At 55.1% G+C, this 55,630-nt stretch carries 54 protein-coding genes, 2 tRNA genes and 3 rRNA genes (2 of these 59 cut by a window edge); 40 read left to right on the plus strand and 19 right to left on the minus strand.

The window, feature by feature from the left end; genetic code table 11:
• Positions 1 to 546 carry the 5' portion of a hypothetical protein gene (locus MKFW12EY_RS03550; protein WP_054760203.1) on the minus strand. Its footprint begins 102 nt before the window's first position, so the window shows 546 of its 648 coding nt (coding positions 1–546); it begins with the start codon at positions 544 to 546; the stop codon falls past the left edge of the window.
• A gap of 731 nt (positions 547 to 1,277) precedes the next feature.
• Here MKFW12EY_RS03550 and MKFW12EY_RS03555 point away from each other — a divergent pair.
• Together MKFW12EY_RS03555 and MKFW12EY_RS03560 are read left to right on the plus strand one after the other, a co-directional pair.
• Positions 1,278 to 1,787: a hypothetical protein gene (locus tag MKFW12EY_RS03555; protein WP_082409718.1), complete on the plus strand. Its 510-nt coding sequence runs from the start codon at positions 1,278 to 1,280 to the stop codon at positions 1,785 to 1,787.
• Between the two features lie 118 nt (positions 1,788 to 1,905).
• Positions 1,906 to 2,748 (plus strand): NAD-dependent epimerase/dehydratase family protein, encoded by an 843-nt coding sequence (locus MKFW12EY_RS03560; RefSeq protein WP_054760205.1) that lies wholly within the window; start codon positions 1,906 to 1,908, stop codon positions 2,746 to 2,748.
• Here MKFW12EY_RS03560 and MKFW12EY_RS03565 read toward each other — a convergent pair.
• The gene (locus MKFW12EY_RS03565; RefSeq protein WP_054760207.1) at positions 2,736 to 4,247 is read right to left on the minus strand and encodes a B12-binding domain-containing radical SAM protein; all 1,512 of its coding nucleotides are present in this window, start codon (positions 4,245 to 4,247) and stop codon (positions 2,736 to 2,738) included. The two genes, MKFW12EY_RS03560 and MKFW12EY_RS03565, sit on opposite strands and share 13 nt — an antisense overlap.
• Positions 4,248 to 4,446: 199 nt before the next feature.
• Between MKFW12EY_RS03565 and MKFW12EY_RS03570 the strand changes: the two genes are divergently transcribed.
• The 4 genes from MKFW12EY_RS03570 (at position 4,447) to MKFW12EY_RS03585 (ending at position 7,723) form a co-directional block, all read left to right on the plus strand.
• Positions 4,447 to 5,169, plus strand: coding sequence for a DUF445 domain-containing protein (locus MKFW12EY_RS03570; RefSeq protein WP_082409719.1), 723 nt, complete (start codon positions 4,447 to 4,449; stop codon positions 5,167 to 5,169).
• Positions 5,170 to 5,171: 2 nt separating this feature from the next.
• Complete coding sequence (locus MKFW12EY_RS03575) at positions 5,172 to 5,948, plus strand: alpha/beta fold hydrolase (protein WP_054760209.1); 777 nt, start codon at positions 5,172 to 5,174, stop codon at positions 5,946 to 5,948.
• 102 nt (positions 5,949 to 6,050) lie between these two features.
• The gene (locus tag MKFW12EY_RS03580) at positions 6,051 to 6,452 is read left to right on the plus strand and encodes a hypothetical protein (protein ID WP_054760211.1); all 402 of its coding nucleotides are present in this window, start codon (positions 6,051 to 6,053) and stop codon (positions 6,450 to 6,452) included.
• Positions 6,453 to 6,493: 41 nt separating this feature from the next.
• Complete coding sequence (locus tag MKFW12EY_RS03585) at positions 6,494 to 7,723, plus strand: pyrophosphate--fructose-6-phosphate 1-phosphotransferase (RefSeq protein ID WP_054760213.1); 1,230 nt, start codon at positions 6,494 to 6,496, stop codon at positions 7,721 to 7,723.
• A gap of 73 nt (positions 7,724 to 7,796) precedes the next feature.
• On the opposite strand, the gene MKFW12EY_RS03590 is transcribed toward MKFW12EY_RS03585, so the two are convergent.
• Complete coding sequence (locus MKFW12EY_RS03590; protein WP_054760216.1) at positions 7,797 to 8,264, minus strand: nuclear transport factor 2 family protein; 468 nt, start codon at positions 8,262 to 8,264, stop codon at positions 7,797 to 7,799.
• Positions 8,265 to 8,355: 91 nt separating this feature from the next.
• Here MKFW12EY_RS03590 and MKFW12EY_RS03595 point away from each other — a divergent pair, with 91 nt between their 5' ends.
• Positions 8,356 to 8,973, plus strand: a complete 618-nt coding sequence (locus MKFW12EY_RS03595; protein ID WP_054760218.1) for a TetR/AcrR family transcriptional regulator — start codon at positions 8,356 to 8,358, stop codon at positions 8,971 to 8,973.
• Here the strand turns inward: MKFW12EY_RS03595 and MKFW12EY_RS03600 are convergent.
• On the minus strand, positions 8,941 to 11,634 hold the full coding sequence (locus tag MKFW12EY_RS03600; protein WP_221054022.1) for a cation-transporting P-type ATPase: 2,694 nt from the start codon (positions 11,632 to 11,634) through the stop codon (positions 8,941 to 8,943). The two genes, MKFW12EY_RS03595 and MKFW12EY_RS03600, sit on opposite strands and share 33 nt — an antisense overlap.
• A 190-nt stretch (positions 11,635 to 11,824) precedes the next feature.
• On the opposite strand from MKFW12EY_RS03600, the gene MKFW12EY_RS03605 reads away from it, so the two are divergent.
• The gene (locus MKFW12EY_RS03605; RefSeq protein WP_064020521.1) at positions 11,825 to 12,031 is read left to right on the plus strand and encodes a hypothetical protein; all 207 of its coding nucleotides are present in this window, start codon (positions 11,825 to 11,827) and stop codon (positions 12,029 to 12,031) included.
• A gap of 43 nt (positions 12,032 to 12,074) precedes the next feature.
• On the opposite strand, the gene MKFW12EY_RS03610 is transcribed toward MKFW12EY_RS03605, so the two are convergent.
• Positions 12,075 to 12,836 carry a HesA/MoeB/ThiF family protein gene (locus MKFW12EY_RS03610; protein WP_082409720.1) on the minus strand — a complete coding sequence of 254 codons (762 nt, stop codon included), beginning with the start codon at positions 12,834 to 12,836 and terminating at the stop codon, positions 12,075 to 12,077.
• 202 nt (positions 12,837 to 13,038) lie between these two features.
• On the opposite strand from MKFW12EY_RS03610, the gene groES reads away from it, so the two are divergent.
• The 3 genes from groES (at position 13,039) to MKFW12EY_RS03625 (ending at position 15,956) form a co-directional block, all read left to right on the plus strand.
• Positions 13,039 to 13,326, plus strand: coding sequence for a co-chaperone GroES (gene groES, locus MKFW12EY_RS03615; protein WP_054760220.1), 288 nt, complete (start codon positions 13,039 to 13,041; stop codon positions 13,324 to 13,326).
• 56 nt (positions 13,327 to 13,382) lie between these two features.
• Entirely contained in the window at positions 13,383 to 15,023 is a 1,641-nt protein-coding gene (gene groL, locus MKFW12EY_RS03620; protein WP_054760222.1) for a chaperonin GroEL, read from the plus strand.
• 159 nt (positions 15,024 to 15,182) lie between these two features.
• Positions 15,183 to 15,956 carry a response regulator gene (locus MKFW12EY_RS03625; protein WP_054760223.1) on the plus strand — a complete coding sequence of 258 codons (774 nt, stop codon included), beginning with the start codon at positions 15,183 to 15,185 and terminating at the stop codon, positions 15,954 to 15,956.
• A gap of 20 nt (positions 15,957 to 15,976) precedes the next feature.
• Here MKFW12EY_RS03625 and MKFW12EY_RS03630 read toward each other — a convergent pair whose 3' ends face one another.
• The 10 genes from MKFW12EY_RS03630 to MKFW12EY_RS03675 all read right to left on the minus strand — a co-directional run bounded on the left by MKFW12EY_RS03630 (position 15,977) and on the right by MKFW12EY_RS03675 (position 26,744).
• Positions 15,977 to 18,916, minus strand: a complete 2,940-nt coding sequence (locus tag MKFW12EY_RS03630; RefSeq protein WP_157199258.1) for a motility hub landmark protein FimV — start codon at positions 18,914 to 18,916, stop codon at positions 15,977 to 15,979.
• A gap of 65 nt (positions 18,917 to 18,981) precedes the next feature.
• Complete coding sequence (locus tag MKFW12EY_RS03635; protein WP_054760228.1) at positions 18,982 to 20,004, minus strand: aspartate-semialdehyde dehydrogenase; 1,023 nt, start codon at positions 20,002 to 20,004, stop codon at positions 18,982 to 18,984.
• A 6-nt stretch (positions 20,005 to 20,010) separates the two neighbouring features.
• A complete protein-coding gene (gene leuB, locus MKFW12EY_RS03640; RefSeq protein ID WP_221054023.1) occupies positions 20,011 to 21,090 on the minus strand; it encodes a 3-isopropylmalate dehydrogenase in 1,080 nt (359 codons plus the stop codon).
• 22 nt (positions 21,091 to 21,112) lie between these two features.
• Positions 21,113 to 21,751, minus strand: a complete 639-nt coding sequence (leuD, locus tag MKFW12EY_RS03645; protein WP_221054024.1) for a 3-isopropylmalate dehydratase small subunit — start codon at positions 21,749 to 21,751, stop codon at positions 21,113 to 21,115.
• 3 nt (positions 21,752 to 21,754) lie between these two features.
• Positions 21,755 to 23,161, minus strand: coding sequence for a 3-isopropylmalate dehydratase large subunit (gene leuC, locus MKFW12EY_RS03650; RefSeq protein WP_054760230.1), 1,407 nt, complete (start codon positions 23,159 to 23,161; stop codon positions 21,755 to 21,757).
• A gap of 75 nt (positions 23,162 to 23,236) precedes the next feature.
• Complete coding sequence (gene adk / locus MKFW12EY_RS03655) at positions 23,237 to 23,875, minus strand: adenylate kinase (RefSeq protein ID WP_054760233.1); 639 nt, start codon at positions 23,873 to 23,875, stop codon at positions 23,237 to 23,239.
• A gap of 194 nt (positions 23,876 to 24,069) precedes the next feature.
• Positions 24,070 to 24,861: a 16S rRNA (adenine(1518)-N(6)/adenine(1519)-N(6))-dimethyltransferase RsmA gene (gene rsmA / locus MKFW12EY_RS03660; protein WP_054760235.1), complete on the minus strand. Its 792-nt coding sequence runs from the start codon at positions 24,859 to 24,861 to the stop codon at positions 24,070 to 24,072.
• A gap of 68 nt (positions 24,862 to 24,929) precedes the next feature.
• Positions 24,930 to 25,133 carry an AAA family ATPase gene (locus tag MKFW12EY_RS03665; protein ID WP_082409721.1) on the minus strand — a complete coding sequence of 68 codons (204 nt, stop codon included), beginning with the start codon at positions 25,131 to 25,133 and terminating at the stop codon, positions 24,930 to 24,932.
• Positions 25,134 to 25,168: 35 nt separating this feature from the next.
• On the minus strand, positions 25,169 to 26,149 hold the full coding sequence (gene pdxA, locus MKFW12EY_RS03670; RefSeq protein WP_054760236.1) for a 4-hydroxythreonine-4-phosphate dehydrogenase PdxA: 981 nt from the start codon (positions 26,147 to 26,149) through the stop codon (positions 25,169 to 25,171).
• 67 nt (positions 26,150 to 26,216) lie between these two features.
• The gene (locus MKFW12EY_RS03675; RefSeq protein ID WP_375142689.1) at positions 26,217 to 26,744 is read right to left on the minus strand and encodes a MarR family winged helix-turn-helix transcriptional regulator; all 528 of its coding nucleotides are present in this window, start codon (positions 26,742 to 26,744) and stop codon (positions 26,217 to 26,219) included.
• A 250-nt stretch (positions 26,745 to 26,994) separates the two neighbouring features.
• Between MKFW12EY_RS03675 and MKFW12EY_RS03680 the strand changes: the two genes are divergently transcribed.
• The 9 genes from MKFW12EY_RS03680 to nirJ all read left to right on the plus strand — a co-directional run bounded on the left by MKFW12EY_RS03680 (position 26,995) and on the right by nirJ (position 33,514).
• Complete coding sequence (locus MKFW12EY_RS03680) at positions 26,995 to 28,575, plus strand: nitrite reductase (protein WP_054760238.1); 1,581 nt, start codon at positions 26,995 to 26,997, stop codon at positions 28,573 to 28,575.
• Entirely contained in the window at positions 28,572 to 28,880 is a 309-nt protein-coding gene (locus tag MKFW12EY_RS03685; protein WP_054760240.1) for a c-type cytochrome, read from the plus strand. The genes MKFW12EY_RS03680 and MKFW12EY_RS03685 overlap by 4 nt, the downstream gene beginning before the upstream one ends.
• 3 nt (positions 28,881 to 28,883) lie before the next feature.
• Positions 28,884 to 29,183 (plus strand): c-type cytochrome, encoded by a 300-nt coding sequence (locus tag MKFW12EY_RS03690; RefSeq protein WP_221054025.1) that lies wholly within the window; start codon positions 28,884 to 28,886, stop codon positions 29,181 to 29,183.
• 86 nt (positions 29,184 to 29,269) lie between these two features.
• Complete coding sequence (locus MKFW12EY_RS03695) at positions 29,270 to 30,442, plus strand: cytochrome D1 domain-containing protein (RefSeq protein ID WP_054760242.1); 1,173 nt, start codon at positions 29,270 to 29,272, stop codon at positions 30,440 to 30,442.
• A 2-nt stretch (positions 30,443 to 30,444) separates the two neighbouring features.
• Positions 30,445 to 30,909 carry an Lrp/AsnC family transcriptional regulator gene (locus MKFW12EY_RS03700; protein WP_054760244.1) on the plus strand — a complete coding sequence of 155 codons (465 nt, stop codon included), beginning with the start codon at positions 30,445 to 30,447 and terminating at the stop codon, positions 30,907 to 30,909.
• Positions 30,902 to 31,444 carry a siroheme decarboxylase subunit beta gene (ahbB, locus tag MKFW12EY_RS03705; protein WP_221054026.1) on the plus strand — a complete coding sequence of 181 codons (543 nt, stop codon included), beginning with the start codon at positions 30,902 to 30,904 and terminating at the stop codon, positions 31,442 to 31,444. The genes MKFW12EY_RS03700 and ahbB (MKFW12EY_RS03705) overlap by 8 nt, the downstream gene beginning before the upstream one ends.
• Positions 31,445 to 31,449: 5 nt before the next feature.
• The gene (locus MKFW12EY_RS03710; protein WP_054760246.1) at positions 31,450 to 31,893 is read left to right on the plus strand and encodes an Lrp/AsnC family transcriptional regulator; all 444 of its coding nucleotides are present in this window, start codon (positions 31,450 to 31,452) and stop codon (positions 31,891 to 31,893) included.
• Positions 31,893 to 32,372 (plus strand): siroheme decarboxylase subunit beta, encoded by a 480-nt coding sequence (gene ahbB, locus MKFW12EY_RS03715; RefSeq protein WP_221054027.1) that lies wholly within the window; start codon positions 31,893 to 31,895, stop codon positions 32,370 to 32,372. Before MKFW12EY_RS03710 ends, ahbB (MKFW12EY_RS03715) begins: the two co-directional genes overlap by 1 nt.
• A 2-nt stretch (positions 32,373 to 32,374) precedes the next feature.
• Positions 32,375 to 33,514 carry a heme d1 biosynthesis radical SAM protein NirJ gene (gene nirJ / locus MKFW12EY_RS03720; RefSeq protein WP_054760249.1) on the plus strand — a complete coding sequence of 380 codons (1,140 nt, stop codon included), beginning with the start codon at positions 32,375 to 32,377 and terminating at the stop codon, positions 33,512 to 33,514.
• Positions 33,515 to 33,548: 34 nt separating this feature from the next.
• Here nirJ and MKFW12EY_RS03725 read toward each other — a convergent pair whose 3' ends face one another.
• On the minus strand, positions 33,549 to 34,034 hold the full coding sequence (locus MKFW12EY_RS03725; RefSeq protein WP_221054028.1) for a SixA phosphatase family protein: 486 nt from the start codon (positions 34,032 to 34,034) through the stop codon (positions 33,549 to 33,551).
• A 164-nt stretch (positions 34,035 to 34,198) separates the two neighbouring features.
• Between MKFW12EY_RS03725 and erpA the strand changes: the two genes are divergently transcribed.
• Positions 34,199 to 34,531: an iron-sulfur cluster insertion protein ErpA gene (gene erpA / locus MKFW12EY_RS03730; RefSeq protein WP_054760250.1), complete on the plus strand. Its 333-nt coding sequence runs from the start codon at positions 34,199 to 34,201 to the stop codon at positions 34,529 to 34,531.
• Here the strand turns inward: erpA and MKFW12EY_RS03735 are convergent.
• Positions 34,523 to 35,638 carry an anhydro-N-acetylmuramic acid kinase gene (locus MKFW12EY_RS03735; RefSeq protein WP_221054029.1) on the minus strand — a complete coding sequence of 372 codons (1,116 nt, stop codon included), beginning with the start codon at positions 35,636 to 35,638 and terminating at the stop codon, positions 34,523 to 34,525. The genes erpA and MKFW12EY_RS03735 overlap by 9 nt on opposite strands.
• 4 nt (positions 35,639 to 35,642) lie before the next feature.
• On the minus strand, positions 35,643 to 36,938 hold the full coding sequence (locus tag MKFW12EY_RS03740; RefSeq protein ID WP_054760253.1) for a peptidoglycan DD-metalloendopeptidase family protein: 1,296 nt from the start codon (positions 36,936 to 36,938) through the stop codon (positions 35,643 to 35,645).
• A gap of 148 nt (positions 36,939 to 37,086) precedes the next feature.
• Between MKFW12EY_RS03740 and tyrS the strand changes: the two genes are divergently transcribed.
• The 6 genes from tyrS to rrf all read left to right on the plus strand — a co-directional run bounded on the left by tyrS (position 37,087) and on the right by rrf (position 44,094).
• A complete protein-coding gene (gene tyrS / locus MKFW12EY_RS03745) occupies positions 37,087 to 38,277 on the plus strand; it encodes a tyrosine--tRNA ligase (RefSeq protein ID WP_425334039.1) in 1,191 nt (396 codons plus the stop codon).
• A gap of 412 nt (positions 38,278 to 38,689) precedes the next feature.
• Positions 38,690 to 40,225, plus strand: a 16S ribosomal RNA gene (locus MKFW12EY_RS03750).
• 60 nt (positions 40,226 to 40,285) lie between these two features.
• Positions 40,286 to 40,362, plus strand: a tRNA-Ile gene (locus MKFW12EY_RS03755).
• A 111-nt stretch (positions 40,363 to 40,473) separates the two neighbouring features.
• A tRNA-Ala gene (locus MKFW12EY_RS03760) sits at positions 40,474 to 40,549 on the plus strand.
• A gap of 341 nt (positions 40,550 to 40,890) precedes the next feature.
• Positions 40,891 to 43,784 (plus strand): 23S ribosomal RNA (locus MKFW12EY_RS03765).
• Positions 43,785 to 43,978: 194 nt separating this feature from the next.
• Positions 43,979 to 44,094, plus strand: a 5S ribosomal RNA gene (rrf, locus tag MKFW12EY_RS03770).
• The 16S, 23S and 5S rRNA genes sit together here with 2 tRNA genes alongside, the layout of an rRNA operon.
• 308 nt (positions 44,095 to 44,402) lie before the next feature.
• Here rrf and MKFW12EY_RS03775 read toward each other — a convergent pair.
• Positions 44,403 to 44,849 (minus strand): peroxiredoxin family protein, encoded by a 447-nt coding sequence (locus MKFW12EY_RS03775; protein ID WP_245006428.1) that lies wholly within the window; start codon positions 44,847 to 44,849, stop codon positions 44,403 to 44,405.
• A 135-nt stretch (positions 44,850 to 44,984) separates the two neighbouring features.
• Between MKFW12EY_RS03775 and serA the strand changes: the two genes are divergently transcribed.
• The 13 genes from serA to ybgF form a co-directional block, all read left to right on the plus strand.
• Positions 44,985 to 46,568, plus strand: a complete 1,584-nt coding sequence (serA, locus tag MKFW12EY_RS03780) for a phosphoglycerate dehydrogenase (protein ID WP_221054032.1) — start codon at positions 44,985 to 44,987, stop codon at positions 46,566 to 46,568.
• Positions 46,565 to 47,206 carry an HAD-IB family phosphatase gene (locus MKFW12EY_RS03785; RefSeq protein WP_054763223.1) on the plus strand — a complete coding sequence of 214 codons (642 nt, stop codon included), beginning with the start codon at positions 46,565 to 46,567 and terminating at the stop codon, positions 47,204 to 47,206. The genes serA and MKFW12EY_RS03785 overlap by 4 nt, the downstream gene beginning before the upstream one ends.
• A 68-nt stretch (positions 47,207 to 47,274) precedes the next feature.
• The gene (locus MKFW12EY_RS03790) at positions 47,275 to 48,024 is read left to right on the plus strand and encodes a YebC/PmpR family DNA-binding transcriptional regulator (RefSeq protein ID WP_054763222.1); all 750 of its coding nucleotides are present in this window, start codon (positions 47,275 to 47,277) and stop codon (positions 48,022 to 48,024) included.
• Positions 48,025 to 48,050: 26 nt separating this feature from the next.
• Complete coding sequence (gene ruvC / locus MKFW12EY_RS03795; protein ID WP_054763221.1) at positions 48,051 to 48,548, plus strand: crossover junction endodeoxyribonuclease RuvC; 498 nt, start codon at positions 48,051 to 48,053, stop codon at positions 48,546 to 48,548.
• Positions 48,545 to 49,147 carry a Holliday junction branch migration protein RuvA gene (gene ruvA / locus MKFW12EY_RS03800; protein ID WP_054763220.1) on the plus strand — a complete coding sequence of 201 codons (603 nt, stop codon included), beginning with the start codon at positions 48,545 to 48,547 and terminating at the stop codon, positions 49,145 to 49,147. Before ruvC ends, ruvA begins: the two co-directional genes overlap by 4 nt.
• On the plus strand, positions 49,147 to 50,181 hold the full coding sequence (ruvB, locus tag MKFW12EY_RS03805; RefSeq protein WP_172680349.1) for a Holliday junction branch migration DNA helicase RuvB: 1,035 nt from the start codon (positions 49,147 to 49,149) through the stop codon (positions 50,179 to 50,181). Before ruvA ends, ruvB begins: the two co-directional genes overlap by 1 nt.
• A complete protein-coding gene (ybgC, locus tag MKFW12EY_RS03810) occupies positions 50,178 to 50,594 on the plus strand; it encodes a tol-pal system-associated acyl-CoA thioesterase (protein WP_054763218.1) in 417 nt (138 codons plus the stop codon). Before ruvB ends, ybgC begins: the two co-directional genes overlap by 4 nt.
• The gene (gene tolQ / locus MKFW12EY_RS03815; protein WP_064020548.1) at positions 50,594 to 51,271 is read left to right on the plus strand and encodes a protein TolQ; all 678 of its coding nucleotides are present in this window, start codon (positions 50,594 to 50,596) and stop codon (positions 51,269 to 51,271) included. The genes ybgC and tolQ overlap by 1 nt, the downstream gene beginning before the upstream one ends.
• A gap of 44 nt (positions 51,272 to 51,315) precedes the next feature.
• Positions 51,316 to 51,726, plus strand: a complete 411-nt coding sequence (tolR, locus tag MKFW12EY_RS03820) for a protein TolR (RefSeq protein WP_231879366.1) — start codon at positions 51,316 to 51,318, stop codon at positions 51,724 to 51,726.
• Between the two features lie 10 nt (positions 51,727 to 51,736).
• Entirely contained in the window at positions 51,737 to 53,266 is a 1,530-nt protein-coding gene (gene tolA / locus MKFW12EY_RS03825) for a cell envelope integrity protein TolA (RefSeq protein WP_221054033.1), read from the plus strand.
• 17 nt (positions 53,267 to 53,283) lie between these two features.
• Entirely contained in the window at positions 53,284 to 54,567 is a 1,284-nt protein-coding gene (gene tolB / locus MKFW12EY_RS03830) for a Tol-Pal system beta propeller repeat protein TolB (protein WP_054763214.1), read from the plus strand.
• A gap of 63 nt (positions 54,568 to 54,630) precedes the next feature.
• Entirely contained in the window at positions 54,631 to 55,194 is a 564-nt protein-coding gene (gene pal, locus MKFW12EY_RS03835) for a peptidoglycan-associated lipoprotein Pal (RefSeq protein WP_054763213.1), read from the plus strand.
• Positions 55,194 to 55,630: the 5' portion of a tol-pal system protein YbgF gene (ybgF, locus tag MKFW12EY_RS03840; RefSeq protein ID WP_221054034.1), read on the plus strand. The gene runs 412 nt beyond the window's last position; 437 of the gene's 849 nt are visible here — the first part of the coding sequence; it begins with the start codon at positions 55,194 to 55,196; its stop codon lies off the right edge, out of view. The genes pal and ybgF overlap by 1 nt, the downstream gene beginning before the upstream one ends.

Raw genomic sequence — 55,630 nt, forward strand, 5'->3', positions numbered from 1 at the left:
CGGCGATACGCTGATGCTGCCGGTATAGGTGCCGCCGTTGGATTGGCCTTTGATCGCGAGTTGGTAACTGCCTGCGCCTAATACGGGAATGTTATTCAACGAAATCAAATTATAAGTGGTCAACAATTCCTGATAAAACGGTGTCGAGTTTGGGAAAGGCAAGGTCACCAATTCCGGAGTCGAGGCTACTGCGAAAGAGGTCAGAGAGCCGGTGGCAATCACCGTTGAAGTCGAGTCGAGCAACTCCACGCTGGCATTCGAAATGCCGCTGGTGCTGGTGACGAAGCCGGCGCTGAAATCGGTTGTCAGACTGACTAAGGTTTGAACGTTTTGAAAACTCACGGCGCCGGATAGGTTGTAGGCGTCGTAAACATTGTCGATCACAAAGTTATAGATATTTTCGAAAGCCCCGGTGCTTACGGTATCGTTGATCACGGTCGCCGAAGCCGGGGTTAATAAGGTGGAGGCTGCCGCCTGAGGTGCATGGCTTGCGCCGGCTAATGCCAGGCAAGCCGTTAGTAGATAAGCTGTTTTGGTTTGTTTCATATTCAATTCCCGTGAAGTTAAGCCTGTACCAAGGTTACGGAACAATTATTCGGTCGACATCAGACAAAAGTACAGTCGCGGTGGTAGCGGTTTGTAATAGGCGGGCCACACGCGAATCTGACCGATCCGGCGCTTGGGGGGACAAATTCGCCGCCAAGTTTTAACGCCCGAGTTGCCCGCCGGTGCGGCGGGCTTGTTTTCTACTGGCCGTTCGTGCAGCGAATCGGTAGCTATGCAACATGGTCGCCGGCCTGCTTCTCTTTTGCCTGCACAAAATTATACACGTCGAATAATTGTGGATTTGTAAGCCTATGAACTTTAATCGAATCTTAATTTGTTACTAATCAACGGGCCGGCGAATAGGGATAGAATTTCAATCATGGTTTTTGTAGTGGATTGTCCAAGCAAACCGCTCTGGGAGTAGAGAAAGAGACGGTGGATCAGGTTCGAATACGCGCTTGTTTAGGCGGCTGGCTCTGTTCGGAATAATATCAGGGCGCGATGGCCGGGAGCGGTATGTGTGTTGTCGGGTTATTTTGGGTGTTAGATTCGACAAAGATATAGCCAGGCGGAATTCGGATGCTTGCAAGCGCTGAGTCCGTCGGGGCGGGTTTTGATCCGCCTAGCTGCAAGAACTCTATGTGCACCTGTCTTCGGCGTTTTTGGGGGCGGGGCCGGAGTAAGTTGGCCGAGGACGGCCGTTTGTTAACGTTAATGTACGGAGAAAACCAATGAAAATGATTTCATTCTTTAGGCTTTGGCTTGCCGTTTGCCTGTTTGCAGTTTCGACTGTAAGCTCGGCCGGCATCATCTGGGAATCGACGGATGGGAATGTAAATTTCTTATCTGTAAGTCCCTTGTCACCGTTTCCTAGCAGCGATGAATTCGGTATTTTCGCAGCAGATGCGGATTTATCTAGTTCTAGCGTTAGCGCTCTATATACGTTCACCGGTATAGGTAGCTATGCGGTAACGGAACCATTTAAACTGGGATTGCGTGTTGGTAGCAGTTGGGTGAGTGAGTTCGCGAATATTAGCTTGTCCGGGGGAGGCTATTTGCTTGGTTTCGCTAAACCAGGTGTTAGTAATACGCTGAGTTTGCTTTACGGTTTTGATATAACTCCAGCCTCCAACCAAGACCCAGGTTCAATTGTACCGTTACCTGCATCAATCTGGTTTATGACCAGTGCTTTGCTGGGATTCCTGTACGTAGGGCGTAACAAATCCAATCTGGCAGCTTGATGTTTCTCCGGATCAAACAATGCTGTTTGATCCGGAATTTTTCAGGGGAAACCCGATACTTCTTTGTAACGAGCAATATCAGCGATAATTCCGGCTTTAATCTGTCAAAGGTTAGTCAGTGGCAAACATTTTGGTAATTGGGTGCGGCAATATCGGTTTTCGCTTGGCCTCAGCATTGACTGGCGACGGCCATTGCGTGACCGCCTTAAAACGCACGCCGCTGGCCGTTCCGGCCCCTTTTGCTCTGGTTCTGGGCGATATCGCGCAACCGAGCACTTTTAGCGCACTACCCGCAAACTACGACCTTGTAGTACTCGTGTTGTCGGCGTCCGGTCGCAATGCCGAACAATATCGAGCGCTTTACCAAGCCGGGTTGAACAATGTCTTCAATCATTTTGCCGCCGCCGGCGTTGCGCCGCCCTGCCTTATGGTGTCTTCCACCAGCGTTTACGGCCAAAACGGCGGAGAATGGGTCGACGAAGACAGCCCCACGCAACCCGCCAGCGCAACAGCAGAGTGGCTGGTAAAAGCTGAGCAGCGCTTGTGGCAGGCCGGTCCGCACAATTGCGTCGTCAGATTTTCCGGCATTTATGGGCCCGGACGCGATTGGCTGTTGCGGCGGGCCGCCGCCGGTGAGGTAATCCAGCGCGATCCGCCCAGCTTTACCAACCGCATTCATCAAGACGATTGCCTGGCGGTGCTGTTGTTTCTGATCGGCAAAATGCTGGGCGGAACTGAACTGGACAAGTGCTATCTGGCCAGCGACAACGATCCGGCGCCGTTGTGGGACGTCATGGTCTGGATCGCTGCCCAATTCGGTTATCCGCCGCCAAAGGCTTTGCCGCCGGCGATTGGCGTCGCGCAAAACAAGCGCTGCAGTAACGCTCGGCTCAATGCCTTGGGTTATCGCTGGCGCTATCCGAGTTACAGGGACGGTTACCTACCGCCTTATTCGGCCTGAAGGGATTGTTTTTGCCGCTTGTTGGCAGCGCTGCGTTTGGGCGATGCCGGCGCTGCCGAGGCCGCCAGAAATTGTGGAACGGCCTTTTCGCCGCTAAGCCTGAGGTCTTGGTGCAGGCTGGCAAGTGCGCTAGCTTGGTCTATCGCTAAGCTCTCGGCCATGGCCTGGTAAACCAACTCGAACAAGCGCTTCAACGATATTTGCCAAGTACTGCCGCTTAACGCGTAAAGGCTTTCGCTGAGCTGCATGAACCGGGCAAACGGGCGGTCGGCTAAGATCAGCGGCAAGGTATGGGCGAAGCGGCCGGAATTGCCGATCAAATCCCAGAAGCGGGCAAAGCGGTTAATCCTTTGCATCTCTGCGAAACTGAGCGTGCTACTGCTGAGCAAGGCGTAAGGCGGATTCGGATCGTAGCGTAAATCGAACGCTCGAGTGTGGCGGTTGATCGGAGCGCCGCGCAGGCGTTTCAGGATACCGACCTGTATTTCCTGCGGCTGCAAAGCGACCAACGCGTCGAAACTGTTGCCGAAACCTGCCAGCGTGTCGCCCGGCAGACCGGCGATCAGATCGGCGTGAATGTGGGCTTGGGAATGCTGCCGGAGCCAAGCCAGATTGGCTTTGGTTTTTTCGTTATCCTGCCTGCGGCTGATCCGTTGCTGGATTGCCGGATCGAAGCTTTGTACGCCGATTTCGAATTGCAACACACCTGGCGGAAAGCGGGCGATCGCGGTTTTCAACCGATCCGGCAAATTGTCCGGAATCACTTCGAAGTGCAAATACAGATCGCTGCTGAGCCGTTCCAGAAAAAACTCCAGAATCGCCACGCTGGTGTCAGTCTTCAAATTGAACGTACGGTCGATGAATTTAAAATTGCGGGCGCCGCGCCGATGCAATTCGGCCATGCTGGTTAAAAACGCATCCAGAGCGAAAGGTTTTGCGGTGAGGTCTAGCGAGGACAGGCAGAACTCGCATTTGAACGGGCAGCCGCGCGAGGCCTCGACGTAAACGATACGCTGGCGAATGTCGGTATCGCTGTAATAAGGGTAGGGCGATGCCAAATCCGCTAACGGTACAGTCTGACCGACGACGATTTTGGCCGGCGGCTGTATGCCGACCAGCAGTTGGCGGCATAAATCCGGGAAGCTGATTTCGCCGTAACCGGTGACGATGAAATCCGCCAACTTGGTCCACGGCGCTAGGTCGGGCGGATGGCTGACTTCCGGACCGCCCAGTACTACGACGATTTGCGGCGCGACCTGTTTCAAAATCGCCACAATCGCACCGATTTCGGCTGCATTCCAGATATAGACGCCAAAGCCGATTATGCGCGGTTGCAATTCCAGCAATTTCTCGACGATTTCCAGCGGGCGTTGCTGAATGCCGAATTCGACTAATGCGGTGTGTTGCTGTAATTCGCCCATATTGGCGTAAAGGTAGCGCAGGCCGAATGCGCTATGGATGTAACGGGCATTCAGGGTGGTGATGACGATATCGGACATGTTTAGTCGAGTTTATTGGCCTATAGCTGGGGCGGGATGCGAGCATAGCATCGATTGTTAAGCGCGATAAACCGTCACCGGTTGTGGGTAGTCGGCTTGAAATATGGCGAATTAGCGGCCATTTACAGCGGGGCGGCTAAGCCGGCCTGATAAAATGCGTCCAGCGCCATTGTCCGAAATTCGAATCCTTTGTATCTCCATGAAAAAAATACTGAATCAAAGTTTTTTAACCAATTTTATTTCGCTGCTGGTGATCGGCGTCGGTTACCTGAGCCCTTATTATGCCGAGACGTTGAAAGCCATCGGTTTTTTCGCATTTTCCGGCGCGATTACCAACTGGCTGGCAATCCATATGCTGTTCGAGAAAGTGCCGTTTTTGTACGGTTCCGGCATCATTCCGGCCCGGTTCGAAGAGTTTAAAGCCTCGATCAAGGCTTTGATGATGGAGCAATTCTTCACCGTGGAAAATATCGAGCAATTTATCGAAACCGAAGAGCGGCAAGGCGGCAGGATTCTGAACGTCGAGCCGCTGTTGGGTGCGGTCGATTACGACAAAGTTTACGACGGTTTGGTCAGCTCGATCATGGCGTCCTCGTTCGGCGGAATGTTGCTGATGATGGGCGGCGAGCAGGCCTTGCTGCCGCTGAAGGAACCGTTTTGCGAAAAAATGCAGCACACGCTGCGGGACATGGTCGATTCGGATACTTTCAAGTCAGCGCTGCAAAACGGCCTGAACGCGCACAAAATCGGCGAAGACCTGACCGGCAAAATCGAAGCGGTGATCGACAAGCGCCTCGGCGAGTTGACGCCACAGTTGGTGAAGGAAATGGTGCAATCCATCATCAAGAAGCATCTGGGTTGGCTGGTGGTTTGGGGCGGAGTATTCGGCGGCTTGCTGGGCGCATTGTTCGGGTTTGCCTGAGTATGGCCAGCGTCGAATTGGTTTACGAAAGCCACGGCGAACCGGGCGGCATTCCGCTGATCATCGTGCATGGCTTCTTGGCGGCGGCGCGCAATTGGCGCACTGTCGCCAAGCGCTTGGCCGCCAATCGCCACGTCTACGTGCTGGATATGCGTAACCACGGCAGCTCGCCGCAAGCCGAGAGTCTGGACTACCCGAGCATGGCCGGCGATTTGATTGCCTTTATGGATCGGCACGGCATCGCCGCCGCCGATTTGCTCGGTCATAGTATGGGCGGCAAGGCGGTGATGTGGTTGGCTTTGCAATATCCTCAACGCGTCGCCAATCTGATTGTTGCCGATATCGCCCCGGTGAATTACCAGCACAGCTTCGATGCGCTGATAGACGCGTTGGGCAGTCTGCCGGTGGGCAGTATCGGCAACCGCAAACAAGCTGAGGCAGCCTTGGCCGACGCGATTCCTGATTTGGCCTACCGCCAGTTTCTGCTGCAAAACCTGTTGCTAAAGGATGGCCAATATTATTGGCGGATCGATCTGGATGTCATGCGGCGCAACGCCCATCATATCGTCGGCTTTCCCGACGCCGAGACCGCCACGTTCGCCGGGCCGGCCTTGTTTATCGGCGGCGAGCGCTCGAAGTATATCGATGCGCAGGCCGTGTACCAGACATTTCCTGCGGCCAGGATCAGTACTATCCCGGATACGGGGCACTGGCTTTACGTCGAGGCGCCCGAAGCGTTTTGCCTCTTGGTAGAGGACTGGTTGTCGGTTAACAGCTAACCGTTTGATTTTGTGGGTTTAGAACCTTGGTACACTAGCCGGGTTCGGGATAGCCGCTATCATCCGCAATGCTTTGGAGCGATAGCATTGCGGAGTATCTCTATGTCCAACTCTACCTGTCGGCAGTCGCCGAACCGAAAAAACCAGCGGCTGGCGCTTTCATTGGACGATTTCATCGCCTCGCAGCAGGATGCGGCACTGAGCGATTATTTGGCGTTGTCCTTTAGCAGCGAAGGCGAATTTACCAAGATCAGCGTAACCACGGTAGGCCCGGAGCCGATCACTTATTCGGCAATGGTTTCGGCAGTCGCGATCCCGGATTGGCGGACCTTGGTGTTCGTTGCGCAGCCGTTTAAAGTGGGCGAGTTGAGCGATTTCAGTTCGCTTCCCGAGAAACGAAAAGCTTGTGTTAGAATCGCGCGGCTTGCGCCGTTTCGGCTGGCGCTGCGCTCCAAAGGCGGACAGCGCAGGCGCAGAGGCGGCTCTAACGCCGATGGCGCGTAATTCGAGCCATCCCTTTTCTTAACTATTTATGCGAAACGCTCATGAGTAAACCAAAAAAAGTCGCAATTCTTACCGCTGGCGGTTTGGCGCCATGTCTGAACTCTGCTATCGGCAGCTTGATTGAACGTTACACGGAAATCGATCCGAGCATCGAAATCATATGCTACCGTGGCGGTTACAAGGGGCTGTTGCTGGGAGATTCTTACCCGGTCACCGCGGAAGTGCGTCAAAAAGCCGGTTTGCTGCAACGTTTCGGCGGTTCTGTAATCGGTAATAGCCGGGTCAAGCTGACCAACGTCAAGGACTGCGTCAAACGAGGTCTGGTCAAAGAAGGCGAAGATCCGCAAAAAGTAGCGGCCGACCAACTGATCAAAGACGGTGTTGATATTCTGCACACCATCGGCGGCGACGACACCAATACCGCAGCGGCTGATCTGGCGGCGTTTTTGGCCAAGAACAATTATGGCTTGACCGTAATCGGCCTGCCGAAAACCGTCGATAACGACGTATTCCCGATCAAACAATCGCTGGGCGCCTGGACCGCCGCCGAACAAGGTGCGCGTTACTTCATGAACGTCGTCGCCGAGAATAACGCCAACCCGCGCATGCTGATCGTCCACGAAGTGATGGGCCGTAACTGCGGCTGGCTGACGGCTGCCACCGCGCAGGAATACCGCAAATTGCTGGATAAAGCCGACTGGCTGCCGGAATTGGGCTTGAGTCGCGAATCTTACGAAGTTCACGCCGTATTCGTCCCGGAAATGGCGATCGATCTGGAAGCCGAAGCCAAGCGTCTGCGCGAAGTCATGGACAAAGTCGATTGCGTAAACATCTTCGTCTCCGAAGGTGCCGGCGTCGAGTCCATCGTCGCCGAAATGCAAGCCAAAGGCCAGGAAGTGCCGCGCGACGCCTTCGGCCACATCAAACTGGATGCGGTTAACCCCGGCAAATGGTTCGGCGAGCAGTTCTCGCAAATGGTCGGCGCCGAAAAAACCCTGGTGCAAAAATCCGGTTACTTCGCCCGCGCCGCAGCGTCCAACGTCGACGACATGCGCTTGATCAAATCCTGTGCCGACTTGGCGGTCGAGTGCGCCTTCCGCCGCGAATCCGGCGTGATCGGCCACGACGAAGACAACGGTAACGTGTTGCGTGCGATTGAATTTCCGCGCATCAAAGGCGGCAAACCGTTCAATATCGATACCGACTGGTTCAACAAAATGTTGGGCGAAATCGGCCAGCCTAAAGGCGGCAAAGTCGACGTCAGCCACTAAACGCTAGTCGGTTGGCTGGAAAAGGGGCGGATTTTTTCCGCCCCTTTTTGTTTCCAGCGGATTTCGTGGCAGCTTACAAACCCAATTCGGTCAAACCGGCGTGATCATCCGGCCTGCGCCCCAGCGGCCAGTGAAACAGGCGCTCGCTGTCTTTGATCGGTAAATCGTTGATGCTGGCAAAGCGGCGCTGCATCAAACCGAACTCGTTAAACTCCCAATTTTCGTTACCGTAACTGCGAAACCAGTTGCCGGCGTCGTCGTGCCATTCGTAAGCGAAACGCACCGCGATGCGGTTTTCGGTAAACGCCCATAATTCCTTGATCAAGCGGTAATCCAGTTCCTTGGCCCATTTGCGTTGCAAAAACTCCTTGATCTGTTGCCGTCCTAGCGGAAACTCGGCGCGGTTGCGCCAGCGGCTGTCTTCGGTATAAACCTGCACCACCCGGTCCGGATCGCGGCTGTTCCAGGCGTCCTCGGCCATGCGCACTTTTTGCGCGGCGGTTTCGGCGGTAAACGGGGGAAGAGGTGGTTTGGTATCCATAGTGCGCTCCCGGAAGAAGAGGGTTATGTAGACAGAGTTGTCTACTGGGTTTATCGTAGCGATTGTAGACAGAGTTGTCTACAATCGGCTTATGGCTTTCGAATCCTCGACAACCGTTTCCGATTTGCCCGCGCGGGAGCGGATTTTACTGGCGGCGCACGACCTGTTTTACCGGGAGGGCATTCGCGCGACCGGAGTCGATAAAGTCATCGCCGCGGCGGGCGTGACCAAGGTCACTTTCTATCGCCACTTTCCGAGCAAGCACGATTTGATTCGGGCTTTTCTGGAATATCGGCATGGAATCTGGATGGCGTGGTTCGCCGACGCGATCCTGCGCCACGGCGGCGTTCCCGGCGGCGGGCTATTGCCGTTGGTCGCGGTAATGGAGGAATGGTTTCGTAAGCCGATTTACCGCGGTTGCGCGTTTATCAACAGCGTTGCCGAATTGGGCGGCGCCTTGCCGGATGTCTTGGCGATTTGCCATAGCCACAAGCAGGACATGGTCATGGCGGTGCGGGAGTTGCTGGCCGACATGCCCGGTCGCGACGGATTGGCGCAAGCCGCTGCCGTTGCGATAGACGGTGCCATCGTCCGCGCCCAGACCGAAGCTCCGGACGCGGAAGTTAAGGAGTCGTTACGCAGTCTGGCGTTGGTGTTGTCGGCGTTGCAGGCGGCGTCAGCCGCGGCGCCCGAAACGGCGCAGCAATAATTTTTCCAAGCCGACGACGGCATAAATCACCAGGCTCACCGCCAAAATCAATAACCATTCGTCCTGGCCGATCGCCGCGCTGCCGAATAAATTCTGCATGGGCGGCCAATAGGTGAACAACATCTGCAAGGCGATCATGGCGCTGACGCCGACCAATACCCAGGGATTGGAAAACACCCCGACTTTAAACATCGAATAACGTAGCGATCGGCAGTTGAACAGATAAAACAGCTCGCCGAAGACGAACACGTTTACCGATACCGTGCGGGCTTTGGCCAGGGTTTCTTGGTGCATCAGCTCCCATTCGAACAAGCCGAAAGCGCCGGCCAGCAACAGCACGCCGACCAGGCAGATCCGCAGCAGCAAGTGTCTGGTCAGGATCGGTTGCTCCGGATTGCGCGGCTGGCGCTGCATCAGGCCCGGCTCCTTGGGCTCGAACGCCAGCATCAATCCCAATAGCACGGCCGTGGTCATGTTGATCCACAAAATCTGCAGCGGTGTGATCGGCAATGCCACGTTGGCAAATACCGCCGCGGTGATCACCAGACCCTCGCCCAGATTGGTCGGCAGAGTCCAGGCGATGAACTTCACCAGATTGTCGAATACGCCGCGGCCTTCTTCGACGGCGGCCTCGATCGTCGCGAAATGGTCGTCGGTCAGCACCATGGCCGCCGCTTCCTTGGCGACTTCGGTACCGCCCTGGCCCATTGCCACGCCGATGTTGGCTTGGCGCAAGGCCGGCGCGTCGTTGACGCCGTCGCCGGTCATCGCCACGACGTGGCCTTTGGCTTGTAAGGCGCGGACCAGCAGCAGTTTTTGTTCGGGAGCGATGCGGGCGTAAACGCTGCAATGTTCGACCTGCTGCAGGTAATCGGTTTCGGTGTAATTTTCCAGCTCGCTGCCGGTGATAGCCTTATCGCTGTGGCGCATGCCGAGTTGTTTGGCGATGGCCAAAGCCGTGACCGGGTGGTCGCCGGTGATCATTTTCACGGCGATGCCGGCCCGGTAGCAGGCGGCTATCGCCCGTGCCGCTTCCGGCCGTGGCGGGTCTATCATCGCTTGCAGGCCGAGGAATGTCAGGCCGCTGCTGACTTCGCTATGGGCGACGGCATCGTCGCCGTGGCCGGTACGGGCGAAGGCCAGGACGCGCAAGCCTTGTGCGGCAAGTATTTCCGCCTGGCGTTGCAATTGGCGCTTGTCGAGCGGAATCGGTTGCAAGTCGGCGGAAAAAGCGCTGTCGCAACGTTCGAGCAAGCTTTCCAGCGAGCCTTTTAAGTAGACGTGGCGTTCGTCCAATGCCAAGTTGTGGTGCAGCGTGGCCATATATTGGTATTGCGATTCGAACGGGATAGCGTCCAATCTCGGGTGGCCGTTGCTGACGCTGGCATGGTGTAAACCGGCTTTATGGGCGGAGACCAGCAAAGCCGCCTCGGTCGGGTCGCCTTCGATCCGCCAGCTATCGATATCGGCGATCAAGCGGGCGTCGTTGCACAGTAGGCCGGCTTTCAGGCATTCGAGCAGAGCGGGTTTTTGGTGCGGGTCGACCGGTTGGCCGGCTGCGAGAAATTCGCCGTCCGGCGTATAGCCGCTGCCGCTGATAGCAAACTGTTCGCCCCCGGCATAGACGAATTGCACCGTCATCTGGTTTTGGGTCAGCGTGCCGGTTTTGTCGGAACAAATGACCGTGGTGCTGCCCAAGGTTTCGACGGCGGGCAGTTTGCGGATGATGGCGTTACGCTTGGCCATGCGCGAAACGCCGATGGCCAGTGTGATGGTCAGCGCGGCCGGCAAGCCTTCCGGAATCGCGCCGACGGCCAAGGCTACCGAGGCCATGAACATATCCAACGCGCTTTCGCCGCGCCAGACGCCGACGGCAAATGTCAGCGCCGCGCAGGCGACGATGACCCACAGCAGTAGCTGGCTGAATTGGCTCATTTTCCGCGTCAACGGCGTTTCCAGCGGTTCGGCCGCTGCGATCAAACGGTTGATGCGGCCGATTTCGGTGTTGTCGCCGGTGCCGACCACAACGGCCAAGGCGCTGCCGTAACTGACCAACGTCGACGAATAGGCCATATTGGTGCGGTCGGCCAACAAGGTCGCGGCGGCTAGGGTTTGGGCCTGTTTTTCGGCCGGCACGGACTCGCCGGTTAAAGCGGCCTCGTCTATTTTCAGTTCTCGGGTTTGCAGTAAGCGCAAATCCGCCGGCACCTTGTCGCCGGATTGCAGATAAACCAAATCTCCGGGTACCAAGTCGGCGGCGGCGATGGTCCGGCGCTGGCCGTCGCGCAACACATTGGCGCTGAGGTTCAGCGTTTGCGCCAGCGCATTGATCGCTTTCAGAGCGTTGGCTTCCTGGACGAAGCCGATGATGGCGTTAACCAGTACCACGCCGAAAATAACGCTGCTGTCGGCCCATTCTTCCAGGAATGCGGTGGTCGCGGCCGAAAACAGCAGAATGTAAATCAGCGGTTGGTGGAATTGAGCGAGCAGTAAGCGTAAAGGACCTTTGCCGCGCGGCGGCGTCAGGCGGTTGGGGCCGGTGTCTGCCAGCCGGGACTCGGCTGCTTGGCCGGACAGGCCGGCGCCGAGTTGCACATCGAACTGCGACAGTAACTGTTCCGGCGGCAGATTATGCCAAAGGGTTTGCGGATTCTGCTTCATGGTCTAAGAATAACGGTTGTGGCGGTAGGATAGGTGTGCGGTTTTTCGGCGCCGATTCGGGCCGGCATGCGCTTCGGGTTGACAATCGTCATCTTCTGCTTGTTCCTTGTTGGCTATAGGGTTATAGTCCGTAACCGAGGCTTGGGGCCTTATTCTAAATTAAAATAAAAACAAATAGTTGGAGGTAGATATGGGCGGAGTTATCGAATTGGTGGTGTTGATGCTGGTTATTGCCATCTTCGCGTTTGCACCGTTGGGGTATTTTATATACATGTATACAATGAAAAACGGCGAGCCGTTCGGCGATATCGAGCCGCACGGCGACAGCGAATCGGCTGTGTTGAACGCAGTCGCTAAGGCGATCAACACGGTCAAAGGCAAGCTTGGCAAAAGCTGAGCAGCCGTACTGTTCGGCAAAAGCCGGGGCTATCCCGGCTTTTTTATGTTCGTTTGCCGGTTATATCGCCGCAAGTCGGGCAGGCCGGATTTTTCTTCAAGCGCAGCGTTCGCCATTCCATGGCCAGGCCGTCCAGCATCAATAATCGTCCGGTTAAGGGCTCGCCGATCCCGGTAATCAATTTAATGGTCTCCAGCGCCTGCATGCTGCCGACGATACCGGTAATCGGCGCGACCACGCCGTTGCGGGCACAATTTTGCAATTCTTCGCCGTCGCTTTGGTAAAGGCAGTTGTAGCATGGGCTTTGGTTGCGGCCGGGAGTGAACACGCTGATTTGGCCCTCGAAACGGATCGCCGCCCCGGATACCAGCGGCGTCTGCCGTTGTACGCAGGCTTGGTTAATGGCGAAACGGGTGGTGAAATTGTCGCTGCAATCCAGTACCACGTCGGCTATTTCGACTTGTTCCAACAGTTCTGCGCCGGTTAGCCGCCGCTTGCGCGCCACCACTGTTACCTGCGGATTGATTTTTTCCAGCGTCTGCCGGGTTGAAATCACTTTATCCAACCCTATATCGGAGGTGGCATGGGCGATCTGCCGTTGCAAATTGCTCAGATCCACCTGGTCGTCGTCGTACAGCGTAATGCTGCCGACACCAGCGGCGGCGAGATACATCGAGGCCGGCGAACCCAAGCCGCCGGCGCCGACGATTAGGATTTTGGCCTCGATCAGCTTTTTTTGGCCGGCAATGTCGATTTGCGGCAGCATGATCTGGCGGCTGTAGCGGAGTAGTTGTTCGTCGTTCATAGCGTAGACGGTGGTAGGGGAGCCGCAGATGATGCCAAAGAGCTTGACAGAGTGCAAAACCTGGATATTATTAGCACTCGTTATTGGAGAGTGCTAATAAATTGCAAGTTGTTCAAAAACCGGGTTGCTCGACTCTGATCGCCAGGGTTTTTAAACCGCTTTTCAGTTTTAACCTTTAACTTTATTAATCTAGGAGACATTGATGAAAATTCGTCCGTTACATGACCGTGTAGTCGTAAAACGCGTTGAGGAAGAGACCAAAACCGCCGGCGGTATCGTGCTGCCCGGTTCCGCCGCGGAAAAGCCGAGCGAAGGCGAAGTGCTGGCGGTGGGCTCAGGTAAACCGTTAGACAACGGCCAAGTACGTCCTATGGCAGTCAAAGTCGGTGACAAAGTACTGTTCGGTAAATATTCCGGCACCGAAGTTAAAGTCGATGGCGAGCAATACATCGTCATGCGCGAAGAAGACATCATGGGCATTTTGGGCTAATCCCTATTAACCTCATTTATCTTTTTCAATCTCTTTAAATATTTAGGAATTAAAAAATGGCAGCAAAAGACGTGAAATTCGGTGGCGACGCCCGTGCTTTGATGGTAGCCGGTGTCAACATTCTGGCTAACGCGGTTAAGGTCACTCTGGGTCCGAAAGGCCGCAATGCCGTGCTGGACAAAAGTTTCGGCGCACCGACCATCACCAAAGACGGTGTGTCTGTTGCAAAAGAAATCGAATTGAAAGACAAATTCGAAAACATGGGCGCGCAAATGGTTAAAGAAGTCGCGTCCAAAACCTCCGACGTGGCCGGCGACGGTACCACCACCGCAACGGTACTGGCGCAAGCCATCGTCAACGAAGGCCTGAAATCAGTTGCCGCCGGCATGAATCCGATGGACCTGAAACGCGGTATCGACAGCGCCGTAACCGCTGCGGTTGCTGCGATTGAAAAACAAGCGATTCCCTGCAGCGACAGCAAAGCCATCGCCCAAGTAGGCACCATCTCTGCCAACTCCGACGAATCCGTTGGCGCGATCATCGCCGAAGCGATGGAAAAAGTCGGTAAAGAAGGCGTCATCACCGTCGAAGAAGGTACTGGTCTGAACAACGAACTGGACGTCGTCGAAGGCATGCAGTTCGACCGCGGCTATCTGTCTCCGTATTTCATCAACAAACAAGAAAGCATGAGCGTCGAACTGGACGATCCTTTCGTATTGTTGTACGACAAAAAAATCTCCAACATCCGTGAAATGTTGCCGATTCTGGAAGGCGTGGCCAAATCCGGCCGTTCATTGCTGATCATCGCCGAAGACGTCGAAGGCGAAGCGCTGGCGACTCTGGTGGTCAACAACATGCGCGGTATTGTGAAAGTGGCTGCGGTTAAAGCCCCTGGCTTTGGCGACCGTCGCAAAGCGATGTTAGAAGATATCGCGATCCTGACTGGCGGCGTCGTGATTTCCGAAGAAGTCGGTTTGTCTTTGGAAAAAGCCGACATTTCGCAACTGGGTACTGCGAAACGCGTCCAAATCAACAAAGAAAACACCACCATCATCGACGGTGCCGGCGACGAAGGCCAAATCAAAGGCCGCGTGGCGCAAATTCGCGCCCAAGCCGAAGAAGCGACTTCCGACTACGACCGCGAAAAACTGCAAGAACGTCTGGCCAAACTGGCTGGCGGTGTAGCAGTGATCAAAGTCGGCGCCGCAACCGAAGTGGAAATGAAAGAGAAGAAAGCTCGCGTCGAAGATGCGCTGCACTCGACCCGCGCTGCGGTTGAAGAAGGCGTGGTTGCCGGTGGCGGTACCGCGTTGATCCGCGCCCTGTCTGCGTTGGAAGGCCTGAAAGGCATCAACCACGACCAAGACGTCGGCATCAGCATCCTGCGCCGCGCGATGGAAGAGCCTTTGCGTCAAATCGTTGCCAACGCCGGCGACGAAGCGTCCGTGGTGTTGAACGAAGTCAAAAAAGGCAGCGGTAACTTCGGTTACAACGCCGCGACCGGCGAATACGGCGACATGATCGCGATGGGTATTTTGGACCCGGCGAAAGTGACCCGTTCTGCGTTGCAAAACGCTGCTTCCGTGGCTGGTCTGATGATCACCACCGAAGTGATGATCGCCGACGCACCGGCCGACAACAAAGCCCCGGCAATGCCTGACATGGGCGGCATGGGCGGCATGGGCGGCATGATGTAATTCATCTGGTCGGCTTGAGCCAGAAAACCCCGGTCTCCGTAAGGAACCGGGGTTTTTTATTGGTTGCAGCCTTGCGGTTGAATTGAGTTTCGGGATTGCCGAAATTAAACTGAAATTTACAACACGGTTGCGCCGGTTGGTGCAACAACGGGGTAAGTCATGGCTGATACAGGCTACGAGATATTGATCGCCGACGACAACGAGACCAATCTTTGGCTACTGCGCGAGCAATTGTCGCAGTGGACGGAAGGCGTGGTTTTGGCAAGCGATGGCCGGGAGGCCTGGAATTTATTGGACCAACACCGCTTTGGCCTGGTGTTTCTGGATATGAATATGCCGTTTCTAAGCGGCTTGGATTTGATCGGCCGGTTACGGGCCAGTGCGGGCCCGAACTGCCGGACTCCGGTCGTTGCGGTAACCGCCCATGCCCAGGAAAGCCAACGGATTCAAGCCTTGGCTGCCGGATTCAATGATTATCTGGTCAAGCCGATTCGTCTGGCGCGGTTGCAGGAAATTGTAGCCCGCTGGCGGGTGGAGCCGGCGGGCGGCGCCGAGTATTACGCACAACAGCTTTTACGCAAAACTCAGGAAAACCGGCAACTCAGCCAAAGTTTGGCCGGTAAATTATTTGCCGAATTGCCAGCCCATCTGGCCGAGATAGAAGGATTTTTAGGCGATTCGGCAACTCGGCAGGCTTGGGAAGTCGTGCATAAACTGCACGGTACGTTCTGTTTTTTCGATTTTGGGGATTGTTTGGCAGTGACCGAAAGTCTGGAGCAAGCGTTGTTGACCAATCAGCTCGAACAGGCGGGGAGGCATTTCGAGGCGTTGAAACAGAAGTCGGCTTGGCTGTTGCGTCACCAAGCGGCAGTCCTGCACTCTTTGGCGACCAAAGCGGCGGACGCTAATCCCCCGCCGTCCGCTAGAGGCTAGGCCGGCGGGAAAATTTCCGATTATTTCAATTCGTCCAACAGCGCTTGGGCGGCCTGTTGTTGTTGTTTGGAGCCTTTGGCGAGTACGTCTTCGGCAATGGTTTTGGCGGCATCGATGTCGCCCATATCGATATAGGCTTTAGCCAGGTCGATTTTGGTTTCGTATTCGTCCATGTCGGTCAGGTCGGATACGCCGACTTCGAATTTGTCGTCGCTGCTTGAACTGATAATTGGCGCGTCGAAATCGAATTCGAAATTGAAATCGTCGACCGTGTCCGGCGTTGCTTTATCGGACGCTGCGTCGGTTTTCGCATTCAGATTATCGAAGTCGGAGAAGTCGAAAGTTTCCAGTTTCAATTCCGATTCCAGATTCAACGGCGAATCGGTTTTGTTCGAGGCGCTTGCCAAATCGGGAGTCGCCAAATCCACGTCGAAGTTAAAATCGAAGCTATCGATCTCGGCCGGTTTTTCCGCCGGCGCCTCTGTTTGGGTTTCGGTGGTACCGAAGTCGGCGAAATCGAAGCTTTCGATGTCCGCCGCGGTTTGGTCCGCGACCGTCGCCTCTTTACCGGAAGCCGCCGGTTTTGGCGGTTCCAAGTCGAAATTAAAGTCGAAGCTTTCGATCGTATTGTCTGCAATGGCCGGGCTTTCGGCGGTTGCGGAACCGGTCTCGTCGGCAGGGCTGGAGAATTCGATGGTTTCCAGAGCGATATCGTCGCTGGCGGCAACGGTCTTAGCTTTCTCGTCTGCGGCCGGCGCTGCAAAATCCAGGTTGAAGTCGAACGATTCGAAGTCGCTGCTTTCAATTACGGCCGATTCTTTGCTATCGGCGTCAGACGGCTTGTCGCCGGATAGGCCGTCTGAAATCGGGGTTTTGCTTGTTACGCCGCTGTCGAAGTCGCCCAAATCGAAGTCCAGGCCGTTATCGTCAAGTCCCGGATTTTTATCGAGATCCAGGTCCAGATCCGCCAATTCGTCATCCAATAATGCGAATACCGAATCGTCTTCCAGAGCGGCGCTATCGGTTTCGCCCAGGGAGGCTGTTGCGGAGGATTCGAACGATTCGGTGGCCATTGCCGGGGCAGCGGCATCGGTGCCGAACAGCGGCGCATCCGGCGCGATCTCCTTGGCCATGTCGGCAATTTTTTTCCAGAACGGCTTGTCGGCTTTTTTGCCGGCATCTGCGAGTTCTTGGGCGTAGGCGCAGAAAGCATCCTTGTTTTCGCTGGCGTAGAAAATTTCCAGCAACTTCAGCTTGCATTCGTCGCGATGCGGTTGTTCCTGTATCGCGTGGCGGATCAGTTCTTCCGCCTGTTGGTAGCGGCCGTATGCCAGGTAAACGTCGGCTTCCGAAATCGGATCGACTTCGTTTTGGTCGGTATCGAACGCGTCGAAATCGCTCGGCGTGAAATCGCTGATAAAAGAGCTTTCCCCGACCGTGCCGACGTCGTACTCGGACGTGTTGCTGATGTCCATGATCGGCACCGAGAGGCTGCTTTCGGAATCCGGCATCTGGATTTGGCTGGCCGAGGCGAACATGCTCTCGGTGTTGATGCGTTCGTCGATATGGCGTTTACGCCACAGCAACCAGCCTAGTAAGCCGAGGATGCCGCAGCCCAATCCGCCAACTACCCAATAATAGGCGTCGGAGGAAAACAGACCTTCCTCTTCGGGGACTGGCACGGGAGCGGGAGGCGGCGCAACTTTTACCACCGGTTTCGGTGCGGGCGCCGGTGCCGGTTGCACGGCCGGTTGTTCCGCTACCGGCGCGGTTGGCGGCGGAGTTTGTGCCTGAGGCTGAGCCGGGCTGGGTTCGGTAGCCGGCGGTGGCGTTACCGGCGGCGTTGCCTGAGTAGGCGCCGGCGTGGTTTGGGTCTGTGCCGGAGCCGGAGCCTGTTTGTTGTTTTGTAGCGTGGCAAGCTGTTGGTCTTTCAACGCCAGCAACTGTTGCATCATGTTCAGTTGCTGTTCCAGCTTCTCGATGCGGGCCTGCAATTCCAGATCCTTGCCTTCGCCGGATGCCTCGGCAGCGCTTTCCGTGGTCGCGGTGGCGGCAGTCGAATGCGCACCGGATTTGGCTTTTCCGCCGACCACTGTATTCTCGGCAAGTTTCGCTTCCGACGGTGCGACCAGTTCCAGCGGTTTGGCCGGTTTTTCGGTGGCGGCCGGCTCGGCTTTCGCTGCTTTGCTTGCGGGTTTGGATTCCGGCCGTACCGGCTGCGGAGCGGATGCCAGGCTCGGAACTTTTAATAGGGCGCCTTCTTTTAGCGAGTTGATGTTGCCGTTATTGAACGCATCGGGATTGGCTTTATGCAATGCATTCAGCATCTGTTGCGTCGGCACATTGCGTTCCTGGCCGAGCTGAGTAGCGATGCTCCACAGCGTGTCGGTTTTTTGCACCGGGCCGAATTCGCCGTCTGTGGCGATTGGCTGGCTAACGCTGTCGCCGGGTTCCGCTCTAACCGCTCGCCGCGGTGCCGGCCGGGTTTTCTTGGCCGGACGTGGCGGCTCGATTGCCTCTGCGGAGTAATCCGGCGCTTGGACCACCGGAATCGTGGCTTGGTTATAAGCCGTCGGCGGATCGATCAGCAGCGTGAATTCGCGGGTCATGCTGCCTTGCGGCCAAGAGACTTCCAACAAAAAATCCAGAAACGGTTCGGTCAGAACCTCGCGGGACGTGATTTTGACGACGATCGAGCCGTTGGCTTGCACCACCGGCTCGAATTTGACTTTCGACAGGAAATAGTTCCAGACCACGCCGGCCTGGTCGAATTTTTCCGGCGGCGCCAGGCGCACCGAAACATCGGCAGGGTTTTCGCTCGGGTCGACGGTTAGCTTGATTTCGGCATTAAGATGTTGGTTCAGCGCGGAATGCAATTGTATTTCGCCGATGCCGAGCGGCAGGGCGTTAACCGGTGCTAGTAGCGAGACAACCGCTAAAGCTTTAGTTAAATTGCTCACATTGCTTTCCTTCACTGGTGACACCTCGGTGCTATGACCTCACAAAAAACAGAGCTAAGCTTAGACTAGATGTAGCTTTTTACCAGGACTTCGGCGATCTGCACACTGTTAAGCGCCGCACCCTTTCTGACGTTGTCGCTGACCACCCACAAGTCTATTCCGCTCGGATGCGAGATGTCTTCGCGGATCCTGCCGACGAACACATCGTCGTGGCCGGAGGATTCGGTGACTGCCGTCGGGTAGCCGCCGTTCTCGCGTTCGTCCAGCAAGGTGACGCCGGGCGCCTGGCTCAGCAATTCGCGGACGCGTTCCACCGATATTTTCTGTTTGGTCTCGATATGCACCGCTTCGGAATGGCCGAAAAATACCGGTACCCGCACCGCGGTGGGGTTGACTTGTATATCGGCATCGCCCAGGATTTTTCGAGTTTCCCACACCATTTTCATCTCTTCCTTGGTGTAACCGTTATCCATGAATACGTCGATTTGCGGCAACACGTTGAAGGCGATTTGCTTAGGATAAACGCTGGGCGAAACCGGTTTGGCATTCAACAGATTGGCGGTTTGCGTCGCCAATTCCTCGATCGCTTCCTTGCCGGTGCCGGATACGGCCTGGTAGGTAGCGACATTGATGCGGCTTATACCGGCCGCGTCGTAAATCGGCTTTAACGCCACCAGCATTTGTATCGTCGAGCAATTCGGGTTGGCGATGATGCCGCGGTTTTTGTAATCAGCGACTTTTTCCGGGTTGACTTCCGGCACCACCAGCGGGATGTCGTCGTCGTAGCGGAATTGCGAGGTATTGTCGATCACGACGCAACCGGCTGCGGCGGCTTTGGGTGCATATTCGGCCGAGACCGAAGCGCCTGGCGAGAACAAGCCGATCTGCACCTTGGAAAAGTCGAACGTGGCCAAGTCCTCGACGACCAACGATTCGCCTTTGAACGGAATCCGCTTTCCGGCCGAACGCTCGCTGGCCAGGGCATAAACTTTGCCGACCGGGAAATTGCGCTCTTCCAAAATTGAAATCATGGTTTCGCCGACCGCGCCGGTGGCGCCGACGACCGCTACATCGTAGGTTTTAGACATCGTGGTTTATCCTTGTAAAGCTTTGAGAACGGCGTTGCCCATTTCGGCCGTGCTGACTTGGGTCGTGCCGGCGGAGTAGATATCGGCGGTGCGCACATTGGCATCCAGCGCGCTATTGACCGCCGCTTCGATGCGTTCGGCCGCTTCGGGTTGGTTGAAGGTGTACCTCAGCATCATCGCCACCGACAAAATCGTGGCCAGCGGGTTGGCGATGCCTTGGCCGGCAATATCCGGCGCCGAACCGTGGATCGGTTCGTACATGCCCTTGGCGTTGGCGTCCAGCGAAGCCGACGGCAGCATGCCGATGGAACCGGTCAGCATCGCCGCGATATCGGATAAAACGTCGCCGAACATGTTGGTGGTGACGATGACGTCGAACTGTTTCGGCGCCCGCACCAATTGCATCGCCGCATTGTCGACGTACATGTGGCTCAGTTGTACGTCGGGGTAGTCTTTGCCGACCTCGGCCATCACGTTGCGCCATAATTCGGTGACTTCGAGCACGTTGGCCTTGTCTACCGAACACAGTTTCTTACGGCGCTTTTGGGCGATGCGGAATGCCGAATGGGCAATGCGGCGAATTTCCGATTCGCTGTAAATCTCCGTATTCAGGCCGACTTTTTCGCCGGATTCGGCAACGTGGATACCGCGCGGTTGGCCGAAGTAGATGCCTCCGGTCAATTCGCGGACGATCATCAGGTCCAGGCCGGCAACCACTTCCGGTTTCAGCGTCGAGGCGTGCACCAATTGCGGGTACAAAATCGCCGGCCGCAAGTTGGAAAACAGATTCAGCTCCGAACGGATGCCGAGCAAGCCGCGTTCCGGCCTGATCGCGTGGGCCAACGGTTCCCATTTCGGGCCGCCGACCGCACCGAGCAGCACTGCGTCGGCGTTCTTGCACAGGTTCAAGGTTTGTTGCGGCAGCGGCGTGCCGAAGGCGTCGTAAGCGGCGCCGCCGACCAGTGCAGTCTCGAAGTTCAGGCCGAGGCTCATGTCGGCGTTGATAAAGTTCAACACCTTCAGCGCTTCGGCGACGATTTCCGGGCCTATGCCGTCACCCGGTAACACGGCGATTTTTTTCGGCATCAATCGACCTTATTACCGTGGCTCAAGCTTCTCTGAATAGCCAGGGCGCGCGTTTGGCGCGTTCCGCTTCGTAGGCCTTGATTTTGTCGGCGTGTTGCAAGGTCAGCGCGATGTCGTCCAGGCCGTTCAGCAAGCGGTAGCGGCGGTTTTCGTCGACGTTAAAGCCGATAGACTCGCCGCTCGGCGTCGTGATGGTTTGCGCTTGCAGATCGATGGTCAATTGGTAACCGTCGCCGAGCTCCTTGAACAAGCGGTCTACCGTTTCCGCGGGCAACACGATAGGCAAAATGCCGTTTTTGAAGCAATTGTTGAAGAAGATGTCGGCGAAACTCGGTGCAATAATGGCGCGGAAACCGTAGTCTTCCAAGGCCCACGGCGCGTGTTCGCGCGACGAGCCGCAACCGAAGTTTTCCCGGGTCAACAAGATTTGCGCCCCTTGGTACTGCGGTTGGTTCAGCACGAAGTCTTTATTCAACGGCCGGTTGCTGCAATCCATTTCCGGCTCTCCGCGGTCCAGATAACGCCATTCGTCGAACAGGTAGGGGCCGAAGCCGGCGCGGCGGATCGATTTCAAGAACTGTTTCGGAATAATGGCATCGGTATCGACGTTGGCTCGATCCAGCGGTGCAACCAAAGCGGTCAAAGTGGTAAAAGCCTGCATCGTTTAAGCCTCCTCGGCGACATTGACAAAGTGGCCGGCAATCGCCGCTGCGGCGGCCATCGCTGGGCTGACCAAATGGGTGCGGCCGCCGTAGCCTTGGCGGCCTTCGAAGTTACGGTTGGAGGTCGACGCGCAATGCTCGCCGGCGTCGAGCCTGTCGGCGTTCATCGCCAGGCACATTGAGCAACCCGGTTCGCGCCATTCGAAATCGGCCGCGATGAAGATTTTGTCCAGACCTTCGGCTTCGGCTTGCTGTTTGATCAGGCCGGAACCGGGTACCACCAACACTTGCTTGACCGAGGCGGCTTTTTTGCGGCCTTTGATCGCTGCGGCAGCGGCGCGCAAGTCTTCGATGCGCGAGTTGGTGCAGGAGCCGATAAATACTTTGTCCAGCTTGATGTCGGTGATTCTTTGGCCGGCCTGCAAGCCCATGTAGGTCAAGGCGCGCTCGATACTTTGTTTTTTGACCGGATCGGCTTCTTGCGCCGGGTCGGGAATGCTGGCATCGACCGGCAATACCATTTCCGGCGAGGTGCCCCAGCTTACTTGCGGTTTGATCGCGGCAGCGTCGAATTCGATGACTTTGTCGAACTTGGCGTCGGCGTCGGAATGCAGTTTTTCCCAGTAACGCACGGCCATGTTCCAGTCTTCGCCTTTCGGCGAATAGGGGCGGTCGCGGTAGAACTCGATGGTTTTTTCGTCGCAGGCGATCAAGCCGGCACGGGCACCGGCTTCGATAGCCATGTTGCAGACCGTCATCCGGCCTTCCATGCTCAGCGCACGAATTGCGTCGCCGCCGAATTCGATGGTGTAACCGGTGCCGCCGGCGGTGCCGATCCGGCCGATGATCGCCAGCACAATGTCTTTGGCGGTGACGCCGGGGCCGGTTTTGCCGTTGACCTTGATCAACATGTTTTTGGCTTTCTTTTGTACCAGAGTCTGCGTTGCCAGCGCGTGTTCGACTTCCGAGGTGCCGATACCGAACGCCAACGCGGCAGATGCGCCGTGAGTCGAGGTGTGCGAGTCGCCGCAGACCACGGTCATGCCGGGCAGGGTGGCTCCTTGTTCCGGACCGACCACGTGGACGATGCCTTGGCGAATGTCGGCCATGTCGAATTCGGTAATGCCGAATTCGGCGCAATTGTTTTCCAAGGTCTGGACTTGCAACCGCGAAACCGGGTCGGCGATGCCTTGGGCGCGGCCCGATGTCGGCACGTTATGGTCGGCCACCGCCAGGTTACGTGCCACGCGCCAGGGTTTGCGGCCCGAGATGCGCATGCCGTCGAAGGCTTGCGGCGAAGTCACTTCGTGCAATAACTGGCGGTCAATGTAAATCAGGCACGAGCCGTCGTCTTCGGTGTGGACGACGTGGTCGTCCCACAATTTGTCGTATAAGGTTTTACCTGCCATCTTAATTTCTCTCTGCTGTGGTACGCATTTATGCCGTTTCGGCTATGCGTGCCGTAATCTAAAAGGTACGCGTTATTAAGCCAATGCCGCGAATAGCTTGTCGGTAATGTCCTGCACCGAGCCGACGCCGGCAATCGACGCGAATTTGGCTGTTTGGCCGGCGGCCGAATAAAAGCCCACCAGCGGTTTGGTTTGCTCGTGGTAGACGCTCAGGCGCTTGCGCACGGTTTCTTCCCGGTCGTCGTCGCGTTGGATTAAAGGCTCGCCGGTAACGTCGTCGATACCGTCCTGTTTCGGCGGATTGAACACGACGTGGTAACTGCGGCCGGAAGCCGGATGCACGCGGCGGCCGCTCATGCGTTTGATGATTTCCTCGTCATCGACGGCAATTTCGACGACGTAATCCAGTTCGACGCCCATTTTTGCCAAGCCTTCGGCTTGGGCGATGGTGCGCGGAAAACCGTCCAGCAAAAAGCCGTTTTTGCAGTCGTCTTGCGCAATGCGCTCCTTGATCAAGCCCAGAATAATCTCGTCGGAGACCAGACCGCCGCTATCCATGACTTTCTTGGCTTCGATGCCCAGCGGAGTGCCTTCGCGGACTGCGGCGCGCAACATGTCGCCGGTGGAAATTTGCGGGATGCCGTATTTCTCGGTGATGAACTGGGCTTGGGTGCCTTTACCGGAACCTGGGCTGCCTAACAGGATAATGCGCATATCGATAACTCCGAGCGTGAAAAAGGCATTCCGCCTCTGATATGGTGAATCGGTCCGGGATCTAAGCCAAACTTTGGCGCCGTCGCCGGAAAAAGCCCGACATTTTAGCGCAATTGCCATGCAAACGCCCAAAACTTCCAGAGCAGTTGGTTTTCGGCGGGCAGGTTCGAATGGCTGGCGTAGCCGGCGACAGTTCAGGTCGGTTCGGGCGGTGTCAGGTGTTGGCTGAGCAGCGCGAACTCGGCCAAGGATATGGCTTCCGCGCGCAGATTGGCGTCGATGCCCAATTCGGCAAACGTCGGTTCGCCGATCAGATTTTTCAACGAATTGCGGATGGTCTTGCGCCGTTGCGAGAAAGCTTGGCTGACTAACTGGTTAAAGCCGTCCATATCGGCGACGGCGACCGGCGGCTCGGCATACGGCGCCAGCCGGATAATGGCCGACATTACGGCGGGTATCGGATCGAAGCTTTCCGGCGGTACGTCGAACAACCATTCCGCCTCGCAGTAATACTGCATCATCACGCTGAGCCGACCGTACTTTTTACTGCCCGGCTCCGCGCAAATCCGATCCACCACTTCTTTTTGCAGCATGAAATGCATGTCTTCGACGCAGTTGCAGTCTTCCAGCAAATGAAACATCAGCGGCGTCGAGATGTTGTAGGGCAGATTGCCAATCACCCGCAATTTTTCGCCGGCTGCAGCCAAACCGCTGAAATCGAAATTCAACGCGTCCGCGCTGTGGATGGTCAGGTTGGCGTTGCCCTTGAATTGCTGTTGCAGCCGCGCCACCAAATCCCGGTCCAATTCGACCACGTCCAGTTTTACGCCGCTGTCCAGCAATGGCTTAGTCAGCGCCCCCAGGCCGGGGCCGATCTCGACCCAGTGCTCGCCCGGCTGCGGATGGGCGTAATCCAAAATGTCGTGGATGATTCGGTAATCTTGCAGAAAGTTTTGGCCGAAGCGTTTGCGGGCGGTGTGGGTCATGAAAAGTTAATGTGGAGTTGTGGAATATGGATTCAACGAATTAATTTAGGCCGCTGATGTTTTGCAATTTATCCAATAGTCGTTTGGCGGCCATCTTCTTCCCGTATCGAGCCTGCAATACCTCGGGGTGTAGATTGCAATAAACCAATAGCTTCAATTAAGTTGGATTTTCCACTGCCGTTGTGGCCGATCAAAATATTAAGCGGTTTTAAATCGATGGTTTCGTCTTGAAATGACAGGGGGTTTTTCAGTCGAATTTTTTCCAAAAACATTTGTGCGCTCGTAAAGTTGGGTGTTTCTTAGTTGTCTACCAATCGATCATATCCAACGCCGTTCGTAGCGCAAATTGCAAACTGCCGAGGTCGGCTTTGCCGGTGCCGGCCAGTTCCAGCGCGGTGCCGTGGTCGACCGAGGTGCGCACGATGGGCAGGCCTAGCGTGACGTTGACGGCTTGGCCGAAGCCTTTGTATTTCAAGACCGGCAGACCCTGGTCGTGGTACATGGCCAGCACGGCGTCGGCATGGTCCAAGTACTTGGGGGTAAACAAAGTGTCGGCCGGCAGTGGACCGTACAAATGGATGCCCTCGCTGCGCAGGCGCTCCAGAGTGGGTTCGATGATTCTGATCTCTTCGTGGCCGAGGTGGCCGTTTTCGCCGGCGTGGGGATTCAGGCCGCACACCAGGATTCGCGGCGAGGCGATGCGGAAACGTTGGCGCAAATCGCTGTCCAGTACTCTGACGACTCGGCTTAAAGACTCGTTCGTAATCGCGGCGCTGACCTGGGTCAACGGCAGGTGGGTAGTGGCCAGAGCTACCCGCAGGCCCGGCGTCGCCAGCATCATGACCGGATCGGCGCCGCACAGTTCGGCGATGAACTCGGTATGGCCGCTGAAGCGGAAGCCGGCATCGTTGATCGCTGCTTTATGCACCGGCCCGGTCACCATCGCCGAGAAGGTGCCGCTCAGGCAGCCCAGCGTCGCTTGGCGGATGGTTTCCAGCACGTAGTGGCTGTTGTCGGGATTGAGTCGGCCGCAAACTGCCGGCGCGCCTAGTTTTAGCGGCAATACCGTCAGCGTGCCCGGCTGGTGTTGGATGGCGGGTGGTTGTTCGATTTCGAACAGTTCGATGGTTAGCGGTAGGCCGAGCTTTTCTGCACGCTGTACCAACAGTTCCGGATCGGCCACGGCGACGGGCCGGCACGGGAGTTGGTGTTGTACCAGTTGTACGGTTAAATCCGGGCCGATGCCGGCCGGTTCGCCCGGGGTTAAAGCTATTCTGGGTATCGTCATAGTGGTTTCCCCCGAATCGGGCGCATCAGGCCGGGCGGTGGCCGCTCAACGGGCTTAGGCCCGAAGATCAGACCGGATTGTGTTCCTGGCAGATTTTTTGGCTGTCTTCGATGCTGAGTTTTTCTTGGGTCAGCAGGCAAAAAAAGCCGCCGTCTTTTTCGCTGAAATTTCGGCAGGTCTTGCAGACTCCGAACGATTGCGACTGGTTGGCTTTTTGTAACGCAGTCAAGGCTTGTTGGAACACGTTGGTGTCTGAAGGCGGCGCCTCGCTATGCTGCAAAATTGCCGTGGCGCTGGTGAACAGGTCGGAGGGGCGGGCTTGTTTCAGGATTTCCACGCCGTCCGGCAGCAAATGCAGATGTACTACACGTTTATCGTTAGTATCCGGCGTTTTGCCGATGTAGCCTTTTTTTTCCAAAATGATCAGCGATTGCGAAACGGTACCGCGCGTCATGCCCAGGTAATTGGCAACCGCGGCCGGCGTGTTGCTATATTTGTTACAGCGCGATAGGTAGTTCAGTACTTGGAAATGTACCGGTTGCATGCCCAGTTCGGTGCATTTTTTCCGTTCTTCCGAGCGGATTAACGTGGTCATGCACTCAATAAGTTCATAAATATCAGTCTGTTGCATAAATTGAATTCTGTTCGAGGCGCATAAGGTTGACAAGGACGCCTATCAAGCGGTAAATTGATAGCGAATCGAAACTTTAATTTATAACATTCGGCCTGGAGTCAACAAGTTGTAATTTTACCATGGGAATCCGCGGCACTGCCCGTTGTGGTCTTTTATGGTTTAATGCACCAAGTTGGCTCTTTTTTTAACTTGCGGATGGCGGGGAATTTAGATGAAAAAAACAACGATAAGACTGCGTAAAAATTTACTGGCGAGTTCCATCATCATGCTCTTGTCGTCCGGAGTGGCGCTGGCCAAGAGCGACGATATGCACCAAATCTATCAAGACAACTGCGCGAGCTGCCACGGCTCCGATCACGGCGGGTATTTGGCGCCGGCGCTGAACGCGGACACTTTGAAGGGCCGCAGCCCGACCGCGTTGCGCACCATCGTCATGGCCGGCAGTTTCGATACGCTGATGCCTCCTTTCTACGGCAGATTGAGCGACGACGAGATTCGCGGGGTGATCAAGCACTTGCAGTCAACCCCGAAACAACCGAATCCGGCCTGGACCATAGACGACATGAAAAATTCGTTGAAAGTCTACGTCAAAGACGAGAGCACCTTGCCTAGCAAACCGACTTTCCAGATCGACGATAAATTCGAAAATCTGATCGGCGTAGCTGCGCGCGGCAAATATGGCCGCGGCGAAGGTTCCAAAGCCATTTTCATTAACAGCGCGACCCATCAGAAAGTCGGCGAGGTTGCGACCGGCACTGCTGCGCACATTATCGACTTCAACCCGGCCAATCCGCGTTGGGCTTACGTCAAAACCGACACCGCCGAGATTTTCAAAGTCGATTTGTACTCGATGAAAGCGGTACGCAGTATCAAAACCGGCTGGAACGGCCCCGGCATGGGCGTATCGCGCGACGGCAAATACATCATGGCTGGCTCCTTCGTGCCGCATAACGCCGTGATCTTGGATGCCGATACCCTGGAACCGTTGAAAACCTTTGAATTGGAAGGTATCGATCCCGACGGTAAACATGTCTCATCCGATTCCGGCATGATCATCGGTACGCCGTATGCCGATGTCTTTGCGATCGCGTTGGAAAACGCCGGCCAAGTCTGGATTGTCGATTACAAAAAAGACGGCTTCCCGGTCACCAAAATCGAAAAAGTCGGCCGCCACTTGCACGATGCCTTCCTGACCCACGGTGGCAAAAAACTGATGGTGGCATCCTATGACGACAGCATCGTCGCCGCCATCGATCTGGAAGAGCGCAAACTGATCAAACAATTGCCGGCCGGTTGCGTGCCGCACGTCGGCGGCGGATCGGCGGTGAAAGTCGATGGCCGTACCTTGGGCTTCGGCACCAACTTCGGCGACTGCGACAAGATGGTCGTCAGCGTTTGGGACTTGGACAAAATGGAAGTGGTCAAGCAAGTGCCGGTTTCCGGCGGCACCGAGTCGCCTGCCGCTCATGCCAATGCGCCTTACGTCGCGGTGGACATCATCAGCAAGGACAGACGCGCCCGTACCGTGCAGTTGATCGACAAAAAATCGCTCGAAGTGGTTAAAACCCTGGATGTCGGCGGCCACGCCTACTTCCCGGAATACAGTGCCGACGGCAAATTCCTGTACATCTCCGCCGGCTACAATGGCGACGAAGTCGTGGTCTACGATTCCAACAGTCTGCAAAAAGTAGCTTCGATCCCGATGGAAAGCCCGGCCGGGATTTTCTCCAGAGGTCGTGTCAAGTACATGACTCGCGGTTTGTCGCCTGACGAGATGGAGCAACACAAATGAAAATAGCCCGTTACAGTGCAATGGTGTTGGCCGGCATGTTCGCCGCCAATGCCCAGGCGGTTAGCTTATATGTCGGCCAGTACAAAGCCGGTGTGGTGTGTGCGCAATGCCACGGTATCCGCATGCCGAGCGCGGACGCGCCGTTTCCGCCGTTAGGCGGACGCGATCCGGAATATTTGAAAACCGCGATCAAGCAATACCGCGATAAGACTCGCAAGTCGGACATCATGAACGCGATAGCCGGTTCGTTGACCGATAGCGAGATTGCCGATATTGCCGCTTATTACGGCAGCGTCAAGCCTTAAGCGATGCGGCTCGCCTGGATACTCGGCGTGTTTTGTTTCGGCGTCTGCGCCGACGAGCCGGGTGCTGCTCGCCAGCAGGAACTGGAGAATATGCTGAAGCACGACTGCGGTTCCTGCCACGGTTTGCCGCCGAAAGGCGGATTGGGGCCTTCGTTGATGCCGGACGCCTTGGCCGGCAAAAACGATGCGTTGTTGTTCGATGCGATTCGTAACGGCCGGGCCGGCACCGCAATGCCGTCTTGGCGCCCGTTTTTGAACGATGCCGAGATCAGATGGATGGTTAGTCGTCTGCGTCAACGCTGAAGCCGGCATCGCTTTCGGTTTTGCGCGACCGGACTCCGCCCTTTTGCGGATTTGTTGGAACGGAAAAATTTCGGAACAGGGTCTTCATGAAACTTTTGGCTGCCGCACTGTTGTCTACGCTCGCAATCGCCGGCTCGGCATGCGCCGATTTGCGCGCTACCGGGGACTTGGGCGTCGTAATCGAGCGTGAGGCGGGTACGATTCAAATCGTCAACACTACTAAGCCGGCCATGCTGAGCCGCATCGAAGGTCTGGGCGATTTGTCGCACGCCTCGGTAGTATTCTCCCGCGACCAGCGCTACGCCTATGTGTTCGGCCGTGACGGCGGACTGACCAAAATCGATCTGCTGCAGGACAAAATCGACAAACGGATCGTGCAGGCCGGTAACAGTATCGGCGGCGCGATTTCGCAAGACGGCAAGGTCATCGCCGTGTCCAATTACACCCCGGGCGGCGTCAAACTGTTCGACGCGGTGACGCTGGAAGCCTTGGCCGAGATTCCCGCGGTATACGGCGACGAAAACAAATTATCCAAAGTCGTCGGCTTGGTCGATGCGCCGGGCCAGCGCTTTGTCTGCAGCCTGTTCGATGCCAACGAAATCTGGCTAATCGACGCCAAAAATCCGCGCCAACCCGGCGTTAAGAAATTCAAGGATGTCGGCAAGCAACCTTACGATGCATTGTTGAGTCCCGATGGCCATTATTACGCCGCAGGTTTGTTCGGCGAAAAAGGCTTGGCTCTGCTGGACTTGTGGCAACCGGAGCAAGGCGTGCAGCATATTCTGGACGACTACGGTAAGGAAGACGAGCAATTGCCGGTCTACAAAATGCCGCATCTGGAAGGCTGGACCATGGTTGGCGACTGGCTGTTCGTACCGGCGGTCGGCCGGCACGAAGTGTTGGTCGTCGACAAGCACGACTGGTCTCTGCTGAAGCGGATTCCGCTGGCGGGCCAACCGGTGTTCGTCAGCGCTCGCCCCGACGGCCGGCAAGTTTGGGTGAATTTCGCTTTTCCGGATAACCAGACGCTGCAGGTTATCGATGTCAAGGATTTGAATGTCGTCAAGACTCTGCAACCTGGCAAAGCCGTGCTGCATATGGAATTCAGCCCACGCGGCGAAGCGGTATGGCTGGCGATACGCGACGACGACCGGGTCGCCGTTTACGATACCGAGACTTTCGCTGAGATTTCGCGGCTGCCGGCGCAGAAGCCCAGCGGCATATTTTTTACCGACCGTGCCAATCGGATAGGTTGGTAACCATGTTGGCGCAGTTGCAAACCTTGCACAAACACTTGTTGAACGATTATCAGCAGGACTTCCCGCTGAGTCCGACCCCGTATCGCGATATCGCCGAGCAACTCGGCGTCAGCGAGGATGAAGTGTTGCATGCCTTCGAGGAGTTATCCGCCCAACGCATGATCAGCCGGATCGGCCCGGTGATCGCGCCGAACAGCATCGGCAGTAGCGCTTTGGTGGCGATGGCGGTGCCGGAGCACGATTTGGCGCGTGTCGCCGAACTGGTCAGTGCCTATCCGGAAGTCAATCATAACTATGAGCGGGAAAACCGGTTCAATCTGTGGTTCGTCGCGGTCGCCGACGACGAGCCGCAGCTAAACGCGGTGATTGCCGAGATCGAAACTCGCAGCGGTTATACGGCGATGACATTGCCGATGCTGGCGGATTACTTCATCAACCTGGGCTTCGAGATGAATCTACATGATTGAGACCACCGACCAGCATTTGATTAACGCAGTGCAGGCCGGGCTACCGATCGCGGCGCGGCCCTATGCCGTGATCGGCGAACGTTTGGGGCTGACCGAGCAGGAAGTGATCGAGCGTCTGGCCCGGTTGCGGGCGCAGGGTCTGATCAAGCGCTGGGGGGTGGTGGTCAAGCATCGCCAACTCGGCTATCGCGCCAACGCGATGATCGTGATGGACGTGCCGGACGAACGGGTTAGCGATGTCGGCGCCTTACTAAGCCAGCAGGCTTGCGTCAATTTGTGTTATCAACGCCCGCGCCAGGGCGAGGTCTGGCCGTACAACCTGTACTGCATGATTCACGGTAAAAGCCGCGAAGTGGTATTGGAACAGTGGGCTGAGTTGCGCCATGGTTGCGCGCTGACCGGGTATGCCTACGAAGTATTGTTCAGCCGGCGTTGCTTCAAGCAGCGCGGCGCGTTGTATTCGCTGCGTGGCGCTTTACCGGTGCAGCCCGGCGGCGGACAGGGTCAGCCGACATTCGAAATTCATTCGAGCTGACCGCTATGGATCCCTCCGATAAAGCCATTGTTAACCGGCTGCAGCAAGGCTTCCCCATCTGCGACTCGCCTTTTCGTTACGTCGCCGAAGAGCTGGGTATAGCCGAATCCGAATTGTTGGCCCGGTTGCAAACCATGCTGGCCGAAGGCGTGCTGTCGCGTTTCGGGCCGATGTACCATGCCGAACAAATGGGTGGGGCGCTGACGCTGGCAGCGTTGAAAGTACCTGACGATCGGTTCGACGAAGTGGCGGAAATCGTCAACGCCTTTCCGGAAGTCGCTCACAACTATGCGCGTAACCATGTTTTGAATATGTGGTTTGTATTGGCCACCGAGAAGCCGGAACAGGTATCTGCGGTAATCGGCCGGATTGAGGACGCGACCGGTTTGGCCGTCTACAACATGCCGAAAATCAGCGAATACTATGTCGGCTTGCAATTGGAAGCGTGATGAATATTGATGCGGTCGACCGTCAAATTATCCAAGCTACCCAGGCCGGTTTGCCGTTGGTGGCGCAGCCCTATCAGGCGGTCGCCGAGGAGTTGGGCTTACCTGTCGAAGATGTTATGCAGCGGCTGGCACGGATGCAGCGAGACGGGATCATCCGCCGCATCGCCGCGGTGCCCAACCACTACAAACTGGGCTACCGTTACAACGGCATGACGGTTTGGGATGTTGCCGATCGCTACGTCGATAGTCTGGGGCCGCAAGTGGCCGAATTGCCATTCGTCAGCCATTGTTACCAACGGCCGCGGCATTTGCCGGACTGGCCCTACAATCTGTTCGCGATGGTGCATGGCAAGACCGAACAAGACGCCGAGCGGCAGGTGGCGGCCATCGCCGAGTTATTGGGCGAGCGGGCCCGCAGCCATGAAGTGCTTTACAGCACTAAAATTCTGAAAAAGACCGGCCTGCGCATCGGAGGATAACCATGTTCCGTCTCAGCCAATACATGCGCGAAGTGCTGGCGCCGACGCCGTTGCAGCCGGCGCGCAAACCGTCCGGGCCGGTCGTGATCTGGAATCTGATCCGGCGTTGTAATCTGACCTGCAAGCATTGCTATACCACTTCCGCCGATATCGATTTCCCCGGCGAACTGACGACACCGGAAATCTACGCAGTAATGGACGACTTGAAAGCGTTCAAGGTGCCGGTGTTAATTCTGTCCGGCGGCGAGCCGCTGCTGCATCCCGATATTTTTGCCATATCGCAACGCGCTCGCGATATGGGGTTTTACGTAGCATTGTCCAGCAACGGCACATTGATCAACTCCAGCAACATCGAGCAAATTGCAGCGATAGATTACCAATACATCGGTGTCAGCCTGGACGGCATGCGCGAGGCGCACGATAAATTTAGGCAGAAACAAGGCTCTTTCGATGCCTCGCTGGCCGGCATCCGTCTATGCCGCGACCACGGCATCAAGGCCGGAGTGCGTTTTACGTTGACGCAAGATAACGCCCACGATTTCGGCGCGTTGTTGCAGTTGATGGATGACGAGGATATCGACAAGTTTTATTTGTCGCATCTGAATTACGGCGGCCGCGGTAACAAGAACCGTAAGGATGACGCGGAGTTTCAATTGACCCGCAACGTGATGGATGCCTTGTTCGAGAAATCGCTGGGCTGGGAGCAGCAAGGTCTGCATCGGGAGGTCGTCACCGGCAATAACGATGCCGATGCCGTGTATTTCCTGAACTGGGTCAAGCGGCGTTTTCCGGAGCGGGCCGAACATATCCGGGCCAAACTGCAGCAATGGGGCGGCAATGCCTCCGGCGTCAATGTGGCCAATATCGATAACTTGGGCAATGTCCATCCCGATACCTTCTGGTGGCATTACGGCTTGGGTAACGTGCGGAAGCGACCGTTCTCCGAGATTTGGCAGGATACCTCGGACCCGTTGATGGCCGGCCTGAAAGCTTCGCCGCGGCCGTTGCAGGGGCGTTGCGGCAGTTGCGGTTACCAGTCTATCTGCAATGGCAACACCCGGGTCCGGGCGCAGCAATTGACTGGCGATTTTTGGGCGGAAGATCCGGGTTGCTATTTGGTTGACGAGGAAATTGCCGGCTAAGAGGCGCAGCTAAATCCTGCTGCTGCCGGTGCGTTTAACGCATTAATGCGCACGGCAGGCTCCACAGCAGCGTCGTCGAATGCGGCGACGCGAAATCGACTTCGAGGCGGGTCAAAGAGGCTTTTTTGATGCATAGCACATCGGCCGACGTATTCAGCAATTGGGAGATGCACTCCGAAAAATCCGGTTCGTGGCCGACTAACCATATGTCCTCTCCGCCGTGGTTTGCCAGCAAGTTCAATTGTTCCCCAATTTGATGCGGGGCTGCGCCGATCGCCAGCCAATCGGTACTCTGCGCAGCGGGGCAGCCGGGTAAATAGGCGTGGAGTAGATCGGCCGTTTGTTGGGCGCGCAACACCGGGCTGCAAAACAGGTTTCCGGGGATAAGTTGGTTTCTTTCGCAGAAGGCGGCCAGCCGTTTGACCTGTTTAATTCCTTTGTCGGTAAGCGCCCGGTCTGCATCGGCTTTTGCCTGGGTATGTTCTTGCGCGGTGGCGTGTCTCAGAAACGTGATCAGCATTAGTAAAGCCCTCGGTTGCACCGGAAACGGTGTCCGATTTTACTGCGATTTGCGTCGGCGGTGGATTAAAGCGTTTAGCCGATCTCCAGCGGTACAATAATTGTTGACCAAAATACTGGGGATAGTCATAATTCCCTACCCATTCAATTGCTTAAGAGTTTTATATGGCAGATCCAATTGTATTTACCGATAGCGCTGCGCAAAAAGTCGCGGGTTTGATTCAAGAAGAGGGTAACGACAATCTTAAACTGCGGGTTTATATCAGTGGCGGCGGCTGTTCCGGCTTCCAGTACGGCTTTACTTTCGATGAAGAAGTGAACGAGGACGATACGCAAATCGTGAACGGCGGAGTCATCGTGTTGATCGATTCGATGAGCATTCAGTACCTGAACGGCGCGGAAATCGACTACAAGGAAGATTTGTCGGGTGCACAGTTCGTGATTCGCAATCCCAACGCCACGACCACTTGCGGTTGCGGCTCGTCGTTTTCAGCTTAATCCTGGCCCGCCCGGGTAAATTCCTCCCAGAATCACGGGCACTTTGGCGCCGGTGACGCTACAAAGGTTACCCGGCAAGCCGTTCAGGGTTTGCCGGGCCAGCCAAGCAAACGCAATCGCTTCGACGTGATCCGGATCGATGCCTATGGTTGCCGTCGATGCGACCGGAAGCCGCATGTTTTCCGCCAACAAGCGCAATAAGTGCCGGTTATGGGCACCCCCGCCGCAAATGAACACTTGCGTGGTTCCGGGAGCGTGCTGGCGAATGGCTGCTGAGATGGTGTCCGCGCTGAATTGGCACAGAGTCGCTTGAACGTCTTGTGCCGGTAAGTCGCCGAATGCTTCGATTTTCTGTTGCAGCCAGGCGGCAGAAAAATACTCTTTGCCGGTGCTTTTCGGTGGCGCTAAACGGAAATACGGATCGTCTTTCAATTTAGTTAACAGCTCTTGATTGGTTCGTCCGCTGGTCGCCCAGTCGCCGCCAGGATCGAACACGCCCGAATGGTGTTGTTGATACCAATAGTCGAGCAATCCATTGCCGGGGCCGGTGTCGAAACCGATAGCCGGCTTGTCGTCGAGCACCGTGATATTGGCGATACCGCCGATGTTGACCACGGTTCTGACCTGGCTCGAATCGCTGAATACCGCTTGGTGGAACGCGGGCACCAGCGGTGCGCCCTGACCGCCGGCGGCGATGTCGCGGCGGCGAAAGTCGGCAACCGTGGTAATGCCGGTTATTTCGGCAATGCGGTTCGGATCGCCGATTTGTAGTGTGAAGCCGTCGATGCCGGCCGGGGCGTGGTAAACGGTTTGGCCGTGGCTACCGATTGCGGTGACGGCACTGGCCGGTATTCCGGCTTTTGTTAACAGTGCGTTTGCGGTTTCGCCGAATAAACGGCCGATTCGGCTATCCAAAGTGCCGTAATCTTGCAATAGCACAGCCTGATTGGCTTGGCTTACGGTCTGGATGGATTGGCGTAGTTCGCTGGGAAAGGCTTGGTAATGGAATTCGACCAAGGCAATTTTGTGGTCGGAGAAATCGACCAGGCCAGCATCGATGCCATCGATGCTGGTGCCGGACATCAAGCCGATATAAAGTTCGGCCATTTCTTTAGTTTTGCGCCACCTGCGCGTCGCCTTTGGCTTGCCTCAGTTGCGCGACCAGCGGTTGGGTCTGAGCCTTGAATTTGGCTAGCAAAGCTTTATCCATCGGCATCGAATGAGGCAATTTCACCGTGACCGGATTGACGTGTTGGCCGCCGATACGGAATTCGTAATGTAAATGCGGGCCGGTGGCCAAGCCGGTTTTGCCGACGTAACCGATCACGTCGCCTTGTTTGATGCTGCTTCCCACTTTCTGGCCGGATTTGAAACCCGACAGATGGGCATAGAGCGTCGAATATTTTTGGCCGTGTTCGATTTCCACTACATTACCGTAGCCGTTTCGGATGCCGCGGAACACGATTTTGCCGTCACCGGTGGTTTTGACCGGCGTGCCGATGGCGGCGGAGTAATCCACGCCCTTGTGGGCACGAATTGTGTTCAATATCGGGTGTTTGCGGTGTAGGTTGAAGTGTGAGCTGATTTTGGCGAAGTCCATCGGCGTTTGCAGGAAGGCTTTGCGCAAGCCGTTGCCGTCCGGCGTGTAATAGCCGGTATTGCCTTGGTTGTCTTCGAAGCGTACCGCGGTATAAGTCTTGCCTTGGTTGACGAATTCCACCGAGAGGATGTCGCCGGTGTCGAATTCGCGCCCTTCCACGAATAGCTTTTCGTAAACCACGGTGAACTCGTCGCCGTCGCGCAAATTCAATGCAAAATCGATGTCCCAGGCAAAGATGTCGGCCAGTTTAAGGATGATCTTCTCCGGCAGTCCGGCTTGGGTGCCGTCTTCGAACAACGAGGAGTGGATGGTGGCTTTGGCGCTGGCGACTTGGTAGTCGACTTTCTTGCTGAGCAGTTCGACATCGAATCCGTCGTCGTGGCGCGTGGCAATCAGCGTTTCGAATGGGTTTTTGGCGTAAGTCAACCGTTCCAGTTCTCCAGACGAATTAAGCGTGGCAACGACATCTTGTCCTGGTTCGACTGCAGCAAATTGCTTGCCGGTGGCGTTGGCATGGACAATTTTATGTAGGTCTTCGCGGCTCAGGTTTAAGTCCGAGAAAATGCTGGAAAGGTTTTCGCCGGATTTGACGGTGTGTTCCAACTCCTCGGTGACGTCGAGGTGTTGGATTTTGGGTTTGGTTTGACTGTAATTGGTGTATCGATCGAGTCTGGAAGAGATCAGTTTGTCTTGTTCCAGAATTTTGGCGTCTTCCAAACCTTTGTGCGGGATCAATCCGTAACTTGCGCTTGCGGCAACAACGGTACAAGCGCCTAACAGCGCCGACTTGAGTATTCTGTTCTTCACAGCAATCACTTTTCATTGTTTGTCGAACGCCCAATTGTAGGCAATTTTATTGTTCATGGCTAACAAAAGGGGATTTTTTATCGTTCGGTACAGTTGCATCCCTTATAATGCGCGCCCTAAAAACGAAGGCTATTAGGAGAGTGTTTTGTTGCAAGAAACCTTGGCTCAGCTGCGTTACGGGGCTGAAGAAATCTTATTGGAATCCGATTTTGTCAAGAAGCTGGAGGAAAATCGTCCGTTGACGATCAAGGCCGGATTCGATCCGACCGCTCCGGATTTGCATTTGGGGCACACCGTACTGATCAATAAGCTGAAGCAGTTTCAGGACGCCGGCCACAACGTTCAATTTTTGATCGGCGACTTCACGGCCATGATTGGCGATCCGACGGGTAAAAATGTCACGCGGAAGCCGTTGAGTAGAGAGGAGGTGTTGGAGAACGCCAAGACTTACCAAGCCCAAGTGTTCAAGATCCTGGATCCGGAAAAAACCGAGGTGAAATTCAATTCGGCCTGGATGGGGGCAATGACCAGTGCGGAATTGATTCAGTTGGCTGCCAAACATACCGTGGCCCGAATGCTGGAGCGGGATGATTTCAGCAAACGTTACAAAAGCGGACAGCCGATTGCGATCCATGAATTTTTATATCCGCTGATCCAGGGTTACGACTCGGTAGTAATGAAAGCGGACGTCGAGCTGGGTGGGACCGATCAAAAGTTCAATTTGTTGGTTGGGCGCCAATTGCAGGAGATTTACGGCCAAAAGCCGCAAATAGTTCTAACCATGCCTATTTTGGAAGGTCTGGACGGGGTGCAGAAGATGTCCAAGTCTTTAAACAATTATATTGGTATTGCTGATGTACCGGACGATATGTTCGGCAAGATCATGTCGATATCGGATGAGTTGATGTGGCGTTATTTCAAATTGTTGAGTTTTCGGCCGATGCTCGAAATCGAGCGTTGGCGGCAAGCGTGCCAGAATGGAGATAATCCGCGAAATTACAAAGTCGCGCTGGCGCAGGAAATCGTTGAGCGGTTCCATGGTGCGGCTGCGGCGAAAGCGGCATTGGAAAATTTCGAGGCGCGTTTTCAACGGGGTGCGATACCTGACGATTTGGATGACATTCAGTTGGAAGCCGGTGCCGAGGGATTGCCTATTGCGAATCTACTGAAAAATGCCGGTTTAGTGGCGAGTACTTCGGAAGCCTTACGTTTGATCAAACAAGGCGCTGTAAAAATCGATGGCGAAAAGCTGGAGGATTCGAAGCGGGTGATCGCTGCGAGTACCCACGTTTATCAGGTTGGTAAAAGAAAAGTCGCGCGAGTGACGATTAGTAGTTGACAGTGAGGTTTGAAGTGAATACAATGAGCGGCTCTTCACTGCTGAGCTGTTTAGGGATTTGAAGTTTAAATCCTTTGAGTGGTGAGGGCGAGTGGTTTGCTGGTTGCTTTTGGTGATGGCAAATTGCTTGTTTTGATTGGCTTCGGTTCTTGTGTTGGATTTTGAGAGTTGAAAGTCGGTTAAAAAAAAGTGGTTGACATGATTTCTGATTGCTGTAGAATATGTCGGCTCAACAGGGCGAAATGCTCTGGCTCTTTAACAAACTGAATCGAAATAATTTGTGTGGGTATGTGTAGCGATACGTTTCTGTTAGAAACTATCGATACAGACCACGTCAATTTAAGCTTATAAATTACGTTCTGTAATCGAGTCAAGATTGGTCGCTAATCTTTCTTAGCGGCAAACCAAAATTAAACTGAAGAGTTTGATCATGGCTCAGATTGAACGCTGGCGGTATGCTTAACACATGCAAGTCGAACGCTGATAAGGTGCTTGCACCTTTGATGAGTGGCGGACGGGTGAGTAATGCATAGGAATCTGCCTATTAGTGGGGGACAACGTGGGGAAACTCACGCTAATACCGCATACGATCTACGGATGAAAGCAGGGGACCTTCGGGCCTTGCGCTAATAGATGAGCCTATGTCGGATTAGCTAGTTGGTGGGGTAAAGGCCTACCAAGGCGACGATCCGTAGCTGGTCTGAGAGGATGATCAGCCACACTGGGACTGAGACACGGCCCAGACTCCTACGGGAGGCAGCAGTGGGGAATATTGGACAATGGGCGAAAGCCTGATCCAGCAATACCGCGTGTGTGAAGAAGGCCTGAGGGTTGTAAAGCACTTTCAATGGGAAGGAACACCTATCGGTTAATACCCGGTAGACTGACATTACCCATACAAGAAGCACCGGCTAACTCCGTGCCAGCAGCCGCGGTAATACGGAGGGTGCAAGCGTTAATCGGAATTACTGGGCGTAAAGCGTGCGTAGGCGGTTGTTTAAGTCAGATGTGAAAGCCCCGGGCTTAACCTGGGAACTGCATTTGATACTGGGCAACTAGAGTTGAGTAGAGGGGAGTGGAATTTCAGGTGTAGCGGTGAAATGCGTAGAGATCTGAAGGAACACCAGTGGCGAAGGCGGCTCCCTGGACTCAAACTGACGCTGAGGTACGAAAGCGTGGGTAGCAAACAGGATTAGATACCCTGGTAGTCCACGCCGTAAACGATGTCAACTAACTGTTGGGTTCTTTAAGAACTTAGTAGTGGAGCTAACGTATTAAGTTGACCGCCTGGGGAGTACGGCCGCAAGGCTAAAACTCAAATGAATTGACGGGGGCCCGCACAAGCGGTGGAGCATGTGGTTTAATTCGATGCAACGCGAAGAACCTTACCTACCCTTGACATCCTCGGAACTTGTCAGAGATGACTTGGTGCCTTCGGGAACCGAGAGACAGGTGCTGCATGGCTGTCGTCAGCTCGTGTTGTGAAATGTTGGGTTAAGTCCCGTAACGAGCGCAACCCTTATCCTTAGTTGCCAGCGAGTAATGTCGGGAACTCTAGGGAGACTGCCGGTGATAAACCGGAGGAAGGTGGGGACGACGTCAAGTCATCATGGCCCTTATGGGTAGGGCTACACACGTGCTACAATGGCCGGTACAGAGGGCAGCGAAACCGTGAGGTCAAGCAAATCCCACAAAGCCGGTCCCAGTCCGGATTGCAGTCTGCAACTCGACTGCATGAAGTCGGAATCGCTAGTAATCGCGGATCAGAATGCCGCGGTGAATACGTTCCCGGGCCTTGTACACACCGCCCGTCACACCATGGGAGTGGGTTGCAAAAGAAGTAGGTAGTTTAACCTTCGGGAGGGCGCTTACCACTTTGTGATTCATGACTGGGGTGAAGTCGTAACAAGGTAGCCCTAGGGGAACCTGGGGCTGGATCACCTCCTTACAAAGACAGAACGCCGTTACACGTATCCACAACAAATTATTTCGATTGAAAGACGCACCTGGGTCTGTAGCTCAGTTGGTTAGAGCGCACCCCTGATAAGGGTGAGGTCGGAGGTTCAAATCCTCCCAGACCCACCAACGCGAAAAGCAAGACGAAAGCAGCAAGGCAACTGAACAAGCAAGAGACAGTCGTTGGATTGCTCCTGTGTTGATCTTGAGGGTTTCGGCTTTAGTCTTTTGACTGTTTTCGGGGCCATAGCTCAGCTGGGAGAGCGCCTGCCTTGCACGCAGGAGGTCGGGAGTTCGATCCTCCCTGGCTCCACCACTAGCCAGAAGCAAACCAAGCACCCGCGTCTGCCGTAGCCGTGAAGGCGATCATCTCTATAACGTTTGGCAACAGACTTTATAGAATTGGTCCTCGGATCAATACGCTCTTTAACAATATGGAAATCTGTAACCAAGTCTTGATCGGAAACGATCAAAACTGAAACGAGTTGCAGTTTATGAAAGGCAATTATCGAAAGATAAACGCCGAAAGTAAACCGCGAATCGTTCTCAAGCAACATCAGCGAACATGTCAGCTGACAAATAACTTAAATAGTAAGCCTAGCGAAGCCGGAGATGCAAATCGAAAGCTAAGTGAAAGCAGACGTATTCGGGTTATATGGTCAAGTGAATAAGCGCATACGGTGGATGCCTAGGCAGTAAGAGGCGATGAAAGACGTGGTAGCCTGCGAAAAGCTTCGGGGAGGCGGCAAACAGCCTGTGATCCGGAGATGTCTGAATGGGGAAACCCGGCGAGGATAACCTCGTCATCTTTGAGTGAATACATAGCTCACTGAAGCGAACCCGGAGAACTGAAACATCTAAGTACCCGGAGGAAAAGAAATCAACCGAGATTCCCTTAGTAGTGGCGAGCGAACGGGGACTAGCCCTTAAGTGTTGATGACGTTAGTGGAACGGTCTGGAAAGTCCGGCGATACAGGGTGATAGCCCCGTACACGAAAACGTCTTCAGCATGAAATCGAGTAGGTCGGCGCACGTGAAACGTTGACTGAATATGGGGGGACCATCCTCCAAGGCTAAATACTCCTTACTGACCGATAGTGAACCAGTACCGTGAGGGAAAGGCGAAAAGAACCGCGGAGAGCGGAGTGAAATAGAACCTGAAACCGTATGCGTACAAGCAGTAGGAGCCCCTTCGTGGGGTGACTGCGTACCTTTTGTATAATGGGTCAGCGACTTACATTTTGTGGCAAGCTTAACCGAATAGGGGAGGCGTAGGGAAACCGAGTCTTAATAGGGCGTTTAGTCGCAAGGTGTAGACCCGAAACCGGGCGATCTATCCATGACCAGGTTGAAGGTCAGGTAATACTGACTGGAGGACCGAACCCACTCCCGTTGAAAAGGTAGGGGATGAGTTGTGGATCGGAGTGAAAGGCTAATCAAGCTCGGAGATAGCTGGTTCTCCTCGAAAGCTATTTAGGTAGCGCCTCGTGTATCACTGCTGGGGGTAGAGCACTGTTTCGGCTAGGGGGTCATCCCGACTTACCAACCCGATGCAAACTCCGAATACCAGCAAGTGTCAGCACGGGAGACACACGGCGGGTGATAAGGTCCGTCGTGAAAAGGGAAACAGCCCAGACCGTCAGCTAAGGTCCCCAAATCTATGCTCAGTGGGAAACGATGTGGAAAGGCACAGACAGCCAGGAGGTTGGCTTAGAAGCAGCCACCCTTTAAAGAAAGCGTAATAGCTCACTGGTCGAGTCGGTCTGCGCGGAAGATTCACCGGGGCTAAGCATAGTACCGAAGCTACGGATTCACGCTTTGCGTGAGTGGTAGAGGAGCGTTCCGTACGCCTGCGAAGGTCGATTGAGAAGTCGGCTGGAGGTATCGGAAGTGCGAATGCTGACATAAGTAACGATAAAGGGGGTGAAAAACCCCCTCGCCGTAAACCCAAGGTTTCCTGCGCAACGTTAATCGACGCAGGGTTAGTCGGCACCTAAGGCGAGGCTGAAAAGCGTAGTCGATGGAAAACAGGTTAATATTCCTGTACCAGTATTAACTGCGATGGGGTGACGGAGAAGGCTATATCAGCGGTCTGTTGGAAGTGGCCGTTTAAGCAAGTAGGCAGGCATCTTAGGCAAATCCGGGGTGCTTTATGCTGAGATGTGATGACGAGTGTCTCGAAAGAAACGCGAAGTGATAGATGCCCTGCTTCCAAGAAAAACCTCTAAGCTTCAGGTTAATAGTGGCCGTACCCTAAACCGACACAGGTGGGTGGGATGAAAATTCTAAGGCGCTTGAGAGAACCCAGGTGAAGGAACTAGGCAAAATGATACCGTAACTTCGGGAGAAGGTATGCCCTTGGTACGTGTAAGCCCTCGCGGCTGAAGCGGAAGGGGGTTGCAAAAAATCGGTGGCTGCGACTGTTTAGCAAAAACATAGCACTCTGCAAACACGAAAGTGGACGTATAGGGTGTGACGCCTGCCCGGTGCTGGAAGGTTAATTGATGGGGTTATCTTCGGAGAAGCTCTTGATCGAAGCCCCAGTAAACGGCGGCCGTAACTATAACGGTCCTAAGGTAGCGAAATTCCTTGTCGGGTAAGTTCCGACCTGCACGAATGGCGTAACGATGGCCACACTGTCTCCACCTGGGACTCAGTGAAATTGAAATCGCTGTGAAGATGCAGTGTACCCGCGGCTAGACGGAAAGACCCCGTGCACCTTTACTATAGCTTGACACTGGACTTTGAACCTACTTGTGTAGGATAGGTGGGAGGCTTTGAAGCAGGAACGCCAGTTCTTGTGGAGCCAACCTTGAAATACCACCCTGGTATGTTTGGAGTTCTAACCTCGATCCATTATCTGGATTAGGGACAGTGTCTGGTGGGTAGTTTGACTGGGGCGGTCTCCTCCCAAAGAGTAACGGAGGAGCACGAAGGTACCCTCAGCCTGGTCGGAAATCAGGCAATGAGTGCAAAGGCATAAGGGTGCTTGACTGCGAGACGGACAAGTCGAGCAGGTACGAAAGTAGGTCTTAGTGATCCGGTGGTTCTGTATGGAAGGGCCATCGCTCAACGGATAAAAGGTACGCCGGGGATAACAGGCTGATACCGCCCAAGAGTTCATATCGACGGCGGTGTTTGGCACCTCGATGTCGGCTCATCACATCCTGGGGCTGAAGCAGGTCCCAAGGGTATGGCTGTTCGCCATTTAAAGTGGTACGCGAGCTGGGTTCAGAACGTCGTGAGACAGTTCGGTCCCTATCTGCCGTGGGCGTTTGAGATTTGAGGGAAGCTGCTTCTAGTACGAGAGGACCGAAGTGGACGAACCTCTGGTGTTCCGGTTGTCATGCCAATGGCATTGCCGGGTAGCCACGTTCGGACAGGATAACCGCTGAAAGCATCTAAGCGGGAAGCCCCTCCCAAGATGAGATCTCACTGGGACTATAAGTCCCCTGAAGGGCCGTTGGAGACGACGACGTTGATAGGCACGGTGTGGAAGTCCAGTAATGGGCGTAGCTAACGTGTACTAATTGCCCGTGAGGCTTGACCATATAACACCCAATGCGTTTGGGTTGTCACACGACAATCGCTGAACAAAACCTGAGAACGATACCAACTCATACAGATTTCCATGAAAACAGGTGAAAAGTACAAGGCACAACGTGTCAAACTACTTGAAAGGTCTAGCAGAGACTAGATTGATCCCTGTGCATGACGGTTGGCTTAAACCAACCAAACCAGTTTGCTTGGTGAACATAGCAAGCGTGAACCACCCGATCCCATCCCGAACTCGGAAGTGAAACCGCTTAGCGCCGATGATAGTGTGGCAGGTTGCCATGTGAAAGTAGGTCATCGCCAAGCTCTTAAATATCAAGCCCGTCTAACCACGGGCTTTTTTTTGCCCCTCGCTTTGCCCCCTTCATAACGCCCCAACAACGCGCCTCCAGCGGGCAAGCCACGCCAACATCGCACACCTTCTTCAACTTACCAGCACGGAGGAGCGAATCATCGCAATAGCGGCCTTTAGCAGCGGCTGCTATCTCGTGCCGGCCTTAAGCGTCTCCTGCCGAGCTTGCAGATTCAAAGCAGGCGCGAAGAATCTCCTCCAACTTCTTCATGCTCAAGCGCCTGTTACAGCCACGGCGGTCAGTTCACTATGGCTGAATCAGCTACAACGCGTCTATTTGCGCTCGCCAGTCTGCGAAATCAAATCGACCTACGACCCGAGAAACTACTCTTCCTTCCCGACTAAGCAAAAAACTGCTCGGCGTCAAGGATACGTTGCCATAGGCTTTCGCATGAGTTCCGTCAATATCCAAGGCCACCGCATACGGCAAACTGTGCATTTCGCTTAGCTGTTTGACTCGGCTGGGAATGTCGTAAGGCATCGCTACCGCAATGATTTGCAAACCTCTGCCGGCGAATTGCTTGTGCAAAGCGATTAAATCCGGAATTTCTTCGATACATACGCGGCAGTCGCTTGCCCAAAACGTAAGCAATACCGGTTGGCCGCGCAATTCGTGAAGCTCTATCTGCTCGCCCGTTATCGTGATAAATGTAGAATCGGGGGCTTTTATCTCGAATTGAGTTTGTTGCCAAAAAACTATCGCCAACATGCACAAAGCGAAAATTACACCAAGTGCGGGCTTTACTTGCATAGGCTTTGAAATCGGTAGGTCTTGATTGGTTTTGAGACGATTATAGCAAAGCTGTTAAAATGGCCGAATTGCCCATTAATCCTGGTTTCGGTTATGAAAAAAATTCTGATTTCCGACAAGCTCGCGGAAGACGGCGTCAATTTTTTGAATGCTCAGGAAGGCATTCAAATTCATATTCAGACCGGGCTGGATGAGGATGAATTATGCGAATTGATTCCCGAATACGATGCATTGTTGATCAGAAGCGATACCCAGGTCACTAGGCGAGTTTTGCAGTGCGCTACCAAGCTAAAAGTGGTTGGGAGAGCCGGCATCGGAGTCGATAACGTCGATTTAGAGGCCGCTACCGAACAAGGGGTTATCGTGATGAATACGCCGGATGCGAACGCGACCACCACGGCGGAATTGGCGATTGCTCACATGTTCTCGTTAAGCCGGAATTTACCCGTCGCCAATTTCTCAGTTCGGCAAGGAAAATGGGAGCGGGCCAAGCTGATGGGGGCAGAGATTGCCCACAAGACGTTATCTATTTTGGGTTTCGGCACTATCGGCCGAATCGTTGCCCAGCGGGGGCACGGTTTGGGTATGCGGGTAATCGCTTACGATCCGTACGTCGCTCCGGACGTGTTCGCTAAACACGGTGCCGAAATGGTCGATCTGGATGCCTTGCTTAAACAGGCAGATTATTTGACGCTGCATTGCCCTCTATTGGAAAAGACTAAAAATATCATCGGCCGCCAGCAATTGGCGATGATGAAAAAGACGGCAAGGTTGATTAATTGCGCCCGCGGCGGTCTGGTGGACGAAGCGGCGTTATACGATGCGCTAAAAGAAGGGCGTATCGCCGGGGCTGCGTTAGACGTTTACGAAAATGAGCCGCCGGCTGACTCGCCTTTGTTGGGATTGGAAAATATCGTATTTACCCCTCACCTTGGAGCCTCAACCAAGGAAGCGCAAATTGCAGTCAGCGTCGAAATTGCCCGTCAGGTGGTCAAATACTTGCAAACCGGTGAAGCGGTTAATGCCTTGAATCTGCCCAGGCTGTCAGCCGAAGAGCTGAACGAGGCGCAGCCCTTTATGAATTTGGCCAATATTCTGGGCAAAGTCTTGGTGGGTTTGATCGATCAGCCGATCGAAAAGCTGGAAGTTGCAGTCTTCGGTAAGGCAGCCCAAGTCAAAATCCGGCCGATCTCGGCGGAAGCCATGGTGGGCATGTTTAAAGGGCGGCTTTCGACTCCGGTTAACCGGGTCAACGTCGAAAATATCGCCAAGCGCCAGGGTATCGCACTGGTCGAGTCGCAAACCGAAGAAGCGGAAGGTTACCAGTCCCTGATTAAGATCACCGGATATTGCGCGGATAAAGAAGTATCGTTGTCCGGGACGTTGCTGGGCCATCAACATCCTCGGTTGGTCGGCATTAATCATTTCGAAATCGAAGTCGTGCCGGAAGGTACTTTGTTGATCACCCGGCATGACGATAAACCCGGTGTGATTGCGGCGATCAGTTCAATACTCGGTATGGCCAATATTAATATCACTCGGATGCAAGTCAGTATCGCCGACCAAAACCAGTTGGCGATGATGGTGATCAGCGTTTCCGACCCTCTAAACGAACAAGTGCTGCGAAGTGTATGCGAAGTGCCGGCAGTTCACACGGCGAGGCAAATCGTATTATGAGTTTTGATGTGGTTTGTTTTGATTGTGACAGTACCTTGAGTCGAATAGAGGGAATAGACGAGTTGGCCCGGCGCAATGGCATATTCGACGAAGTGGCGGCGTTAACGGATGCGGCGATGAATGGCGAATTGGCGCTGGAAGAGGTCTATGCCAAACGTTTGGAATTGATCAAACCGGATAAAGCCTCGATAGATTGGTTGGCCGCTTTGTACATTTCCGAGTTGGTCGAGGGTGTTGTTGAAACCGTTGCCGCGTTGCAAGCCAATGCCAAACAAATCCATATTATCAGCGGCGGCTTGCGGCAAGCGATATTGCCGTTGGCGGCGCAGTTGGGTATTCCGGAGCAGCATGTGCATGCGGTCGATATCGAATTCGGCGCCGACGGCGGTTATTTGGATTTCGCCCGCCATTCGCCGCTAGCGGTCAGCGGCGGCAAGGCTAGGATTTGTAGAAGGCTGAGAATGCAGCATTCTTCCTTGGTCATGGTCGGCGATGGCAAGACGGATCTGGAGGCTAAACAGGCCGGAGCTTATATGATCGGATTTGGCGGCGTGGTCCGCCGGCCTTTGGTAGAAGACCAAGCGGATTGCTATGTCGCGGATGCGTCGCTAACGGCTATTTTGCCGCACGTACTGTAACGAGGCTCGATAAGCCGCGTTGGCGATGGTAAAATCAGCGAATTTTTCAGAGGATTCAGAGAGATACAATGGCAGGGCATAGTAAGTGGGCGAACATCAAACATCGTAAGGGTGCGCAAGACGCGAAACGAGGCAAGATTTTTACCAAACTGATCCGGGAAATTACTGTAGCGGCCAAAGGTCCGGGTGGCGGTGACGTGGCCAATAATCCCGCTTTGCGCGCGGCAATCGATAAGGCGCTCGGCGCCAACATGAAGCGCGATACCATTGATAACACCATCAAAAAAGCCATCGGAGCCCTGGATGGGGCTAACTACGAGCAGGTGCGCTACGAAGGTTACGGCCCGGGCGGTACCGCTGTCATGGTCAATTGCCTGACCGATAATCGCAACCGTACCGTCGCCGACGTGCGGCATGCCTTTTCCAAACACGGCGGTAACTTGGGTACCGACGGTTCCGTGGCATATCTGTTTCGCAAGGTAGGCATTATCAGTTTCTCCAACGAGGTGGACGAGGATGCGCTGATGGAAGCCGCAATGGAAGCAGGTGCCGAAGATGTTGTGACTAACGACGACGGTTCTATCGACGTGTTTACCACGCCCGAAGAGTACTTGAATGTCAAGGAGGCTATCGTCGCCGCCGGTTTGGAGCCGGAAAACGCGGAAATCACGATGCATGCCGATACCAAAACCGAGTTGGACGCCGAGGCTGCCGAGAAAATGCTGAAATTGATCGACCGGCTGGAGGATTTGGACGACGTTCAGGACGTTTATTCGAATGCCGACATCAGCGACGAGATCATGGCCGCAATCGGCTAAGTAGACGTTAAGCGACGGATAAGCGATTGGTCAGGATACTGGGCATAGACCCCGGCTCGAGAATTACCGGTTACGGTGTCGTCGAGACGACACCGCGTGGCATCAAATACTTGGCTAGCGGTTGCATTCGGGTGCAGTCCGATAATTTTCCGGAGCGGTTGCAGCAAATCTTCGACGGCGTCAGCCAGATCATAGAGTTGTACCGCCCCGAGCAGATGGCGATTGAACAGGTTTTTATGCATAAGAACGCCGATTCGGCCTTGAAGCTCGGCCAAGCTCGCGGTGCCGCGATTTGTGCGACGATGAACCGGCGGCTACCGGTGTTCGAATACGCCGCGCGCCAAGTCAAGCAGGCGCTGGTCGGCAAAGGCAATGCGGACAAGCTGCAAGTGCAGCACATGGTGAAGATCTTATTGAATATTCAAGGCGAGTTACAAATTGATGCCAGCGACGCACTGGCAGTTGGCCTGTGCCATAGCCATTACCAGGAAACCGCGAAGCGTCTGCAGCAGGTGGGTTCGTGATCGGCTTCCTCCGCGGCAAACTGATCCATAAGGCGCCGCCGCAATTACTGCTCGACGTGCAAGGGGTCGGCTATGAAGTCGAAGCGCCGATGAATACCTTTTACGATTTGCCGGCTTTGGGCGAAGAAGTCCGATTACATACGCATTTAATCGTGCGGGAAGATGCGCATATTCTGTTCGGTTTCGTCAGCGAAGGCGAGAGAAGCCTATTCAGGACATTGATCAAAGTTAACGGCATCGGACCCAAATTGGCGTTGACTATTTTGTCCGGACAAACAACCGAAGAATTTTACCGCTGCATCGACGATAACGATGTCAAAGCTTTGGTGCGCTTGCCCGGAGTCGGACAAAAGACCGCCGAGCGTTTGATCGTGGAGATGCGCGGGCGTTTGCCTGAGCTGCATAAATTTTCCGCCCGCGAGCCGGGCGGCGGCCAAACAGAAGTCGCCAAAGGCTCTGCCAAGCAGGAGGCCGTCAGCGCGTTATGCGCGTTGGGCTACAAACCGCAGGATGCGGCGCGGATGGCGCAGGCGGTTGCCAGCGAAGATAGCAGTTGCGAAGACATCATTCGTGCGGCATTACGCGGAGCGGTTAGATGATCGAAAGCGACCGGTTGGTAACCGCATCCGGCACCAGCGAGGAAGAACGCGTCGACCGGGCGATTCGGCCGAAACGCTTGAAAGACTATGTCGGCCAGCGCGAATTGCGCCAGCAAATGGAAATATTCATCCAGGCGGCGGTCAGCCGTGCCGAAGCGTTGGATCATGTACTGATCTTCGGCCCGCCCGGATTGGGCAAAACCACATTGGCGAATATCGTTGCCACCGAAATGAACGTCAATATTCGGCAGACCTCCGGGCCGGTGCTGGATAAGGCCGGAGATTTAGCGGCGTTGCTGACCAATCTACAGGCTCACGACGTGCTGTTTATCGACGAGATCCACAGGCTCAGCCCGGCTGTCGAAGAGGTGCTGTATCCGGCTATGGAAGACTACCAGATTGATATTATAATAGGCGAAGGCCCTGCCGCCCGCTCTATCAAGTTGGATCTGCCGCCGTTTACGTTGATAGGCGCCACCACCCGGGCTGGGTTGCTGACCTCGCCTCTGCGCGACCGCTTCGGTATCGTCCAACGACTGGAGTTTTATTCGGTCGAGGAGCTGTCCAGTATCGTCAAACGGTCGGCACAAATGTTGGGCATCGGGATGGACGGCGGTGGTGCGGATGAGATTGCCTGTCGTTCTCGCGGCACGCCGCGCATCGCCAATCGCTTGTTGCGCCGAGTGCGCGATTTTGCCGAGGTGAAAGGGAATGGCGTGGTGACCCGCGAGGTTGCTGCCAAGGCGCTGGAGATGCTGAAAATCGATCCGCAAGGTTTCGATATGCTGGATCGCAAGTTGTTGGCGGCGATGATCGAACATTTCCAGGGTGGCCCAGTGGGCTTGGATACATTGGCGGCCGCCATCAGCGAAGAGCGCGGTACGGTGGAAGACGTGTTGGAGCCGTATTTGTTGCAGCAAGGATTCATCATGCGCACGCCGCGAGGGCGTGTCGCCACGCACAAGGCCTACAGTCATTTCGGTTTGCCTTTGCCCAAACGAGCGCCAGGTAGCGACGACATTTTTAGCCTATGACGTTAGAACTGTCCAATGCGGCGGCGTTCAACTGGCCGGTCAGGGTGTATTACGAGGATACCGATGCCGGCGGTGTCGTATTCTACGCAAACTACCTTAAATTTTTCGAACGGGCCAGAACCGAATTCTTGCGCAGCTACGGGTTCGAGCAAGACGTTTTGATGGCCGAGCAAGGCGTTATTTTTGTGGTTCGCTCGGTAAAGATCGATTATTTGAGGCCGGCTCGATTTAACGAGCAATTGGCGGTCAGCGCCAAAGTCATTGAAATTAAAAAAACCAACCTTACTTTTGAGCAGACCGTTACCCGCCAAGAACAAATTTTGTGTACCGGCGAGGTCAGGATCGCCTGTCTCGACGCCCAAACCATGAAACCCAAACCGATTCCCTCCGTTATTTTGGAACAATTAAACTGATGAATACCGATTTATCCATTCTGACACTGGTCAAAGAAGCCAGTTTTGTCGTGCAGTTTGTTATGTTCATTCTGTTGTCGGCGTCGATTGCTTCGTGGACTTTTATCTTCTCCAAGCGCAAAGAACTGAAACAGGCCATCGAAATCACCGACGATTTCGAGGACGAGTTTTGGTCCGGAGTCGGTCTGGCCGAGCTGTACAAAAAAATGTCCAGCGACCGCTTCGAGCCGGAAGGGATCGAAAAAATCTTTCTAGCCGGTTACCGCGAATTTGCCAGAATGCGGCAAAAAGGCGACGTCGAACCGGTGGTTCAAGTCGAAAGCGCACAACGGGCGATGCGTATCGAGTTGGCCCGCGAATTGGACCGGTTGGACGAAACCCTGCCGTTTTTGGCAACGGTCGGTTCGACCAGTCCTTACATCGGCTTATTCGGTACCGTGTGGGGCATCATGAATTCGTTTCGGGCTTTGGGCGAGATTAAAAACGCCACATTGGCTAATGTCGCGCCGGGTATCTCCGAGGCGCTGATCGCCACGGCGATCGGTTTGTTTGCGGCGATTCCGGCGGTTATCGCCTACAACCGCTTCTCGACTCGGCTGGACCGTTTGGCCGGCCGCTACGAGTTGTTTATCGATGAGTTCGTAGTTCTTCTGCAAAGACAGGCACACAGCAAATGAACGTAGGCGGCAGCAACCGTAAATCGCGCAAACGGCGCGGGCCGATGGCCGAAATTAACGTCGTTCCTTATATCGACGTCACTTTCGTGCTGTTGATGATATTCATGATTACCGCACCGTTGGTACAAACCGGCGTCGACGTCGATTTACCGCAAGCAGAAGCCGAATCGGTCGATTTGCAGGATCAGACACCGGTCATCGTTTCGATTAAAAAAGACGGCAGCCTTTACGTCGATATCGGTAACGGCGACGAAGACGCGGATACTCCGGTCGATGTCGACACCGTCAAAACCCGGGTGGCGGCGGTGTTCCGCAATAATCCGAAGGCGCAACTGTACGTGCGTGGCGACCACGAGGTCGACTACGGCAGTATTGTCAAGGTCATGGTGGAACTGAAAAAAACCGGTGCGCCGAAAGTGGGTTTGATGACTTCGCCGCCGCCCGAGAGCAAATAACGTCAGAATCATGAGAAATTTCAAACCTTCGTTTGTCTTGGCGGTGGCGCTGCACCTTTTGATTGTGCTGCTGTTCAGCATCAGTTTTCTGACCGATCGCGATGAAGCGCAAACCGCGCCGCCGGCCGAAATCATCGAAGCTACCGTGATCGACGGCGCGGCAATCGATGCCGAAGCCGAACGTTTGAAACAAAACGAAGAAAACAAACGGCAGGCGGAAACAGCACGCCAACAACAACTGGAAGATGCCCGCAAAGCCGAGGAGCAAGCCCTGCAGCAGGCAAAAAAGCAGCGGGTGTTGGAGGAGCAAAAGGCGTTAGAAGCCGCCGAGAAACGTAAGCAGGAGGCCTTGGCCGAACAAAAACGTCAGGAACAGTTGGACGCCAAGCGAAGGGAAGAGGAAAAAAAGTTAGAGGAGGCCAAGGAACGGCGGGCTCTGGAAGAGAAAAAAGCCAAGGAAGCCGCGGAAAAACAGAAGCAGGCGGAATTGGACAAGCAAAAGGAATTAGCCGAAAAACAGAAACAAGCCGAGATGGAGAAACAAAAGGAATTGGCGGAAAAGCAGAAACAGGCCGAACAGGAAAGGCAGAAGGAAGCCGAGAAGCAAAAACAGGCGGAAAAACAAAAGCAACAGGAAGCGGAACGGGAAGCCAGGCTCAAGGAGCAAAAACTGGCGGAAGAAGCCAAACTGAAACAACAGGAAGCCGAAGCCAAAAAACTGGAGCAGGAAAAGAAACTTCAGGAACAAAAGGCCCAGGAACAGAAAAAACTACAGCAACAAAAAGCCGAGGAAGCCAAACGCGAGGAACAGGCGCAACAAGCCAAGGCGGAAAAAGAAAAGCAGTTGGCTGAAGAAAAAGCCAGGGCCGAGAAAGAAAAACAAGCGGCGCTGGCTGCTGAAAAAGCCAAACAAACCGCGGAAGCCGAAGCCAGGGCAAAAGCGGAGAAGGAGCGCCAGGCCAAATTAGCGGCTGAAAAAGTCGAGAAGGAGCGGCAGGCGGCAGAAGCGGAAGCCAAGGCCAAGGCGGAAGCTGAGGCTAAAGCCAGGGCCGAAAAAGAACGGCAAGCCAAATTGGCTGCGGAAGCGGCAGCGAAGGCAAAAGCCGAGCAAGAACGCCAAGCGGCTGAAGCAGCCGCCAAAGCCAAAGCCGAACAGGAGCGGCAAGCCGCAATCGCCGCCGCGCAAAAAGCCGAGCAAGAGCGGCAGGCTGCTGAAGCAGCGGCAAAGGCCGAGCAGGAGCGCTTGGCTGCGGCTGCAGCCGAGGAGGCGCGCTTGAATAACTTGATTAAGAGTAAAACCGAAGGTGCCTGGATTCGGCCGATGGGCGCGGCGCAAGGCTTGAAATGCACAATTCAGGTAAAATTGCTGCCTAGCGGCGACGTGATGGATGCGGTCGTTGTCGGCAGTAGCGGCGACCCGATCTTCGACCGCTCGGCCGAAAATGCGGTCAGAAAGGCCTCGCCGTTGCCGGTGCCGCAAGACAAGATATTGTTCAACCAGAAGTACAGAGTTTTCAATTTATCGTTTAAACCGGAATAAACCACGGAACCCATAGAATGCTTCTAATCAAAAGAGTTTTTATCGGCGGCTTCATAGCCTCATTGCTATCGGTGGCCCAGGCAGCCGGTTTGACTATCGAAATCACCAAGGGCTCGCAAACCGCAGTACCTATCGCGATCGTGCCGTTTGCCCAACAAGGCTCTATCGGTAACGTCAAGTTGTCCGATGTGGTCAGTTCCGACTTGGCCGGTAGCGGTTTTTTCAAAACCCTGGCCGAAGACGATATGTTGACCAAACCTAGCGAGCCGGAACGGGTTAATTTCAAGGATTGGCAGGTGTTGGGCCAGGACTACATGACTATCGGCCAAGTCGTCGGTAACGGCAACAGCTTCAATATCCAGTTTTACTTGTTCAACGTGCACAACGGCCAATTGCTGATGGGCTACCGGCTGACTGCCGGCGCCAACGAACTGCGCCGAGCCGCGCACCATATCAGCGATTTGATTTACGAAAAGCTGACCGGCCGCAAAGGTGCTTTCAACACCCGTATCGCTTACGTGACCAGCCTTGCCCGCGGTAACGGCAAACAGTACATGCTGCAAGTCGCCGATGCCGACGGTTATAACCCGCGCACGATAGCGGAATCGCCTGAACCGATCATGGCACCGGCGTGGTCGCCGGACGGCAGCAAAATCGCCTACGTTTCGTTCCACACCAAACGCTCCGAGATTTGGGTACAGACCCTGGCCACCGGTCAGCGCGAGAGCGTTTCCGCCTACCCCGGTATCAACGGCGCGCCGGCGTTTTCACCGGACGGCAGCCGGCTGGCTATTACGTTGTCCAAAGACGGCAGTCCCGACGTTTACGTGCTGAACTTGGCTAACCGGGGCTTGACCCGCTTGACCAGCGGTTTGTCGATCGACACCGAGCCGACTTGGTCGCCGGACGGTTCGACGATCGTGTTTACCTCGGACATGGGCGGCAAGCCGCAACTCTACAGTATGCCGGCCTCCGGCGGCAAAGCCAGCCGCTTGACCTTTCAGGGTGATTACAACGCCAGAGGCCGGTTCTCGGCGGACGGCAGAAGTCTGGCCATGGTCACTGGCAATGGCGGCAGTTACCGGATAGCGGTCATGGATATGGCATCGCGTACCGTAAACGTGCTGAGCGAAGGCAACCTCGACGAATCGCCCAGTTTTGCCCCCAACGGCAGCATGATCCTGTTCGCGGCGACCCGCGGCGGCAAGTCGGCGTTGTCGGTGGTGTCGACCGACGGCGCGATGCAACAAAAATTGGCATTCGAGAGTGGCGGCGTGCGCGAACCGGCTTGGGCGCCTTGATTGCAAGGCCGATAACCCTCAAACTATAGCTACCTGATTTTTATTTATTTTTGGAGAAACTTGATGAGATTTAATAAAACCTATTTGGCTTTGGCGATGAGCGCCGTGTTGATTGCCAGCGGCTGCAGCTCGACCGACGAAGAAGGCGGCTTGGCCGATTCCACTCAAGGTACTGACGCTTCGACCAGCGGTTACAACGACGGCTCGATGGCCGGCAGCCAGTTCGGTTCCGGAAACGGCTACAGTTCCGGCTCCGGTTCGCATCTGGGCCCCGAGTTCAGCGACCCGAACAATCCGTTGTCCAAACAAATCATTTATTTCGAGTTGGACAGCAGCCAAGTCAAACAAGAGTACGTGCCGGTTGTCGCCGCCCACGCCCGTTATCTGGCTTCCCATCCTAACCAACACGTGATTCTGTCCGGCCATGCCGACGAGCGCGGCTCCAGCGAATACAACATCGCGCTGGGTGAGCAACGTGCCAAATCGGTGGAAAGAATGATGCGCTCGCAAGGCGTCACCGCGTCGCAACTGGAAGTCGTCAGTTACGGCGAAGAAAAACCGGCGGTATCTGGTCACGACGAATCCGCTTGGCAAATGAACCGCCGGGTCGAAGTCGGTTACCAATAATGGCAAAGCGCGCACTTCTGGCAATGGGATTGGGGCTGGGGTTGGTCACCTCGGCGTCGGCGGCGCCGGTCAACAACCCCGGTGCTTACCCGGCCGCACCCAGCGATAATGCCATATTCGAAGTACTGGGACGGCTCGAGCAGTTACAGTCGGAAGTGCAGCAATTGCGCGGCATGGTTGAGGAACAATCGCAAACCATCGCCGATTTGCAGCGCAAACAAAACAATATGTATTCCGACTTGGACGAGCGGATGCAGGCGTTATCGGCCGCAGGTCAGCCGGCTGCGGCCCAACCGGCGTCGCAGCCGGACGCCGGCGCGGCGCCCGCTGCTGCCGCACCTGCTGCTCCGGTAGCCGCTTCGGTTCCGCCGGCGACTGCGTCGGCGCCTTCGGCCGCAGCGGCCCCAACTCCTGCGGTTCCGCCCGCGTCGGTTGC

Source organism: Methylomonas koyamae (assembly GCF_019669905.1).
Lineage (GTDB): Bacteria > Pseudomonadota > Gammaproteobacteria > Methylococcales > Methylomonadaceae > Methylomonas > Methylomonas koyamae.

What these genes read in the sequence shown, in the direction of transcription:
- MKFW12EY_RS03555 (WP_082409718.1), top strand. Translation starts at nt 1,278, where the DNA reads ATGAAAATGATTTCATTCTTTAGGCTTTGGCTTGCCGTTTGCCTGTTT.
- MKFW12EY_RS03565 (WP_054760207.1), bottom strand. Translation starts at nt 4,247, where the DNA reads ATGTCCGATATCGTCATCACCACCCTGAATGCCCGTTACATCCATAGC.
- MKFW12EY_RS03570 (WP_082409719.1), top strand. Translation starts at nt 4,447, where the DNA reads ATGAAAAAAATACTGAATCAAAGTTTTTTAACCAATTTTATTTCGCTG.
- MKFW12EY_RS03575 (WP_054760209.1), top strand. Translation starts at nt 5,172, where the DNA reads ATGGCCAGCGTCGAATTGGTTTACGAAAGCCACGGCGAACCGGGCGGC.
- MKFW12EY_RS03580 (WP_054760211.1), top strand. Translation starts at nt 6,051, where the DNA reads ATGTCCAACTCTACCTGTCGGCAGTCGCCGAACCGAAAAAACCAGCGG.
- MKFW12EY_RS03585 (WP_054760213.1), top strand. Translation starts at nt 6,494, where the DNA reads ATGAGTAAACCAAAAAAAGTCGCAATTCTTACCGCTGGCGGTTTGGCG.
- MKFW12EY_RS03590 (WP_054760216.1), bottom strand. Translation starts at nt 8,264, where the DNA reads ATGGATACCAAACCACCTCTTCCCCCGTTTACCGCCGAAACCGCCGCG.
- MKFW12EY_RS03595 (WP_054760218.1), top strand. Translation starts at nt 8,356, where the DNA reads ATGGCTTTCGAATCCTCGACAACCGTTTCCGATTTGCCCGCGCGGGAG.
- MKFW12EY_RS03600 (WP_221054022.1), bottom strand. Translation starts at nt 11,634, where the DNA reads ATGAAGCAGAATCCGCAAACCCTTTGGCATAATCTGCCGCCGGAACAG.
- MKFW12EY_RS03605 (WP_064020521.1), top strand. Translation starts at nt 11,825, where the DNA reads ATGGGCGGAGTTATCGAATTGGTGGTGTTGATGCTGGTTATTGCCATC.
- MKFW12EY_RS03610 (WP_082409720.1), bottom strand. Translation starts at nt 12,836, where the DNA reads ATGAACGACGAACAACTACTCCGCTACAGCCGCCAGATCATGCTGCCG.
- groES (WP_054760220.1), top strand. Translation starts at nt 13,039, where the DNA reads ATGAAAATTCGTCCGTTACATGACCGTGTAGTCGTAAAACGCGTTGAG.
- groL (WP_054760222.1), top strand. Translation starts at nt 13,383, where the DNA reads ATGGCAGCAAAAGACGTGAAATTCGGTGGCGACGCCCGTGCTTTGATG.
- MKFW12EY_RS03625 (WP_054760223.1), top strand. Translation starts at nt 15,183, where the DNA reads ATGGCTGATACAGGCTACGAGATATTGATCGCCGACGACAACGAGACC.
- MKFW12EY_RS03635 (WP_054760228.1), bottom strand. Translation starts at nt 20,004, where the DNA reads ATGTCTAAAACCTACGATGTAGCGGTCGTCGGCGCCACCGGCGCGGTC.
- leuB (WP_221054023.1), bottom strand. Translation starts at nt 21,090, where the DNA reads ATGCCGAAAAAAATCGCCGTGTTACCGGGTGACGGCATAGGCCCGGAA.
- leuD (WP_221054024.1), bottom strand. Translation starts at nt 21,751, where the DNA reads ATGCAGGCTTTTACCACTTTGACCGCTTTGGTTGCACCGCTGGATCGA.
- leuC (WP_054760230.1), bottom strand. Translation starts at nt 23,161, where the DNA reads ATGGCAGGTAAAACCTTATACGACAAATTGTGGGACGACCACGTCGTC.
- adk (WP_054760233.1), bottom strand. Translation starts at nt 23,875, where the DNA reads ATGCGCATTATCCTGTTAGGCAGCCCAGGTTCCGGTAAAGGCACCCAA.
- rsmA (WP_054760235.1), bottom strand. Translation starts at nt 24,861, where the DNA reads ATGACCCACACCGCCCGCAAACGCTTCGGCCAAAACTTTCTGCAAGAT.
- MKFW12EY_RS03665 (WP_082409721.1), bottom strand. Translation starts at nt 25,133, where the DNA reads ATGTTTTTGGAAAAAATTCGACTGAAAAACCCCCTGTCATTTCAAGAC.
- pdxA (WP_054760236.1), bottom strand. Translation starts at nt 26,149, where the DNA reads ATGACGATACCCAGAATAGCTTTAACCCCGGGCGAACCGGCCGGCATC.
- MKFW12EY_RS03675 (WP_375142689.1), bottom strand. Translation starts at nt 26,744, where the DNA reads ATGACCACGTTAATCCGCTCGGAAGAACGGAAAAAATGCACCGAACTG.
- MKFW12EY_RS03680 (WP_054760238.1), top strand. Translation starts at nt 26,995, where the DNA reads ATGAAAAAAACAACGATAAGACTGCGTAAAAATTTACTGGCGAGTTCC.
- MKFW12EY_RS03685 (WP_054760240.1), top strand. Translation starts at nt 28,572, where the DNA reads ATGAAAATAGCCCGTTACAGTGCAATGGTGTTGGCCGGCATGTTCGCC.
- MKFW12EY_RS03690 (WP_221054025.1), top strand. Translation starts at nt 28,884, where the DNA reads ATGCGGCTCGCCTGGATACTCGGCGTGTTTTGTTTCGGCGTCTGCGCC.
- MKFW12EY_RS03695 (WP_054760242.1), top strand. Translation starts at nt 29,270, where the DNA reads ATGAAACTTTTGGCTGCCGCACTGTTGTCTACGCTCGCAATCGCCGGC.
- MKFW12EY_RS03700 (WP_054760244.1), top strand. Translation starts at nt 30,445, where the DNA reads ATGTTGGCGCAGTTGCAAACCTTGCACAAACACTTGTTGAACGATTAT.
- ahbB (WP_221054026.1), top strand. Translation starts at nt 30,902, where the DNA reads ATGATTGAGACCACCGACCAGCATTTGATTAACGCAGTGCAGGCCGGG.
- MKFW12EY_RS03710 (WP_054760246.1), top strand. Translation starts at nt 31,450, where the DNA reads ATGGATCCCTCCGATAAAGCCATTGTTAACCGGCTGCAGCAAGGCTTC.
- ahbB (WP_221054027.1), top strand. Translation starts at nt 31,893, where the DNA reads ATGAATATTGATGCGGTCGACCGTCAAATTATCCAAGCTACCCAGGCC.
- nirJ (WP_054760249.1), top strand. Translation starts at nt 32,375, where the DNA reads ATGTTCCGTCTCAGCCAATACATGCGCGAAGTGCTGGCGCCGACGCCG.
- MKFW12EY_RS03725 (WP_221054028.1), bottom strand. Translation starts at nt 34,034, where the DNA reads ATGCTGATCACGTTTCTGAGACACGCCACCGCGCAAGAACATACCCAG.
- erpA (WP_054760250.1), top strand. Translation starts at nt 34,199, where the DNA reads ATGGCAGATCCAATTGTATTTACCGATAGCGCTGCGCAAAAAGTCGCG.
- MKFW12EY_RS03735 (WP_221054029.1), bottom strand. Translation starts at nt 35,638, where the DNA reads ATGGCCGAACTTTATATCGGCTTGATGTCCGGCACCAGCATCGATGGC.
- MKFW12EY_RS03775 (WP_245006428.1), bottom strand. Translation starts at nt 44,849, where the DNA reads ATGTTGGCGATAGTTTTTTGGCAACAAACTCAATTCGAGATAAAAGCC.
- serA (WP_221054032.1), top strand. Translation starts at nt 44,985, where the DNA reads ATGAAAAAAATTCTGATTTCCGACAAGCTCGCGGAAGACGGCGTCAAT.
- MKFW12EY_RS03785 (WP_054763223.1), top strand. Translation starts at nt 46,565, where the DNA reads ATGAGTTTTGATGTGGTTTGTTTTGATTGTGACAGTACCTTGAGTCGA.
- MKFW12EY_RS03790 (WP_054763222.1), top strand. Translation starts at nt 47,275, where the DNA reads ATGGCAGGGCATAGTAAGTGGGCGAACATCAAACATCGTAAGGGTGCG.
- ybgC (WP_054763218.1), top strand. Translation starts at nt 50,178, where the DNA reads ATGACGTTAGAACTGTCCAATGCGGCGGCGTTCAACTGGCCGGTCAGG.
- tolQ (WP_064020548.1), top strand. Translation starts at nt 50,594, where the DNA reads ATGAATACCGATTTATCCATTCTGACACTGGTCAAAGAAGCCAGTTTT.
- tolR (WP_231879366.1), top strand. Translation starts at nt 51,316, where the DNA reads ATGGCCGAAATTAACGTCGTTCCTTATATCGACGTCACTTTCGTGCTG.
- tolA (WP_221054033.1), top strand. Translation starts at nt 51,737, where the DNA reads ATGAGAAATTTCAAACCTTCGTTTGTCTTGGCGGTGGCGCTGCACCTT.
- tolB (WP_054763214.1), top strand. Translation starts at nt 53,284, where the DNA reads ATGCTTCTAATCAAAAGAGTTTTTATCGGCGGCTTCATAGCCTCATTG.
- pal (WP_054763213.1), top strand. Translation starts at nt 54,631, where the DNA reads ATGAGATTTAATAAAACCTATTTGGCTTTGGCGATGAGCGCCGTGTTG.